At 73.7% G+C, this 52,797-nt stretch carries 54 protein-coding genes and 1 pseudogene; 19 read left to right on the top strand and 36 right to left on the bottom strand.

Going from position 1 to position 52,797, the window contains the following annotated elements:
* Positions 1 to 42: 42 nt before the first annotated feature.
* The 5 genes from ACL02O_RS18885 to ACL02O_RS18905 are packed head-to-tail and all read right to left on the bottom strand — an operon-like array spanning position 43 to position 5,143.
* Positions 43 to 2,292: an FtsX-like permease family protein gene (locus ACL02O_RS18885; protein WP_412819411.1), complete on the bottom strand. Its 2,250-nt coding sequence runs from the start codon at positions 2,290 to 2,292 to the stop codon at positions 43 to 45.
* The gene (locus ACL02O_RS18890; protein ID WP_412819412.1) at positions 2,289 to 2,960 is read right to left on the bottom strand and encodes an ABC transporter ATP-binding protein; all 672 of its coding nucleotides are present in this window, start codon (positions 2,958 to 2,960) and stop codon (positions 2,289 to 2,291) included. Before ACL02O_RS18890 ends, ACL02O_RS18885 begins: the two co-directional genes overlap by 4 nt.
* Positions 2,957 to 3,481, bottom strand: a complete 525-nt coding sequence (locus tag ACL02O_RS18895) for a PadR family transcriptional regulator (RefSeq protein ID WP_412819413.1) — start codon at positions 3,479 to 3,481, stop codon at positions 2,957 to 2,959. Before ACL02O_RS18895 ends, ACL02O_RS18890 begins: the two co-directional genes overlap by 4 nt.
* A gap of 51 nt (positions 3,482 to 3,532) precedes the next feature.
* Positions 3,533 to 4,360: a PPOX class F420-dependent oxidoreductase gene (locus ACL02O_RS18900; RefSeq protein ID WP_412819414.1), complete on the bottom strand. Its 828-nt coding sequence runs from the start codon at positions 4,358 to 4,360 to the stop codon at positions 3,533 to 3,535.
* A gap of 48 nt (positions 4,361 to 4,408) precedes the next feature.
* Complete coding sequence (locus ACL02O_RS18905; protein ID WP_412819464.1) at positions 4,409 to 5,143, bottom strand: MBL fold metallo-hydrolase; 735 nt, start codon at positions 5,141 to 5,143, stop codon at positions 4,409 to 4,411.
* 222 nt (positions 5,144 to 5,365) lie between these two features.
* Between ACL02O_RS18905 and ACL02O_RS18910 the strand changes: the two genes are divergently transcribed.
* Positions 5,366 to 6,343: a hypothetical protein gene (locus ACL02O_RS18910; protein WP_412819415.1), complete on the top strand. Its 978-nt coding sequence runs from the start codon at positions 5,366 to 5,368 to the stop codon at positions 6,341 to 6,343.
* A 52-nt stretch (positions 6,344 to 6,395) separates the two neighbouring features.
* Here the strand turns inward: ACL02O_RS18910 and ACL02O_RS18915 are convergent, their stop codons facing one another.
* The 3 genes from ACL02O_RS18915 to ACL02O_RS18925 form a co-directional block, all read right to left on the bottom strand.
* A complete protein-coding gene (locus tag ACL02O_RS18915; protein WP_412819416.1) occupies positions 6,396 to 6,758 on the bottom strand; it encodes a YciI family protein in 363 nt (120 codons plus the stop codon).
* A 10-nt stretch (positions 6,759 to 6,768) separates the two neighbouring features.
* The gene (locus ACL02O_RS18920) at positions 6,769 to 7,431 is read right to left on the bottom strand and encodes a DUF998 domain-containing protein (protein ID WP_412819417.1); all 663 of its coding nucleotides are present in this window, start codon (positions 7,429 to 7,431) and stop codon (positions 6,769 to 6,771) included.
* Between the two features lie 80 nt (positions 7,432 to 7,511).
* The gene (locus ACL02O_RS18925) at positions 7,512 to 8,756 is read right to left on the bottom strand and encodes an RNA polymerase sigma factor (protein ID WP_412819418.1); all 1,245 of its coding nucleotides are present in this window, start codon (positions 8,754 to 8,756) and stop codon (positions 7,512 to 7,514) included.
* Between the two features lie 117 nt (positions 8,757 to 8,873).
* Here ACL02O_RS18925 and ACL02O_RS18930 point away from each other — a divergent pair, with 117 nt between their 5' ends.
* The 4 genes from ACL02O_RS18930 to ACL02O_RS18945 all read left to right on the top strand — a co-directional run bounded on the left by ACL02O_RS18930 (position 8,874) and on the right by ACL02O_RS18945 (position 11,304).
* Entirely contained in the window at positions 8,874 to 9,302 is a 429-nt protein-coding gene (locus ACL02O_RS18930) for a hypothetical protein (RefSeq protein WP_412819419.1), read from the top strand.
* Positions 9,296 to 9,520 carry a helix-turn-helix transcriptional regulator gene (locus tag ACL02O_RS18935; RefSeq protein ID WP_412819420.1) on the top strand — a complete coding sequence of 75 codons (225 nt, stop codon included), beginning with the start codon at positions 9,296 to 9,298 and terminating at the stop codon, positions 9,518 to 9,520. The genes ACL02O_RS18930 and ACL02O_RS18935 overlap by 7 nt, the downstream gene beginning before the upstream one ends.
* Positions 9,517 to 10,482, top strand: a complete 966-nt coding sequence (locus tag ACL02O_RS18940; RefSeq protein WP_412819421.1) for an NAD(P)-dependent alcohol dehydrogenase — start codon at positions 9,517 to 9,519, stop codon at positions 10,480 to 10,482. The genes ACL02O_RS18935 and ACL02O_RS18940 overlap by 4 nt, the downstream gene beginning before the upstream one ends.
* An 87-nt stretch (positions 10,483 to 10,569) precedes the next feature.
* The gene (locus ACL02O_RS18945) at positions 10,570 to 11,304 is read left to right on the top strand and encodes a YqjF family protein (protein ID WP_412819422.1); all 735 of its coding nucleotides are present in this window, start codon (positions 10,570 to 10,572) and stop codon (positions 11,302 to 11,304) included.
* A gap of 72 nt (positions 11,305 to 11,376) precedes the next feature.
* On the opposite strand, the gene ACL02O_RS18950 is transcribed toward ACL02O_RS18945, so the two are convergent.
* From ACL02O_RS18950 to yidD, 3 genes are all read right to left on the bottom strand, one after another.
* Positions 11,377 to 12,771, bottom strand: a complete 1,395-nt coding sequence (locus ACL02O_RS18950; protein ID WP_412819423.1) for a hypothetical protein — start codon at positions 12,769 to 12,771, stop codon at positions 11,377 to 11,379.
* A 124-nt stretch (positions 12,772 to 12,895) separates the two neighbouring features.
* On the bottom strand, positions 12,896 to 13,063 hold the full coding sequence (locus ACL02O_RS18955; RefSeq protein WP_412819424.1) for a hypothetical protein: 168 nt from the start codon (positions 13,061 to 13,063) through the stop codon (positions 12,896 to 12,898).
* Between the two features lie 128 nt (positions 13,064 to 13,191).
* Entirely contained in the window at positions 13,192 to 13,578 is a 387-nt protein-coding gene (gene yidD, locus ACL02O_RS18960; RefSeq protein WP_412819425.1) for a membrane protein insertion efficiency factor YidD, read from the bottom strand.
* A gap of 63 nt (positions 13,579 to 13,641) precedes the next feature.
* Here yidD and ACL02O_RS18965 point away from each other — a divergent pair, with 63 nt between their 5' ends.
* Positions 13,642 to 14,001 (top strand): hypothetical protein, encoded by a 360-nt coding sequence (locus ACL02O_RS18965; RefSeq protein ID WP_412819426.1) that lies wholly within the window; start codon positions 13,642 to 13,644, stop codon positions 13,999 to 14,001.
* Positions 14,002 to 14,054: 53 nt separating this feature from the next.
* Here the strand turns inward: ACL02O_RS18965 and ACL02O_RS18970 are convergent, their stop codons facing one another.
* Together ACL02O_RS18970 and ACL02O_RS18975 are read right to left on the bottom strand one after the other, a co-directional pair.
* Positions 14,055 to 14,867: a hypothetical protein gene (locus tag ACL02O_RS18970; protein ID WP_412819427.1), complete on the bottom strand. Its 813-nt coding sequence runs from the start codon at positions 14,865 to 14,867 to the stop codon at positions 14,055 to 14,057.
* Entirely contained in the window at positions 14,864 to 15,829 is a 966-nt protein-coding gene (locus tag ACL02O_RS18975) for an ArsR/SmtB family transcription factor (protein WP_412819428.1), read from the bottom strand. The genes ACL02O_RS18970 and ACL02O_RS18975 overlap by 4 nt, the downstream gene beginning before the upstream one ends.
* A 223-nt stretch (positions 15,830 to 16,052) precedes the next feature.
* Between ACL02O_RS18975 and ACL02O_RS18980 the strand changes: the two genes are divergently transcribed.
* The gene (locus ACL02O_RS18980; protein WP_412819429.1) at positions 16,053 to 16,913 is read left to right on the top strand and encodes a helix-turn-helix domain-containing protein; all 861 of its coding nucleotides are present in this window, start codon (positions 16,053 to 16,055) and stop codon (positions 16,911 to 16,913) included.
* A gap of 3 nt (positions 16,914 to 16,916) precedes the next feature.
* Here ACL02O_RS18980 and ACL02O_RS18985 read toward each other — a convergent pair whose 3' ends face one another.
* Positions 16,917 to 18,086: a phosphotransferase family protein gene (locus ACL02O_RS18985; protein ID WP_412819430.1), complete on the bottom strand. Its 1,170-nt coding sequence runs from the start codon at positions 18,084 to 18,086 to the stop codon at positions 16,917 to 16,919.
* 263 nt (positions 18,087 to 18,349) lie between these two features.
* Here ACL02O_RS18985 and ACL02O_RS18990 point away from each other — a divergent pair, with 263 nt between their 5' ends.
* Together ACL02O_RS18990 and ACL02O_RS18995 are read left to right on the top strand one after the other, a co-directional pair.
* Positions 18,350 to 19,849, top strand: a complete 1,500-nt coding sequence (locus ACL02O_RS18990) for a SulP family inorganic anion transporter (protein WP_412819431.1) — start codon at positions 18,350 to 18,352, stop codon at positions 19,847 to 19,849.
* On the top strand, positions 19,849 to 20,259 hold the full coding sequence (locus ACL02O_RS18995) for a MerR family transcriptional regulator (RefSeq protein WP_412819432.1): 411 nt from the start codon (positions 19,849 to 19,851) through the stop codon (positions 20,257 to 20,259). The genes ACL02O_RS18990 and ACL02O_RS18995 overlap by 1 nt, the downstream gene beginning before the upstream one ends.
* Before the next feature lie 87 nt (positions 20,260 to 20,346).
* Here ACL02O_RS18995 and ACL02O_RS19000 read toward each other — a convergent pair whose 3' ends face one another.
* Positions 20,347 to 21,645, bottom strand: coding sequence for a hypothetical protein (locus ACL02O_RS19000; protein WP_412819433.1), 1,299 nt, complete (start codon positions 21,643 to 21,645; stop codon positions 20,347 to 20,349).
* A gap of 160 nt (positions 21,646 to 21,805) precedes the next feature.
* Between ACL02O_RS19000 and ACL02O_RS19005 the strand changes: the two genes are divergently transcribed.
* A complete protein-coding gene (locus tag ACL02O_RS19005) occupies positions 21,806 to 22,234 on the top strand; it encodes a VOC family protein (RefSeq protein ID WP_412819434.1) in 429 nt (142 codons plus the stop codon).
* Between the two features lie 3 nt (positions 22,235 to 22,237).
* Here ACL02O_RS19005 and ACL02O_RS19010 read toward each other — a convergent pair whose 3' ends face one another.
* Positions 22,238 to 23,407, bottom strand: a complete 1,170-nt coding sequence (locus tag ACL02O_RS19010) for a hypothetical protein (RefSeq protein WP_412819435.1) — start codon at positions 23,405 to 23,407, stop codon at positions 22,238 to 22,240.
* Between the two features lie 254 nt (positions 23,408 to 23,661).
* Here ACL02O_RS19010 and ACL02O_RS19015 point away from each other — a divergent pair, with 254 nt between their 5' ends.
* Both ACL02O_RS19015 and ACL02O_RS19020 read left to right on the top strand, forming a co-directional pair.
* Positions 23,662 to 25,203 (top strand): gluconokinase, encoded by a 1,542-nt coding sequence (locus ACL02O_RS19015; protein ID WP_412819436.1) that lies wholly within the window; start codon positions 23,662 to 23,664, stop codon positions 25,201 to 25,203.
* Positions 25,204 to 25,253: 50 nt separating this feature from the next.
* Positions 25,254 to 26,765, top strand: a complete 1,512-nt coding sequence (locus ACL02O_RS19020) for a GntT/GntP/DsdX family permease (RefSeq protein ID WP_412819437.1) — start codon at positions 25,254 to 25,256, stop codon at positions 26,763 to 26,765.
* A 326-nt stretch (positions 26,766 to 27,091) separates the two neighbouring features.
* On the opposite strand, the gene ACL02O_RS19025 is transcribed toward ACL02O_RS19020, so the two are convergent.
* The 5 genes from ACL02O_RS19025 to ACL02O_RS19045 all read right to left on the bottom strand — a co-directional run bounded on the left by ACL02O_RS19025 (position 27,092) and on the right by ACL02O_RS19045 (position 32,047).
* Complete coding sequence (locus ACL02O_RS19025) at positions 27,092 to 27,376, bottom strand: putative quinol monooxygenase (protein ID WP_412819438.1); 285 nt, start codon at positions 27,374 to 27,376, stop codon at positions 27,092 to 27,094.
* 50 nt (positions 27,377 to 27,426) lie between these two features.
* On the bottom strand, positions 27,427 to 28,185 hold the full coding sequence (locus tag ACL02O_RS19030; RefSeq protein WP_412819439.1) for a MerR family transcriptional regulator: 759 nt from the start codon (positions 28,183 to 28,185) through the stop codon (positions 27,427 to 27,429).
* A gap of 165 nt (positions 28,186 to 28,350) precedes the next feature.
* Positions 28,351 to 28,989: a hypothetical protein gene (locus ACL02O_RS19035; protein ID WP_412819440.1), complete on the bottom strand. Its 639-nt coding sequence runs from the start codon at positions 28,987 to 28,989 to the stop codon at positions 28,351 to 28,353.
* A 129-nt stretch (positions 28,990 to 29,118) separates the two neighbouring features.
* On the bottom strand, positions 29,119 to 31,413 hold the full coding sequence (locus tag ACL02O_RS19040) for a putative bifunctional diguanylate cyclase/phosphodiesterase (protein ID WP_412819441.1): 2,295 nt from the start codon (positions 31,411 to 31,413) through the stop codon (positions 29,119 to 29,121).
* A gap of 118 nt (positions 31,414 to 31,531) precedes the next feature.
* Positions 31,532 to 32,047: an ArsR/SmtB family transcription factor gene (locus ACL02O_RS19045; protein WP_412819442.1), complete on the bottom strand. Its 516-nt coding sequence runs from the start codon at positions 32,045 to 32,047 to the stop codon at positions 31,532 to 31,534.
* Between the two features lie 86 nt (positions 32,048 to 32,133).
* Here ACL02O_RS19045 and ACL02O_RS19050 point away from each other — a divergent pair, with 86 nt between their 5' ends.
* Positions 32,134 to 33,087 (top strand): S41 family peptidase, encoded by a 954-nt coding sequence (locus ACL02O_RS19050; protein ID WP_412819443.1) that lies wholly within the window; start codon positions 32,134 to 32,136, stop codon positions 33,085 to 33,087.
* A 23-nt stretch (positions 33,088 to 33,110) separates the two neighbouring features.
* Here the strand turns inward: ACL02O_RS19050 and ACL02O_RS19055 are convergent, their stop codons facing one another.
* The 5 genes from ACL02O_RS19055 to ACL02O_RS19075 all read right to left on the bottom strand — a co-directional run bounded on the left by ACL02O_RS19055 (position 33,111) and on the right by ACL02O_RS19075 (position 38,353).
* Positions 33,111 to 33,734: a hypothetical protein gene (locus ACL02O_RS19055; protein WP_412819444.1), complete on the bottom strand. Its 624-nt coding sequence runs from the start codon at positions 33,732 to 33,734 to the stop codon at positions 33,111 to 33,113.
* Positions 33,735 to 33,835: 101 nt separating this feature from the next.
* Positions 33,836 to 35,338, bottom strand: coding sequence for a hypothetical protein (locus ACL02O_RS19060; RefSeq protein WP_412819445.1), 1,503 nt, complete (start codon positions 35,336 to 35,338; stop codon positions 33,836 to 33,838).
* Positions 35,335 to 36,414, bottom strand: a complete 1,080-nt coding sequence (locus ACL02O_RS19065; protein WP_412819446.1) for a hypothetical protein — start codon at positions 36,412 to 36,414, stop codon at positions 35,335 to 35,337. The genes ACL02O_RS19060 and ACL02O_RS19065 overlap by 4 nt, the downstream gene beginning before the upstream one ends.
* A 47-nt stretch (positions 36,415 to 36,461) precedes the next feature.
* On the bottom strand, positions 36,462 to 37,856 hold the full coding sequence (locus tag ACL02O_RS19070; RefSeq protein ID WP_412819447.1) for an MFS transporter: 1,395 nt from the start codon (positions 37,854 to 37,856) through the stop codon (positions 36,462 to 36,464).
* A gap of 263 nt (positions 37,857 to 38,119) precedes the next feature.
* Positions 38,120 to 38,353: a zinc-ribbon domain-containing protein gene (locus tag ACL02O_RS19075; protein WP_412819448.1), complete on the bottom strand. Its 234-nt coding sequence runs from the start codon at positions 38,351 to 38,353 to the stop codon at positions 38,120 to 38,122.
* 120 nt (positions 38,354 to 38,473) lie between these two features.
* Here ACL02O_RS19075 and ACL02O_RS19080 point away from each other — a divergent pair, with 120 nt between their 5' ends.
* Positions 38,474 to 38,803: a YciI family protein gene (locus ACL02O_RS19080; RefSeq protein WP_412819449.1), complete on the top strand. Its 330-nt coding sequence runs from the start codon at positions 38,474 to 38,476 to the stop codon at positions 38,801 to 38,803.
* 4 nt (positions 38,804 to 38,807) lie between these two features.
* Positions 38,808 to 40,010: an RNA polymerase sigma factor gene (locus tag ACL02O_RS19085; protein WP_412819450.1), complete on the top strand. Its 1,203-nt coding sequence runs from the start codon at positions 38,808 to 38,810 to the stop codon at positions 40,008 to 40,010.
* Between the two features lie 44 nt (positions 40,011 to 40,054).
* On the opposite strand, the gene ACL02O_RS19090 is transcribed toward ACL02O_RS19085, so the two are convergent.
* The 8 genes and pseudogenes from ACL02O_RS19090 to ACL02O_RS19125 all read right to left on the bottom strand — a co-directional run bounded on the left by ACL02O_RS19090 (position 40,055) and on the right by ACL02O_RS19125 (position 47,919).
* On the bottom strand, positions 40,055 to 40,975 hold the full coding sequence (locus ACL02O_RS19090) for a S1C family serine protease (protein WP_412819451.1): 921 nt from the start codon (positions 40,973 to 40,975) through the stop codon (positions 40,055 to 40,057).
* Positions 40,972 to 41,412: a hypothetical protein gene (locus ACL02O_RS19095; protein ID WP_412819452.1), complete on the bottom strand. Its 441-nt coding sequence runs from the start codon at positions 41,410 to 41,412 to the stop codon at positions 40,972 to 40,974. Before ACL02O_RS19095 ends, ACL02O_RS19090 begins: the two co-directional genes overlap by 4 nt.
* 81 nt (positions 41,413 to 41,493) lie before the next feature.
* Positions 41,494 to 42,864, bottom strand: coding sequence for an IS607 family element RNA-guided endonuclease TnpB (gene tnpB / locus ACL02O_RS19100; RefSeq protein WP_412819453.1), 1,371 nt, complete (start codon positions 42,862 to 42,864; stop codon positions 41,494 to 41,496).
* Positions 42,861 to 43,441, bottom strand: a pseudogene (locus tag ACL02O_RS19105) (IS607 family transposase). The gene tnpB and the pseudogene ACL02O_RS19105 overlap by 4 nt, the downstream one beginning before the upstream one ends.
* Positions 43,442 to 43,687: 246 nt before the next feature.
* Positions 43,688 to 44,545 carry an SRPBCC domain-containing protein gene (locus tag ACL02O_RS19110; RefSeq protein WP_412819454.1) on the bottom strand — a complete coding sequence of 286 codons (858 nt, stop codon included), beginning with the start codon at positions 44,543 to 44,545 and terminating at the stop codon, positions 43,688 to 43,690.
* A complete protein-coding gene (locus tag ACL02O_RS19115) occupies positions 44,538 to 45,098 on the bottom strand; it encodes a helix-turn-helix domain-containing protein (RefSeq protein WP_412819455.1) in 561 nt (186 codons plus the stop codon). Before ACL02O_RS19115 ends, ACL02O_RS19110 begins: the two co-directional genes overlap by 8 nt.
* A gap of 95 nt (positions 45,099 to 45,193) precedes the next feature.
* Positions 45,194 to 46,537 carry a class I SAM-dependent methyltransferase gene (locus ACL02O_RS19120; RefSeq protein ID WP_412819456.1) on the bottom strand — a complete coding sequence of 448 codons (1,344 nt, stop codon included), beginning with the start codon at positions 46,535 to 46,537 and terminating at the stop codon, positions 45,194 to 45,196.
* On the bottom strand, positions 46,534 to 47,919 hold the full coding sequence (locus ACL02O_RS19125; RefSeq protein WP_412819457.1) for an FAD-binding oxidoreductase: 1,386 nt from the start codon (positions 47,917 to 47,919) through the stop codon (positions 46,534 to 46,536). The genes ACL02O_RS19120 and ACL02O_RS19125 overlap by 4 nt, the downstream gene beginning before the upstream one ends.
* A 93-nt stretch (positions 47,920 to 48,012) precedes the next feature.
* Between ACL02O_RS19125 and ACL02O_RS19130 the strand changes: the two genes are divergently transcribed.
* The 3 genes from ACL02O_RS19130 to ACL02O_RS19140 are packed head-to-tail and all read left to right on the top strand — an operon-like array spanning position 48,013 to position 49,593.
* Positions 48,013 to 48,483, top strand: coding sequence for an aminoacyl-tRNA deacylase (locus ACL02O_RS19130; protein WP_412819458.1), 471 nt, complete (start codon positions 48,013 to 48,015; stop codon positions 48,481 to 48,483).
* Positions 48,484 to 48,522: 39 nt separating this feature from the next.
* Entirely contained in the window at positions 48,523 to 48,807 is a 285-nt protein-coding gene (locus tag ACL02O_RS19135; RefSeq protein ID WP_412819459.1) for a DUF427 domain-containing protein, read from the top strand.
* 57 nt (positions 48,808 to 48,864) lie between these two features.
* Positions 48,865 to 49,593 (top strand): RICIN domain-containing protein, encoded by a 729-nt coding sequence (locus tag ACL02O_RS19140; RefSeq protein ID WP_412819460.1) that lies wholly within the window; start codon positions 48,865 to 48,867, stop codon positions 49,591 to 49,593.
* Between the two features lie 4 nt (positions 49,594 to 49,597).
* Here the strand turns inward: ACL02O_RS19140 and ACL02O_RS19145 are convergent, their stop codons facing one another.
* Positions 49,598 to 50,893 (bottom strand): MFS transporter, encoded by a 1,296-nt coding sequence (locus ACL02O_RS19145; RefSeq protein WP_412819461.1) that lies wholly within the window; start codon positions 50,891 to 50,893, stop codon positions 49,598 to 49,600.
* 52 nt (positions 50,894 to 50,945) lie between these two features.
* On the opposite strand from ACL02O_RS19145, the gene ACL02O_RS19150 reads away from it, so the two are divergent.
* Positions 50,946 to 51,935: a GlxA family transcriptional regulator gene (locus ACL02O_RS19150; RefSeq protein ID WP_412819462.1), complete on the top strand. Its 990-nt coding sequence runs from the start codon at positions 50,946 to 50,948 to the stop codon at positions 51,933 to 51,935.
* Between the two features lie 245 nt (positions 51,936 to 52,180).
* Here ACL02O_RS19150 and ACL02O_RS19155 read toward each other — a convergent pair whose 3' ends face one another.
* Positions 52,181 to 52,666, bottom strand: a complete 486-nt coding sequence (locus ACL02O_RS19155) for a hypothetical protein (RefSeq protein ID WP_412819463.1) — start codon at positions 52,664 to 52,666, stop codon at positions 52,181 to 52,183.
* Between the last annotated feature and the right edge of the window lie 131 nt (positions 52,667 to 52,797).

The raw sequence follows: 52,797 nt of genomic DNA on the forward strand, positions 1-52,797 counted from the left end.
GGGGTCCCCCCCCCCCCCCCCCCCCCCCGCCGCCGACCGGGCTCACTCGTTGCGGGCGACCTCCGGGCCGGTGATCCGGCGCAGCAGCGGCAGCGTCGACGCGACGATGCCCAGCGACACCGCCAGCCCACCGGCGACCAGCAGGAAGTACGACAGGTCCGGCCGGAGCAGCGTGTAGTGCAGCTGCGCCCGCAGGAACAGGTGCGCGGCGAGGAATCCCATCCCGATGGCCACGGCCGAGACGGTCAGCAGCGGCACGACGGTCTCCAGCGCGACCACCCGGCGCAGGGTGCGCAGCCGCGCCCCGGCGAGCCGCAGCATGCTGAACGGGCGCTTGCGGTCGCTGAGCCCGCCGGCCACGCTCACCGCGAGGCTGCAGCCGGCGATGGGCAGGCTGGCCAGCATGACCACGTTGGCCAGCTGCTGGAACTGCGTCATCTGCCGCGCGGAGTCCGACTCCCACTCGCCGATGCTGCTCGGGAACCGCCCCGCCGGGAACGCGTTGATCAGCATGGTCCGGGCCTGCTCGAAGGCGGCGCGGCTGGTGGTGTTGACGACCACCGACCGGATCGGCTGCCGGTCGACCTGCTCAGGGGAGGTGTCGGCGGCGGGCCAGACGTAGTTGTCCCTGGTCAGGTCCCACGCGCGGTCGCCGATGAGGTCGTCGGCCACGGCGGCGACCTGCGCGCCGGCGGGGCAGGTGCCGAACACCGCCAGGCGGTCCAGCTCGGCGCACGTGACGATGCCGGGCCACCACCACCGAGCGGGTGACGCGTCCGTCGGATTCTGCCGGACCTCGATCGGGGGTGGTTCGTCGACCGGATTGGCGCGGACCAGGGTCACGCTGCGAACCCCGGGAATGGTCGCCAGTGCGGGGATCTGGTCGGCGGTCGGCGCGGGACCGTCCTGGGGCGGGAACCACGTCGACAGGGACGTGGCGGCCACCGAGTCGGTGCGCGGCTCGCCCCGGTTGGCGACGTAGGTGGTGATGATGCCGGTCGCCACGCTGGTCACGAAGAGGGCCACGATCAGGCCGCTGACCGCCCGGAAGGCCGCCTTGGGGTTGTCCGCGAGGCGGCGCCCGGCGATGAGGGTGGCGGGCCGGCTCGCCCGCCCGGCCAGCAGGCGGGCGCCGAGCATGGTCAGCCACGGGCCGGCCACCAGCAGCCCGGTGAGGATCAGCAGAAACCCGGAAAGGTACGCGGTGAGCTGGCCGTTGGTGGTGGGGGGACGCCGGCCGATGAAGTACGCCAGCTCGGCGAGCCCGGCGAGCAGCGGGATCAGCCGCCACGCGCGCGGCGGTTTCGGGGTGACCCGCCGGGTCACGCCCAGCGGGGAGATCTGCACCCGGCGCAGCGCCAGCCAGGACGCCACGACGGCGCCGAGCGGGATGCCGAGCGCGACGGCCAGGACGTCGACGGGGGTGAGCGACAGGTCGGCGGGGAAGAAGCGCTCGCCGGTGAACGGGATGCCGGCGAGTCCGGGCCGGGCGGCGAGGAACAGGCCGAACCCGGCGGCGGTGCCCGTGACAGCGGCAAGGGTCGACTCCACGGCGGAGACGACGGAGATCTGCCATGGCGTGGCGCCGATCAGCCGCATCGCGGCGAAGCGCTGCTCCCGGCGGGTCGCGGCGAGCCGGGTGGCGGTGCCGATGAAGATGAGCACCGGGAAGAGCAGCGCGGCCGCGACGACGGACAGCACGAGGGTCAGGCCGTCGTGGTTGATCCCGACATAGCAGCCGCGGCTGCAGTCGCTCGGGGAGGTGGTCATGATCTGGGTGACCTTGCGCGCCCCGAGGTGCTCCAGGTCGGCCGGGGTGCGGCCGATGACGATCAGCAGCAGGTCCGGTGAGGGCAGCGCCGCGCTGCCGATGGTGCCGACCTCGTGGCCGGGGAAGCGGTCGCCGAGTTCCGCGGCCGGGGTGGCGCGCAGCAGCCTGTCGAGGGCGGGTGAGACGTAGTACTCGCCCGGCGCGGGCAGGTGCGGGATGCCCGGCGGGACGGGCGCGTCCGGGCCGGCCGCCGCGACCTCGACCCGGCCGATCGACTCGCCGTGGTAGTAGTCCTTGCGGATCAGCCACCACAGCGGGTCGGCGGACGGGTCGGTGGCGGCGGGGGCGACGGCGGTGTTGAGCCAGCCGTAACGCTGGTTCTGCGCGTCGACGGCGTTCATGCCGGCGAGGGTGGCCAGCAGCATGCCGACGCCGACGGCCACCGCGGCGGCGATGATGACGAGCCGGGCGGCGGCTTCCCGCCCGCCGGCCAGGGCCAGCCGGGTCGCGAACCGGATCATGCGGCCACCAGCGCGTTCACCTTGCCGTCGCGGACGATGACCTGCCGGTCGGCGTACGCGGCGACGCGGGCCTCGTGGGTGACCAGCACGACGGTGGTGCCCTCCTCGCGGGCGGAGGAGACGAGCAGGTCCATGACCTGCTCGCCGGTGAGCGAGTCGAGCGCGCCGGTGGGCTCGTCGGCGAACAGCGCCCCGGGGCGGGCGACCAGGCCGCGGGCCAGCGCGACGCGCTGCGCCTGCCCGCCGGAGAGTTCGCCGGAGCGGCGCCGTTGCAGCCCGGTCAGGCCGAGCCGCTCGAACCAGGGCCGCGCCTGGGCGAGCGCGGCGGCCCGCTTGACGCCGCTGAGCAGCAGCGGCAGCGCGACGTTCTCCTCCGCGGTCAGCTCCGGCACCAGCTGGCCGAACTGGAACACGAACCCGAACCGGTCGCGGCGCAGGATGCTGCGCTGGGTCTCGCTGAGGGTGTCGACCCGGCGGCCGTCGAAGTGGATCTCGCCGGCGTCGGGCACCAGGATCCCGGCCAGGCAGTGCAGCAGGGTGGTCTTGCCGGAGCCGCTCGGGCCCATGATGGCGACGATCTCGCCCGGGGCCACCGCGACGCTGGCGCCGCGCAGCGCGGGCGTCTCGCCGAAGGACAGGTGCACGTCGCGGGCCTCGATCGCCGTCATCCCTTCACCACCTTGCGCAGCGCGTCGAGCCGGGCGGCGGTGGTGTCGATCCAGTGCAGGTCGGCGTCGAGGTGGAACAGGCCGTGGTCGGCCAGCATGGCGTCGACCAGGTTGCCGTTGCGTTTGAGGTCGGTGAGTTCCTTCATCCGCCGCAGGTGGGTGGCGCGCTGCGTGTCGAGGTACTCCTCGGCGGGGCGGTCGAGCATGAGCGCCAGCACGACCTTGGTGAACAGCACCGTCTGCAGGTTGGGTTCGGCCTCCACCGGCTCGGTCAGCCACGACTCGAAGTCGGTCGCGCCCCGGTCGGTGATGACGTAGCGCTTGCGCTCGGGGCCGACGCCCGGCTCGACCTCACCGACGACGATCTTGCCGTCCCGGACGAGCCGGCCGAGGGTCGCGTAGACCTGGCCGAACGGCAGCGACCTGCCCCGGCTGAAGAAGGTGTCGTAGTCGCGCTTCAGGTCGTAGCCGTGGCTGGGTTCGCGTTCGAGCAGCCCGAGGAGGGTCATGGGAACACTCATGGGTGCACCATACCCTGAGCGTATACCTCGCGTATATATCTCGGGTGTAGATCAGTTCCGGATCATGCTCCCGACGTCGGCCGCGGCGGTGGGCTGTCCGGCCGCCGCCACCGGAGTCAGCTCGAAGTGGACGGTGCGCCCGGTCCGGGCCCGGCCGAGCCGGTGCATCACCGGCACGAGCACCCCGTGCAGCAGCGGCTGCTTGCGCCGGAGCGCGCGGCCGGCCGCCCGGTACCCGGCCCCGCTCAACCGCCGTGCCACCGCCTCCACCGCCGGCCCGGTCGGATTCCCCAGCGCCGTCGACGGGGCCACGGTCACCCGCGGGTTGTTGCGGATCCGCCGGGTCTTCCAGGCCTTCTCGAAGCTGCGCACGTACGCCCGCTCCCCCGCCACCGCGACGCTCACCGCCGTCGGCACGGCTGTCCCGTCCCGCTTGAAGGTGGTCAGCACCACGGTCTTCTGCCGCACCAGCGCCGCCCATCCGGGCGCCGGGGCGGGGTCGACGTACCCGACCACCCAGCCGAGCTGCCGCATCCGGGCCACCAGCGCGACCAGGGCCAGCGCGGCGGACAGCAGCACCAGCCAGGTCTGCGCCGCGCTGCCGCCCAGGTCGGCGTCGATCAGATGCGAAACCGTGTGCGCCGCCCCGCCGACCAGGTAGCCGGCGAGCGCCACCGTCAGCGCGTCGGCCCAGATCAGGGCCAGCAACAGGGTCGCCCCGATGCCGAGCTGGAAGGCTCCCACGTCGTGCACGAAGTGCTCGTGCGGCGGGAACCCGACCGCCGAGCTGAACGAGTGCGGCCGGGTCAGCGCCCAAACGCCGACCACCAGCGACGCCACGCCGAGCAGCGCGGCCACGACTCCCACCATGCGTCTCATGCCCGGATGACGGGCCATCGGGCTGGCCTGTGACCAGACCCGCTGCGGCTACCCGAGGTCGATGACCAGGCCGGCGGTGGCGACGCCGACCTCACCGCCGTACCCGTCGGCGGCGGCGGCGCGGGCCGCCGCGTGGTCCGTGCCGGGCTGCAGGTGGGTCAGCAGCAGGCGTCCGACGCCGGCCGCCGCGGCCTGCCGGCCCGCCTGGCGCGCGCTGGACTGGTGGACCTGCGAATCCTCCGGCACCCGCGTCACGTAGGTGGCCTCGGCCACCAGCAGGTCGGCGTCGCGGGCCAGCTCCACCACGTCGGGGGTCGGCCCGGTGTCCCCGGTGTACGCGAGCACCCGGCCGCCCGCGGCCAGCCGCACCCCGGCGTTCAGCAGGTAGTGCGGCAGCAGGCGGGTCTGCGCGCGGAACGGGCCGATGTCGAAGTGGTCGCCGGCGGTGAACTCGTGCGGCACGTACCCGGCGTCCAGCATCCCGGGGCGGTCCAGCGCCAGCACCGCGTCCAGCGCGCCGGGCAGCGCGTACACCGGCAGCGACGGCGGCGGGTCGTCGCGCAACATCCGCGCCCGCAGCAGCGGGTTCAGGTCGGCGCAGTGGTCGGGGTGCCCGTGGCTGATGAACACGGCGTCGACCTGGTCGGCGGTGATGTACTGCAGCAGCCTCGGCAGGGTGGCGTAGCCGAGGTCGAGAACCAGCCGGAAGCCGTCGTGCTCCACGAGGTAGCCGCTGCACGCCTGGCCCGCCTCGGGCCACACCCCGCACCCGCCGAGCACCATGAGCCGCACGCCGCCGACGCTACCGGCCCGGAGGCCACGGCCGGGCCGGTTTCCGGCGACCCGGGTGTACCGCCGGCGACGGGCCGTCCGGGCAGGACACCGGCGACCGGACGGGGTGGCCCGACCGTCCATTGCGGTGGAAGATCGCGCAGCACGGTGGGTTAACCTGCGGCCACTCGTTGGCTATCGTGGCGTCCTCAGCAGTCGAGCGAGGGACAGCCTGTGATCTTCGCGTTGCCGACGCCGGCCCCCGACAGCCTGACCGGGAACCTCGCGCTGACCGTGATCGGCGCCATCATCGGCGTGCTCGGCGCGTACCTGGTCGAACGGCTCAAGGCGCGCCGGGAGCCGATGCGGCGGCTCTCCTGGGACGTCGAGGTCGAGCGGGCGCTGATCGAGGTGCAGCCGGACATCCGGTCCCACGTGAAGATCCTCTACCACGGGCAGCCGGTGGAGGACCTGACCCACGTGCGATGCCGGGTCACGAACACCGGCAACCGGGTGGTCAAGCACCACGACCTGCGGTTCACCTTCCCGGCGGGCGCCCGGTTGCTGGAGGCGTATCTCGCGCCCGCGCCCGAACCCGAGCTCGGCGTCACCCTGGTCGGCGAGTCCCACGAGCCGCGCGCCGAACGCCGCTACCGGATCGCCCACCTGGAGCGGGGCGAGTCGGTGACGTACAACTTCGTCACGGCGGGCGGCGACTTCCGGGACTGGCGGCCCCGGTCGCACAACGACGAGGGGGACGTGGCGTTCCAGCGCCGGGGCGTCGAGGTGGCCCGGGCGGACGAGGAGCACGTCACGCCGTTCCTGCTGATCCTGGTGATCTACTACCTGGCCGGCGCCCTGGTGCGGACGGCGCCGTTCGGCTACTTCACCGACCTGCTCATGCTCACCGTGCACCTGGCGGCGATCGTGGCCCTCGCCCCGCATCTCCTGCCGATGATCCGGGTGGTGCAGCGGCTGCTCACCCGCAGGCCCGGCGACGCCCCGGAGTCGGTCACCAACGTCGTGGCCAACGACGACGGGAGCGTGGTGTTCCTCAACGGTGGCTCGATCACCGACCTGCGGATCCGGGCGGCGGAGCCCGCGTCGGAACCCGCGCAGCCGCAGCGGAAGCCGGACCTGCTCCTGCCCGTGCAGCAGACGGCGATCGACGCGCCGCCGGACGACCACGGGCCCGAGCCGCGCTGGCGCTGACCGGCATGGCCGCGGGGAGCCGGCCGGGTGACCGGCTCCCCGACCGTGCGGCTCAGCCCTCGTGCGGGCCCTCACTGACCCGCCGCACGTCGACCTCCACGTCGATGCCGCTCTCGGTGAAGACGTCCACGAACCGCTGGGCCCACTGGACCGCCTCCTCCTTCGACCGCACCTCGATCAGGCCGAACCCGGCGATGAGCTCCTTGGTCTCGGTGAACGGCCCGTCGGTGACGGTCCGCTTCCCCTTGGTGGCGGTGATCCGCGCCGACTCCTCGCTGCTCTTGCACAGCCCCTCGGCGGCGAGCAGGATGCCGGCCCTGGCGACCTCCTCCATGTAGGCGCCCATCCGCTTCAGGAACTCCGGGCTCGGCTCGAAGTTGCCGGGGACGGCCTCGTCCAGCTTGTGCATCAGCATCCAGCGCATCTCAGTGGTTCCTCTCGTTGACGGTGTGCAGGGAAACGGCGGTGAGCCAGGCGAAAACGAAGAACGAGCCGACGGCCATCCGGACGCTGATGCTGTCCTGGTCGGGCCAGGCCATGACGACGACCGTCGCCAGCGCGCTGAGCACCGAGTACAGGGCCCAGCCGCGGGCGCCGCGGCGCAGGTAGCGGCGGGCGAACACCAGGCAGGCGATGGTGAGCGAGCCGAAGGAGAGCATCGCCCCGACGCCGTGGCCGTAGGAGTGCCAGCTCATCGTCTCGGGACTGCCCTCCGGGGCGCCGGCCGGCCAGCCCATGCTCGGGTCGGCGCGGAGCACCCCGGCGACGATCAGGCCGACGCCGAGGACCGCCACCAGCGCCGGCCCCCACGTGCCGCCCGGGGCGCCGCGCAGCGCCCGCCGGAAGCCGGCGGCCCCGGCGAGGGCCAGCAGCCCGGACAGGACGAAGTTGCCGATCTGGATCCAGCCGTGGTCGCCGAGGGCGAGCAGGCTGAGCGGCTGCCGGCTGAGGTCGAAGCCGTCGCGGGTGAACGCCTGGATGAGGCCCAGCCCGAGGAACAGCGGCCCGGCGGCGGCCCCGGCGGCGAGCAGGGTGGCGGTCGGGACGCCCCGTGTCGTCCCGGCCCGGCTGAGCGTCGTACTGGTCATCTCGATCTCCTCGTCATCGTTGCCTTCGCTGACGCGTCGATCGGGCCGACCCGGATCCGACACGGGTGCTCAAGATTTTTTTAGCCGCACTCGGAGGCCCGGGCGAGGAGCAGCGCCCGCTCCCGCGCGTTGCCGGTGAGCGACGCCGCCCGCTCGAACTCGGCCCTCGCCTCGGGCAGCCGGCCGAGCTTGAACAGCAGGTCGCCCAGGACACTGGGCAGCAGGTGGTAGTGCTCCAGGGCGGGCTCCGACGCCAGCTCGCGGGCGAGTTCCAGGCCGGCGGCGGGACCGTGGGCCTGGGCGACGGCAACCGCCCGGTTCAGCTCGACAACGGGTGACGGCACGAGCCGCGCGAGGTCCGCGTACAGGTCGGCGATCCGCGCCCAGTCGGTCTCGGCGGGGGTACGCGCCCGGGCGTGGCAGGCCGCGATCTCGGCCTGCAGGGCGTACGGGCCGGGGTGCTCGGTGCGGGCCCGGTCGAGGGCGGCCAGGCCGCGCCGGATGAGCAGCTGGTCCCAGCGGCTGCGGTCCTGGTCGTTGAGGAGGACGGGTGCCCCGTCGGGGCCGGTGCGGGCGCGGGTGCGCGACGCCTGGATCTCCAGCAGGGCGGCGAGGCCGTGCACCTCGGCTTCGCCGGGCATCAGCCCCTGCAGCAGCCGGGCCAGGCGCAGCGCCTCCTGGCACAGGGTGGGGCGCATCCAGTCGTCGCCGGCGGTGGCCGAGTAGCCCTCGTTGAAGATCAGGTAGACGACCTCGAGGACCGAGTCGAGGCGTTCGGCGCGTTCGGCCGGGCCGGGCACCTCGTACGGGATCCCGGCGGTGGCGAGGGTCTGCTTGGCGCGGGTGATCCGCTGCCCGACGGTGGTTTCGGAGGTGAGGAAGGCGCGGGCGATCTCGCCGGTGGTGAGGCCGCCGAGCAGCCGCAGGGTCAGTGCGGCCCGGGCGATCGGCGACAGGATCGGATGGCAGGCGGTGAAGATCAGCCGCAGCAGGTCGTCCTCGATGTGCTCCTCGACGGCGGCGTCGAAGTCGGGGTTGTGCTGCTCGTCGAGGTCGCGGCCGAGTTCGGCGAGCGTACGCTGCTGGGTCTGCCGGCGGCGGAGCACGTCGACGGCCCGGCGCTTGCCGACGGTGACCAGCCACGCCCCCGGATTGGCCGGTACGCCGTCGCGCGGCCACTGTTCGAGGGCGGCGACGAGGGCGTCCTGGGCGAGTTCCTCGGCCTGGCCGACGTCGCGGACGATGCCCGCGATGCCGGCGACGACCCGGCCGGCCTCCATCCGCCACACCGTCTCGACGGTGCGCCGCGCATCGGTCTGCTGCATGGCCTCATCAGAGCAGCCGGGTCGGACCTCCTCAAGCACGTAAAGAATTCTTGACACGGTGTCGCCCATGCTTGACACTCAATGGTGTCAAGAATTCTTTACTTCGGGAGGGGTGCGGTGGCCTTCGAGGAGAAGCGCGCCTGGATCATGGGGCTGGTCGCGATCGCCGGCTACGCCACCTACGCGAGCATCGTGCTCGGCCGCGCGGGCGGTGACCCGATCGCGGACGTGCCGTACGCGGTTCCGCTGCTGGCGACGGTGGCCGGCGCGATCGTCGCGTCGATCGCGCTGCACATCGCCGTCTCGATCGTCTCGCCCGAGGGCGCCAACGAGAAGGATCAGCGGGACCGGGAGATCCACCGCGCCGGCGACCACATCGGCCAGTCCTTCGTGGTCGTCGGCGGGGTGTCCGCCCTGGCGATGGCCCTCGCCGACTGGGACCAGTTCTGGATCGCCAACGTCATCTACCTGTGTTTCGTGCTGTCGGCGGTGGTCGGCTCGGCCGCGAAGATCGTCGCCTACCGGCGGGGCTTCCAGTCGTGGTGAAGCCGACCCGCATCACCAACTCCATCCGGGCGCTGCGCTTCGCCCACGACGAGATGACCCAGGCCGACCTGGCCCGCCGGGTCGGCGTCACCCGGCAGACCGTCATCGCCATCGAGCAGGGCCGCTACTCGCCGTCGCTGGAGATGGCCTTCCAGATCGCCGCGGTCTTCGGCGTGCCCCTCACCGACGTGTTCCACTACCCGCAGGAGGACTCGTGAAAGCGATCGTCCAGGACCGGTACGGCCCGGCCGACATGCTGCGCCTGACCGACATCCCCGTCCCCGTCCCCGGCGCCGGCCAGGTGCTCGTCGAGGTCCGCGCGGCCGGCGTCGACCCGGGCGTCTGGCACCTGATGACCGGCCTGCCCTACGTGATCCGCCTCGGCTACGGGCTGCGCCGCCCCCGCCACCGCGTCCCCGGCCTGGACCTGGCCGGCGTGGTCACGGCCGTCGGGGCCGGCGTCACCGGGTTCTCCCCCGGCGACGAGGTGTTCGGCAGCGGCACCGGCAGCTTCGCCGAGTACGCGCTCGCGCCCACCGGGCGGCTCGCCCCGAAGCCCGCCGGCCTCAGCTTCGCCGAAGCCGCGGCCGTGCCGGTGTCCGGGCAGACCGCGCTCACCGCCGTCCGCGACGCCGCCCGGGTACGCCCCGGCCAGCGCGTCCTCGTCATCGGCGCGGGCGGCGGCGTCGGCTGCTACGCCGTGCAGCTCGCCCGGGCCGCCGGCGCACACGTCACCGGGCTCTGCGGCCCGACCAAGCTCGACCTGGTCCGCGCGCTCGGCGCGCACGACGTGGTCGACTACACCCGCCACGACCTGCCCGACCAGCGGTACGACGTGGTCGTCGACACCGCGGGCAACCGGCCGCTGGCTCGGCTGCGCCGGATCCTCACGCCGAAGGGGACGCTCGTGCTGGTCGGCGGGGAGGCCCGCGACGGCAGGTGGCTGCAGGGCTTCGACCGGCAGTTGCGGGCGCTGGCCCTCTCCCCGGTCGTCGGCCAGCGGCTCGTGCCCCTGATCGCGAAGGTCGGCAGCGCGGCCCTCGCGACGCTGACCGAGCACATCGAGGCCGGGCAGGTCCGCCCCGTGGTCGACCGCACGTTCCCGCTCGATCAGGCACCCGAGGCGATCCGCTACCTCCGGGCCGGACACGCCGGCGGCAAGGTCGTCGTCACCCGCTGACCCCTGGGCGACGTGTCCGGATCGCCGTCCTGCCCCGAAGCTGGAACGCCGATACCGGGTGACCGGGCGCCGGAGCACCATGGAGGCGTGGACATCGAGCCGGTCGACGCCGCGCCCGTACGGGCGTTTTCCTGGGCGACGCTGGGGCAACGCTGGCGGGACCTGACCTTCCTGCACTGGGCGGTCGCGCCGGACCTGGTCGCGCCGCTGCTGCCCGCCGGCACCCGCCCCGACACCCTCGACGGGGTCAGCTACGTCGGCCTGATCGGCTTCCGGATGGTCGGGCTGGGCCTCGGGCGAGGGCCGGGGGTGCCGTACTTCGGCACGTTCTGGGAGACCAACGTCCGGCTGTACTCGGTCGACGGCACCGGCCGGCGGGCGGTGGTGTTCCGCTCGCTCGACGCGTCGCGGCTGGTGCCGGTGCTGGTGGCGCAGCTGAGCCTGCGGCTGCCGTACAAGTGGTCGGCGATGCGGCTGGACCGCGACGGCGACCGCCTCACCTACCGCTGCCGGCGTCGCTGGCCCGGCCCGGCGGGCGCGACGAGCCGGATCGAGGTCCGGGTCGGCGCGCCGATCGCCGACCCGACCCCGCTCGACCACTTCCTCACCGCCCGCTGGGGCCTGCACACCCGGGCGTACGGGCGCACCCTGCACCTGCCGAACTGGCATCCACAGTGGCCGCTGCACCGGGCGGAGCTGCTGCACCTGGACGACGACCTGGTCACCGCCGCCGGGCTCCCGCCGATGGCCGGGCCGCCGGTGAGCGTGCTCCACTCCCCCGGCGTCCAGGTCGTGTTCGGCGCCCCGGTCGCGGTGCGCTGACCCCGGCGGTGCCGAGCACCCGGTGCGACGGGACGGAGGAAGTCCTGGTCACAGCGGCGTGGCCGAGCCCGGTCAGAGCAGGTCGTCGGCGGCGGGAACGAGAAGCGCACCGGCCCTGGCCGGGAGGCCGCGGACCCTGGACACGTAGACCGGTTGCTTCCGGCCGGATCGTTCGGGGCAGGTGCCGTACCGCCCGCCAACCATGCCGACGGCGCCGTCCGCGCACCGCATCAGGTAACCGTGGCCGGCCCAGAAGTCGTCCACACAGGTGAACCAGTGGCACACGTCCGCAGCCGGCTCGTGGACCAGCGCACCTGCGCAGTAGGTGTAGCCGAGCGGGTTCTCCGGTGCACCGCACCGGTCCACCGGCTTCGCGGTCGGGGATGGGGATGGGGATGGGGGGACCGTTGCGGAGGGGGACGGCCGGGGCGTCCGGCTCGGCACGGCAGGGCTCGGGGCAGGGGCCGGCCGCGACGGCGGCCCGGTCTGCGGCCCCCGACCCGGGTTCGGGTTTACCGGGTGCGGCGCCCGGTGTCGCGGCGGCAGCATCCGGCCACCGCCGACCCCGCCAGACGCTTCGGAGGTCGGGGCGGGCCGGCCCGGGACCACGGGCTCGCCCGTCGGCTCGCCGCTGGGTGCCGGTCCGATCCCGGCGTCGTCGGTGGGCCCGACGGTGACGCGGCCGCCGGTGGGCAGGGCGGTGGGCGGGCGGCGGGTTCGGTCCGGGCCGGTCGTCGCGGCGAGCGCGGCCACGGCGACCAGCACCGCGGCCGCGGCGGCGGTCACCGCGGGGCGGGTGAGGCGGGCGTACCCGGGCGCATGGGCACCGCTGACCAGCACCGGCGCCGGAGGTGGCGTCCGGCGGTTGGCGGCCACGGCCCCGTCGAGCCGGGCGAGGACGGCCGCCCGCTGCCCGGTGGCGTCGGCGTACGCCAGGGTCAGCCGGAGCCGGAAGTGCGGCGCGGCGCCGCGGGGCACGCGGAGACCGGCCACCAGTGCGCCGGTGGGCCCGTGCAGCAGGGTCAACGGCAGGCCCGGGTGGTGGGTGAGACCGCTCAGCTCCGCGTAGCTCCACTGTCGAGCGCTATTCCGACCGACCAGGACAATCCGGCGGTCGGTGAGCACGGCGGTGCCGGCGTCGGTCACCCGGGTGCCGTCCGGCAGGGCCGGCGCGCGCTCCGGGACCATGAGGGGGATCGCGGAGAGTTCGGGCGGCGGCAGGTCGGCGTGCCGGGGCACGGTGACCAGCCCGGTCGACGGCTGGACGGCGACCACCGTCTCGCCAAGCGCGAGATCCAGGGGCACCGCCGCGTGGATCTCGGGCCGCTCCTCGGCGGCCGCCCGCAGCCGTCGCAGGCGTACGCCGTGCAGGCACCACGCCTCGACGGCATCCTCGTGGGCGCGTCGCCGCCGTGCGTTCTCCCGCCTGGCCCAGCGCGCCCGCCAACCCCTACCGGCTCTGTCCACATGGGTCACCCCGGGGCCCGCCCTTCATGAGGATCGTTCGTGCACCCGGTACAACCCGCCAGGCGGCCACAGGACACGGCGGCCGCGCCAGGAACGGACGGCCAGTCGTGGGCCGGAGCCGCGGTCAGCGGCGAACGGGCCGTCGGCGCGCGAGCGGGCCGGGGCGACGCCGCAGCTCGCGGATGGTCTGCCGCAGCTCGAAGTCGAATCGCGCGGCCTCGTACACCTCGTCCGGGCCCGGCTCCGCCGGCCGGTGCTCCCGCGGGTCCCACTGTCCGTTGTGGTCTGACATACCACTCGCTCCCCCGTCGCGTCGGGCTGTCCAACGCCCTGTCGCTCACCGGCCCAACGAGGTGCCACGGCCGGGGTTGCTGTGGTTGTCGTCACACCCCGGCCGCCCGGGTCGGCTCGGTCGGCGGTTCAGCGCAGCGGGTCGTGCGTGCCGCGCGGCACGTGCGGCCTGCACCGGCGCACCCGGTCGGCGGCCAGCCGCCCGCCCACCGCGAGGCCGTACTTCTCCACCGCGGCGAGGCCGTACGCGCTGCAGGTCGGGGTGTAGCGACACCGCCCGGGCCAGCGGTGCGACAGCCAGCGCCGGTAGCCGAGGATGGCGGCCCGGCCGGCGCGGTCCGCCAGCGGGACGCGGGTCACCGCGGCGGTCGCCGAGCCGAGGGTGAGCAGGAACGAGAACAGCCCGAAGTCGCAGCAGTCCGGGCCGTCACAGTCGCAGAAGTCGCAGTCGGGGGCGTCGCAGTCGCACCAGTCCCGATCCTTCTTGCGGCGCCGCTCACGCCTCAGGTTGATCACGACGCCATGATGCGACACCCGCGCCAGCGGCGCCGATTGTCGCGCGACCCTAGGATTCGGCGCGTGCCGTACGAGATGGAGACCTATCTGCCGTACGCGGCGGCCCGGGTCGTCCCGCGCGACGAGTTGCCCGGCCTGTACTCCCCCGGCCGGGAGCCGGTGTTCAGCTACGGCGCTGGCGGCGAGGACGTGATGATCGTGTCGGCGCACGACGGGTTCAGCACCGTGTCGCTGTTGCACGACCGCACCTGGCACTGGCTCGAGGAGTCGGCGGACACCACGCTCGTGGAGATCGTGCTGTGCGGGCAGGAGGCGTGGGTCCCGGCGGGCGCGATGGTACGGCCGGAGACGGGCCTCGCCGCGCTGCGGCTGGCCCACGACGTGCCACGGCTGCTGACCGAGTTCAGGTGGCGGGAGCAGTAGGACCTTCACCGGTGGCTTCCGACCGCTGACACCCTCATCCGGCCGTAGCGGCGTCAGGCAGGTCGGGCGACGATCCGGCCCACCAGAGCCTGCATGCGTGTCCGGTCGGCGGCTAAGGCTGACACCTGCGCGAGTCCCGTAGCGCCGGGAGCGCCGAAGAAGCGGTGCAGTATGTGGGCAGCGTCCCGGCCGGTGGCACTGATCGGCCAACTCTGCGATGTCAGCCCCGCGGCGTGGGCGGCGTTGAGCAGACGCCACAGGTCGACCGCGTCCTTGGTGGCGAAACGGCCCCGGTACGCCAGCGCCTTGACGCACAGCGCGGAGATGACGTCGGGCAGCCTGACCTGCAGTGCGAGCTGATCGGTACTTGTCAACTGCGCCCGCAGGTGCACCATGGTCGCCGGGCGGTGCAGCGCGAGAACCAGTCCGGGAACCTCGTCCACCACCAGATCCCCATGGCGCTGGTTCGGCACCAGCTTGTTCTCGAAGGATGGGGCCAGGATGTCGACGACGAGGTTCAGCGGGCCGTGTTCGTCCCGATGGCGGCGGACGAAGCGGTTGGCCGCATCCGCAGGTTGATAGCCGCGCTCGGCCAGGGCGCGAGGCAGCCGCGGATCCGCGATGGCAGCAGGCAGTGCGGCGAAATCAGCGTCAAGGGTCTCCCGCATCGGCACCTGGATGGCGACGTCGTGCGCTGCGGTGAGCAGGGTGACCATGTGGCCACCGACGATCCGATGATCCAACTCCAACTCTTCGGCGATCATCGACAGGTCCGCCAGGGCCAGGAATCCCGCATCCGCGGCACGGCTTGTCGACGTCAGTGCCAGGACGTTGGGCGGGGTGGAACTCCGGGTCGGCTCGGTCATGCCGCCTGCCCTCCGGTCGATCGTTGCCGCCGGTCGCGCAACACCCGCCGCAGGTGACGCACCGCCTCGTCGGAGTCCGGCCCGGGTGCCCGTGCGACGTCCCAGAGGATCTGCAGGGGGTCAGCCAACGGGAGGCTCCCGGGCGACTTCTCGGCGGTCGGGCCCGGCCAGACACCGGGATCTCTGGGCACAATCAGTTCCACTGTCGCGTCGCCCTCGCCGGCGGGGGTGAGGCCGGCCGCCGTCGGGTCGACGCCGGTCTGGGCATAGACAACTGCGCGGTGCGGGTTTCGCCACGGGGCGATGAGGTCGGCTGCCACGTCGCCGGATATCGCGATCCTTTCCTGGCCGACGTGACTCAGCAGGCCGACGACCGACTGTGCCTGCTGCACCGGCGGGTCCAGGCCGTACCAGAGGGTCCGCAGGCCACGCGGTCCCGGGTACGAGCGCAACCACCATTCGAAGACAGCGTCGACGTCCGTGACGTCCCAGCCGGTTGCGGCGCGGCGCACGAGGCCCTGTTCGGTCAACGCGGCGAGCGCCTGCGATACGCGGGGCTGGGAGAGACCGGTGGCGTCGGCCAACTGCTGCTGCCCGGCCCATGGCCGCTCCACCAGCCGTCGCACCAGAGTGAACGTGCCCCACGGCACGCGACCGGGCGAGGTGCGGCGGGACGGGATGTCACCGCCCTGCCGTCCGATGCGGACCTGGTGGCCGGCCAGCCGTAGGGTGCCCGTGACCTGTTGCCCGTCGTCGATCAGGCAGGACCAGCCGGCGGCGTCGACCGCTGTCCGGACGGCGGGCGAGGCTGCCGGCACGACAAGCAGGAGCGGCTCACGGTGCCGACTTGCCAGCTTGCCGACGTCGCTGGGATTCAGCGCCGCCGGCGAGTGGACCACTCTCAGCACGCCGCGGTGAGGCCCGGCACGCAGCTCGGCGTGGTCGGCGTCGAGCGGGGTCACCACGACTCCGGCATCGACCAGAGCCGCCCAAGCCGCCGCCGATATAAGCATTATCCGCCCTCCTCGGTTAATACTTATAACACGGGTTTGCGGCCCGGTGCGTGAAGCCGCGCCGGCGCAGCAGGTGAGTCCGCCGGGACCCGACCGGATCCGGCTCGCGGCGGTCGGGTGCGGCGGCCGGCCGCTGCCTAGCGTCGAAGGCGTCAACCGGAAGGAGCATCGGGTGCTGGAGCGGCTCAACCAGGCCATGGACCACCTCGAACGCCACCTCGACCAGCCGCTCGACGTGGCCGGGCTGGCCCGGATCGCCTGCGTGTCGGAGCACCACTTCCGGCGGCTCTTCTCGGCCCTGGCCGGGATGCCGCTGTCGGAGTACGTGCGCCGCCGCCGGCTCACCGTGGCGGGCGCGGAGGTGCTGTCCGGGGAGGCGTCGCTGCTGGCGGTCGCGGTTCGCTGGGGGTACGGGTCGAACGAGGCGTTCGCCCGGGCGTTCCGCGCCGTGCACGGCGTCGGCCCGCAGGAGGCCCGGCGTACGGGGGCGGCGCTGCGCGCCCAGCCCCGGATGTCCTTCCGACTCGTCGTCGAAGGGAGCGGCAGCATGGAGTACCGGATCGTGCCGAAGGAGGCGTTCCGCCTGGCCGGGCGGAGGGCGCGGGTGCCGCTGGTGCACGAGGGGATGAACCCGCACATCGTGGCGTTCATCAAGGGCCTGGAGCCGGAGACCGTACGCCGGATCGAGGCGCTGTCGGACCAGGAGCCGCGGGGGCTGGTCAACGTGAGCGACGACCTGGCCGGCTCCCGGGCGGAGGGCACCGAACTGGACTACTGGCACGGGGTGGTGACCGGCGCGGACGTCCCGGACGGCCTGGACAGCCGGCCGGTGGAGGCGGGCGACTGGGCGGTGTTCCGCAGCTCGGGCGCGTTCCCGCAGTCGCTGCAGCAGTTGTGGCGGGACGTGTTCACCCAGTGGTTCCCGTCCAGCCCGTACGAGAGCCGGCCCGGGCCGGAGATCTCGCAGGTGCGGGTGTCGCCGGACGGCCGGACCGCCGACGCGCAGCTGTGGATCCCGGTGCGGAAGGTGTGACGGTCAGGCCAGGGCGGCGGCCTGCTTGAGGCAGGCAGGCACGTCGCCCAGGTGGTACGGGTGCTCGCTGGGCTCGATGCCGGCGAGGAACATCGCGTACACGGCGGCCATCCGCAGTGCAGCGACCGGGCGGAGCAGGTCGACCGCCCGGCGCGGGTCGCTGCCGGGCGCGTCGGCCCGCCAGCGGGCGGCCCAGGCGTCGAGCAGCACCCCGGCGGTGGGCTCGTCGATGGTCTCGGTGAGGCGCAGGACGTCGAAGGCGGGGTGCCCGACGAACGCGTCGCCCCAGTCGATGAACGTCGCCCGCCGGCCGTCCCCGCGGACGTTGCCGGGGTGCAGGTCGCCGTGGACGAGGGTGTCCGGCAGGCCGCAGTCGCGGACCCGGTCGAGCCGGTCGTCGAGGCCGGCGAGCAGGTCGGCCACCACCGAGGTGTCGTGCGGGGCCAGCCGGTCGCGGATCCACCGCGCGAGGGCCGGTCCGCGCAGATCGGGTACGCCGGCCGCGACCAGCCGTCCGGTGTCGCCGGTCGCGCGCAGCTGGACGGCGTGGTGGGCGGCGGCGATGGCGGACCGCTCCGCCGGGTCGGCCGCGTAGCGGTCCTCGCCGGCCACGTGTTCGATCAGGACCCGGCCGGTGTCGTCGGCGGCGATCAGCGTCGGCACGAGGTCGGGCGCGGCGGTGGCGAGCCAGCGCAGCACGGCGGCCTCGTGCCGGAAGAATCCGGGCACCTGTTTGAGCCAGGCGCTGCCGTCGGGGCCGTCGAGCCGCCAGATCGCGGACAGGTTCCAGGTGCGGTGCTGGGTGACGGCGGTGACCGGGCGGCCGCGCCGGTCCAGCTCGGCGGTGGCCCAGGCGAGGCTGCGGGCCGGGCCGCCGGGCTCTGCCCAGGGGGCGCGCAGCGGGTGCGGCGCGAGGTCCACCGGGACCGGCGCCAGGGGTACGGCCGGGGGCGCGGCCACCTCGGCCAGGTAGGTGAGCCGGCCTCCGGGTGGTTCGGGGCGGTCGGCGGTGAGCAGCCGCAGCACGGCCACGTCGGCGCCGTGCCGGTGGCGGGCCCCGTCGACGATCGCGCCGACCTGCTGCCACCAGGGCTCCGGCACCTCGTACGAAGGCAGGGCGCCCAGCGGCGTGCCGGCGGGGTCGACCAGGACGAGGGTCACGATGCGGGACACGCGCGGACGATAGCCCCGCCGGCGGTGCGCGGCGAGTGGTTATCGACCGGCCGCCGGTGATGATCGACACGTGCTCCGCGGGCCAACTCTCCCCGCACGGGAGAGTAGGGTTGGGCGCGCCACCGGGGTGCGGCGTCCCTGCCCCTCGGTGGTTTCGCGGGCGAGGACGCCCGCCGCCGGCTCCCACCCGGCAACCCGTAGCCCTTGAGCACCGCGCACGCGGTCCTGCCGGTGCGCGCCCGCGCTGGCGATTTCGAGCAGAAATGAGTGGTATGCCAGCGGTTCGCTCGCCCCGGTTGTCCCGTCCCGAGTGGCTGTCCTCGCCGCGCGTGCTGCGCACCGAGGTCCTGGCCGGCCTGGTCGTGGCGCTGGCGCTGATCCCCGAGGCGATCTCGTTCTCGATCCTGGCCGGCGTCGACCCGAAGGTCGGGCTGTTCGCCTCCTTCACGATGGCGGTCACCATCGCCTTCACGGGCGGCCGGCCGGCGATGATCTCGGCGGCCACCGGCGCGGTCGCCCTGGTGGTGGCGCCGCTCGCCAAGGAGCACGGCCTGGGTCACCTGGTCGCTGCGGTGATCCTGGGCGGGGTGTTCCAGGTCGTGCTGGCCCTGCTGGGGGTGGCCAAGCTGATGCGCTTCATCCCCCGCAGCGTCATGGTGGGCTTCGTCAACGCCCTGGCCATCCTGATCTTCACGGCCCAGCTGCCGCACCTGATCGGCGTGCCCTGGCTGGTCTATCCGCTGGTCGCGGTCGCGCTCGCCGTCATCGTGTTCCTGCCGAGGCTGACCACGGCCGTGCCGGCGCCGCTGGTCGCCATCATCCTGCTCACCGCGTTCACGGTCGTCGCGCACCTGACCGTGCCGACGGTCGGCGACGAGGGAACCCTGCCGGACAGCCTGCCCGTGCCCGGGCTGCCGGACGTGCCGTTCACCCTCGGCACGCTCACGCTCGTCGCCCCGTACGCGCTGGCCATCGCCCTCGTCGGGCTGATGGAGTCGCTGATGACCGCCAAGCTGGTCGACGACATCACCGACACCCACTCCGACAAGACCCGCGAGTCCTGGGGCCAGGGCGTGGCGAACATCGTCACCGGCTTCTTCGGCGGCATGGGCGGCTGCGCCATGATCGGCCAGACGATGATCAACGTGAAGACCTCCGGCGCGCGGACCCGGCTGTCCACCTTCCTCGCCGGCGTGTTCCTGCTGATCCTGGTCGTCGCGCTCGGCGACGTCGTCGGCATGATCCCGATGGCCGCCCTGGTCGCCGTGATGATCATCGTGTCGGTGGGCACGTTCGACTGGCACAGCGTCGCCCCGGCCACCCTGAAGCGGATGCCGGTCGGCGAGATCACCGTCATGCTGGTCACCGTCGCCGGCACCCTGTCCACCCACAACCTGGCCATCGGCGTCGTGCTCGGCGTGCTGGCGGCCATGGTGGTCTTCGCCCGCCGGGTCGCCCACTTCGCCGAGGTGACCAGCGTGCTCGACCCCGACGGCAGCAGCCGCATCTACCACGTGCACGGCGAACTCTTCTTCGCCTCGAGCAACGACCTCGTCTACCAGTTCGACTACGCCGGCGACCCCGCCCGGGTGGTCATCGACATGACCTCGGCGCACATCTGGGACGCCTCCTCGGTCGCCGCCCTGGACGCCATCACCACCAAGTACGCCTCCCGGGGCAAGCAGGTCGACATCGTCGGGCTCAACAAGGCCAGCGCGCAGTTCCACGACAACCTGGCGGGCAAGCTCAAGGTCGGCCACTGATGCCGGCCCGGGACGGTGCGGCGACCGGCGGGCACGTGCAGATCGGCGAGGCGGCCGAGCGCGTCGGGCTCAGCATCCGCACGATCCGCCACTACGAGGACGCCGGGCTGGTCGTCCCGTCGGCGCGCAGCGAGGGCGGGTTCCGGCTCTACACCGGACCCGACCTCGACCGGCTGCGCGTGATCAAGCGGATGAAGCCACTCGGCTTCACCCTCGAGGAGATGCGCGATCTGCTGCAGATCCTCGACGAGCTCACCGGTGCCCGGGGCGACGAGCGCGCCGCACTGCTCGCGCGGCTCACCACGTTCCACACCGCCGCCCGGGACCGCGTCCGGGCGCTGCGGGAGCAACTCGCCACCGCCGAGGGGTTCGCCCGGCAGATCCAGGACCACCTCGATCAGCACCGGTAGCCCGGGCCCGCGGCACCGGGCCGGGCCAGGGTCGGCGCCCCGGGACGAACCCGGGTGGCGGCGGCACGGCTGCCGACCGGGGACCGGTCAGGCGACGTAGACCGGGCGGCGGGTGCCGCCGTGGCCGGCGCACGGCCCGCCCGGCAGGCCGGTCCGGCTGACCAGGTCGTCCTCGCACTGGACCAGGTATCCCCTGCCGTCCCAGAGGTTCGCGGTGCAGGAGAACCAGTCGCACACGTCCGGGGCGGGGTCGTAGACGAGAGAGCCGCCGCAGTAGTTGTAGCCGTACGGGTTGGGCGGCGCGCCGCAGAGGTCCGCCGCCGTGGGGCTCGGCGAGGTGGACGGGGTCGGCGAAGAACTGGGCGGCCCGCCGGGCGGGGACGGGGGATGGACCGGGGTCCGGCCGGCCGTGGGCGTCGGCGTCGCGGCGGCGGTGGCAGACGGGGCGGGCGCCGATGCCCCGTCCGGCGGCCGGTACGGCGTCGTGCCGGCGGTGCGGGGCTCGGTGGAGCCGGCCGGCGCGCCGAGGCCGGTGGACGGGGACGGCAGGGTCGGGTCGGCCGGCGTCACCCCGGTGCCCCGGTCCACCTCCATCCCGACCACCGGCCGGGCCGGTACGGAGCCGTGGACCACACTCGCGACCGCCGCGAGGGCCAGCGCCACCGCTACGGCGGCGATCAACGCCGGCCGGACGAGCCGGGCGGTCGCCGGGGCGTCGGCGGGGGTGGCCGGTGCCGGGATCGGTGGCCGGTCGTGCCAGTGCGCCACGATCGCGTCGTCGAGCCGGTCCAGCAGTGCCGCGCGCGCTCCGGTCGCCTCGGCGTACGCGACGGTGATCCGTAGCCGGAAGTCGGACGCGGCGACCCGGGGCACCCGGACGCCCCGGATCCGGCCCGGGCCCTGCGGATGAAGCAGGGTGAACGGCTCGCCGGGATGGTGCGCCAGCCCGGCGACCGTCCGGTACGGCCATTCCTGGCACCCGTGGCGCCCGGCGAGGATCAGCCGCCGGTCGGTCACCACGGCCGTGCCGGCGTCAACCACCTCGACGCCCTTCGGGGGCCGGGGCGAGGGCCGGGTGCCCGCGACGGGCACGACGGTCAACTCCACGGTGGGCAGATCCGCGGTGTGCCGGGCCGTCACCTCGACGAGTTCCGCGGCGGGCTGCACGGACAGCACGATCTCGTCGTCGTCGAGGTCCACGGGGAGTCCCGCCGCCGTCTCGGCCCGGGGTACGGGCTCCTCGGCCTCGGCGTAGAGCCGGCGTAGCTCCTCGTCGCACCGGCGCCAGGTGTCCAGCGCCGCGTCGTACGCCGCGCGTCGCCGCTCGTTCTCCCGTCCGACCCACCGGGCCCGCCAGCCGCGGGCCGCACCGTCTGTCGCCGTCACCGGGTCGCCTCGCATCGTGAAGGGGCTTCCGCGTCCATGCGGTACAACCCGGCGTGTCCGGGAAGGACACGCCCGGGCATCGACGGGTTTCGGCTCGATCCGGGTGACCGATCGGTGGAGGGGGCGTCGAACCAGCTCGCGACCGGTACGGTCGGCGGGCATGGAGCAGCGTGTCAGCCTGATCACCCTCGGCGTGGCCGACCTGGCCCGGTCCCGCACCTTCTACGAGCGCCTCGGCTGGCGGGGCCAGGAGGTCGAGGAGACCGTCTTCTTCCAGGCCGGCGGGCTGGCCCTGGTGCTGTGGGGGCGGGACAAACTGGCCGACGACGCCGGCCTCGCCGACCGGGGCGACGGCGGTTTCGGCGGAATGAGCCTGGCGCAGAACGTGCGCAGCCGCGCGGAGGTGGACGCGATCCTGGGCCGCGCGGCCGAGGCCGGGGCGACGGTCACCCGGCCGGCCCGGGACACCTTCTACGGCGGGTACGCGGGCTGCTTCACCGACCCGGACGGTCACCTGTGGGAGATCGCCTGGAATCCGGGCTTCCCGCTCGCCGAGGACGGCTCACTGACCGTGCCGGACCTCGGCTGAGCGTCAGGTCCACACCGTACGGCGGAAACCCCGGTGCCCGGCACAGGAGTCGCGCTGTCCGCCGGTCAGGCTGACCGTGCCGTCGCGGCACTGCACCAGCCAGCCGCGCCCGGACCAGAACCCGGGTACGCAGTCGAACCAGTCGCAGACCCCCTCGGCCGGCTCGCGGATGCGGGAGCCGCCGCAGAAGTCGTACCCGTAGGGATTGGCCGGGGCGCCGCAGCGCCGCTCGGCGACCGGTTGCGGTGCGGCGTCGCGCGACGGGGAGGCCGTCGGGGCGGAACGGCTGCGGTGGGGCTTGGGGCCGGTGGTCTGCTCGACCGGCACGACCGGGGCGAGCGGCGGGGCCGTGGGCGTGGCGGTGGCCGCCGGGGTGGCGGCGGAGGCGACCTCCGAGCCGGGCCGTACCGGCGGGTCGGACTCGAAGAGCATCGCCGGCACGATCAGCGCGAGGGCCGCGCCGGCGGCGACGGTCCGCCGGCCGCCCGGAACCAGCGCCGACAGGTGCGCCTGGGCCGGGGTGACGATCGCCGGGCGGACCGGACGGGCGGCGGTGTGCTCCTCGATCAGCTCGTCGAGCTGGGCGACGACCGCCGCCCGCTGTTCGATCGCGTCGGCGAAGGCAAGGGTCAGCTTGAACCGGAAGTCGGCGACCGCGCCGGTGGGCAGCAGCAGCCCGGAGGTCCGCCGCCGGTCGAGGACCTGGATCAGCGTCACCGGCGCGCCCGGGTCGTGGGACAGCCCGGTCATCCGTCCGTACGCCCAGTCGCGGCGGCCCCGTCCGCCGAGCAGGACCAGCCGCCGGTTGGTGAGCACGGCGAGCCCGGCGTCGGTCACCTTGACCCCCTCGGGGCGGCGCGGGCGCACCACCGGCGGGTCGGGGTCGACGAGCAGTTCGGGGGCGGGCAGCACGGCGGTGTGGCGCACCTCGACCAGTTGCGCGGCGGGCAGGGTCCAGAAGACCACCTCACCGGGGGACAGCTCCATCGGTAGGCCGGCGCCCGCGTCGGCCGAGCCGTGGAAGGACCCGGCGAGGGTACGCAGCCGGCGCAGCTCCTCGTCGCGTCGCCGCCACGCCTCGTCGGCCGCGCGGAAGGACCGCTGCCGCCGCTCGTTCTGCCGGTGCGCCCACCGGTAGCGCCAAGTGGAACCCGTCGAATCAGTCTTCGCCACGCCGACTCCTCCGCCGCGCGAGCCCACCAATCGGGGTGTCATTCCCATCAACTGGTCGGTAAGGGCAGCAAGACACGCGAAAGTCACCAATCTGACCGATCGGCTGATTGACTCGCACGATAGGCGGAATCCACCGCGTCGAATCCACCGCACCGGGCGGCCGCCGCCTGCGTCCGCTTCGCCGTACACGCGCATCGGAGCGTCGGTAACGTCAGCCGCACGGGGCACCGCGGCCCTCACGAGGAGGTGAACCGGTGAGCGGAACGGCCGTCGTGGTGGGGGTGGACATCGGCACCACCAGCACCAAGGCGGTCGCGTACGACACCGGCGGCCGGCAACTCGCCGTGCACTCGATCGGCTACCCCCTCGACGAACCGCAACCCGGGTACGCCCAACAGGACCCGGGACAGATCTTCGACGCGGTGGTCGGCTCGGTCCGGGCGGTGGTGGAACAGCTCCACGAACCGGTCGCCGGGCTCTCCTTCAGCACCGCCATGCACAGCCTGATCGGGCTGGACGCCGCCGGCACCCCGCTCACCCCCTCGCTGACCTGGGCCGACTCCCGGGCCAGCGCGCAGGCCGAACGGCTGCGCGCCGTACCGTCCGGGCTGGCCCTGCACCGGCGCACCGGCACCCCGGTGCACCCGATGGCCCCGCTGTCCAAGCTGGTCTGGTACGCCGAGCAGGATCCCAAGCTGCACGAACGGGTCGCGCACTGGGTGAGCATCAAGGACTACGTGCTGCTGCGGCTGACCGGCGCGCTGGTCACCGACCACTCGGTGGCCTCGGCCACCGGGCTGATGGACATCCGCCGGCTCGTCTGGGACGCGGAGGCGCTGCGCATCGCCGGCATCACCGAGCAGCGGCTGCCGCAACTCGTTCCGACCACCCATGTGCTGCCCGGGCTGACCGCCGAGGCGGCCCGGGCCACCAGCCTGCCCGCCGACACCCCGCTCGTGGTCGGCGCCGGCGACGGGCCGCTGGCCAACCTGGGGCTCGGCGCGGTGCACCCCGGCGAGGTGGCCTGCTCCATCGGCACCAGCGGCGCGATGCGGGTGATGGTGGAACGCCCCGGCGTCGACCCGCTCGGCGGCGTCTTCTGCTACGCCCTCACCGAACAGCGCTGGGTGGTCGGCGGCGCGATCAACAACGGCGGCATCGTGCTGCAGTGGGCCGGCGAGGCGCTCGCCCCCGAACTCGGCGAGAACGCCGAGGAGGAGTTGCTCGACCTGGCCGCCCGCGCGCCCGTCGGCTCCGGCGGGCTGATCATGCTGCCGTACCTGCTCAGCGAGCGGGCCCCGCACTGGAGCGCGCTGCCGCGCGGCGCGTACGTGGGGCTGACCCACGGGCACCGGCGGGAACACCTCGTCCGGGCCGCGCTGGAGGGGGTCTGCCAGCAGCTCGCGCTGGTCCTCGCCTCGGTGAAGGCGGCCGGCAACGAGGTACGCGAGGTCCGGGCCAGCGGCGGCTTCGCCCGCAGCGCGCTGTGGCGGCAGATCCTCGCCGACGCGCTCGGCATGCCGGTGCGCTTCCCCGCCGGACACGAGGGCTCCAGTTTCGGGGCGGCGCTGCTCGGCATGCAGGCGCTCGGCCTGATCGAGTCGATCGACGTCGCCGCCGACCTGGTGAAGATCGACGAGACGGTCCGCCCCGACGCGGCCGCGGCCGCCACCTACGCGGCCCTGCTGCCGCTCTTCTCGGAGCTGTACGACGCGCTCGTACCAACGTTCGCGTCGCTGCGACGGCTCGCGCCCAGCCTGCCGCCGGAACCACCGCCCACCGCCCCACCACAGTGATCGCCCGTCCTTGGGCACGGACGACTGACTAATCAAAGGTCGTGATAGTCGTGGTCACACTGCTCGCCGCACCGGCGCAACCGCTCACCGACGCCGGGCACACCCAACTGGTCGTCGCCGCCCTGCTCGGCATCGCCGCGGTCGTGCTGCTCATCGCCTGGGGCAAGGTGCACCCGTTCCTGGCGCTCATCCTCGGCGCGGCCGTGCTCGGCGTGGTCGCCGGCGTCGCGCCCGACAAGATCGTCACCTCGTTCAGCGCCGGGGTCGGCTCCACCGTCGGCGGTGTCGGCCTGCTCATCGCCCTCGGCGCGATGATCGGTGGCCTGCTCGCCGAGTCCGGTGGCGCGGACAGCATCGTGGCACGGGTGGTCGCCCGGGTGTCCGGCGCCGGCCTGCCCTGGGCGATGGCCGGGGTCGCGGCGCTGATCGGGCTGCCGCTCTTCTTCGAGGTCGGCGTCGTGCTGCTGGTGCCGATCGTGCTGCTGGTGTCCCGCCGGGTCGACGTACCACTGATGAAGATCGGCATCCCCGCGCTGGCCGGCCTCTCCGTGCTGCACGGCCTGGTCCCGCCGCACCCCGGCCCGCTGGTCGCGATCGACGCCCTCGGCGCCAACCTCGGCCAGACCCTCGCCCTCGGCCTCCTCGTCGCCATCCCCACGGTGATCGTCGCCGGTCCCGTCTTCGGCAACTTCATCGCCCGCTACGTACCGGCCACGGCACCGGAGGCGCTGCTGCCCACCCGCCGTCCCCTCGCCGTCGCCGATCCCGGACGGCCCACCACACCGGGCGGCGGCCGGCTCGACGCCGACGGCGACCTGGTCACCGAGGACGACCTGATCAACCCGGGCGCCGGCCGCCCCGGCGAGCCGATCGAGGAGGGACAGCGCCCCCGCCGGGCGCCCGCGCTCTGGGCGGCCGTGGTCACCGTGCTGCTTCCCGTGGTGCTGATGCTGCTGCGCGCCATCGGCGAGCTGACCCTCGCCGAGGACACCGCCGGCCGCAAGACGCTGGACATCATCGGCACTCCGATCGTCGCCCTGCTCGCCGGCGTCATCTTCGCGATGATCTTCCTGGGCTACCGGACCGGGTTCAGCCGTACCCAGGTCTCCGGTTTCCTCGGCGGGTCGCTGCCCGCCATCGCCGGCATCCTGCTGATCGTGGCGGCCGGCGGCGGCTTCAAGCAGGTCCTGGTCGACGCCGGGGTGGGCGGCCTGGTCGCGGACGCCGCCGAGGGCGCGAACGTCTCCCCGCTGCTGCTCGGCTGGCTGGTCGCCGTCGGCATCCGGGTCGCCACCGGCTCGGCCACGGTCGCCACCATCACCGCCGCCGGCATCGTCGCACCCCTCGCCGCCACCCTCCAGGGGCCGGAGGTGGCGCTGCTGGCGCTGGCCATCGGCTGCGGGTCGCTGTTCTTCTCGCACGTCAACGACGCCGGCTTCTGGCTGGTCAAGGAGTACTTCGGGCTGACCGTCGGGCAGACCATCAAGAGCTGGTCGGTGATGGAGACGATCATCTCGGTGGTCGGCTTCGCCGGTGTCCTGCTGCTCGACCTGGTCTTGTAGCGGGGCGCGGAGGGCCCGGCTGTGCCGCCGACGCGATCCTGGCCGGGCCGCCTCACTCTCCAGAACGCCTACGAACTTGATGACGTGGACGACTCAGGCCGGGGACGGCGACCTGCTCGGCTTCCCACCGGTCCCCGCCGGGCCCATCGGTCCCGCCAGTGACTCGTCTGCATCATCAAGTTCGTAGGCGCTTCGAACCCTCTTCCTCGCCGGGCTGGTGCGCCGCGGAAGCGCCGTCGTCGCCCACCCGCCAGCGCACGTCCCGGCCGTGCGCGCGGAGGTGCACCTGGCGATGCCGCCGCCACACGGCCGCCTCCCGTAGCAGATCAGGGCGCCTCGACGCCGGAGATGCGGAACCTGTGTACCTCCGCGCCGCGGATCGCCGCCACCTGCTCCTGGTCCGGGCCGGAGCCGCGGAAGGCCAGCAACTGCTCGTCGGTGTCCCACCGCTCGTACACGTTGATCCGGCCCGGCTCGACCAGGTCCGCGCTGACCGCGAAGTCGACGCAGCCCGGCGCCGAGCGGGCCGCCTTGACGGTCTCCACGCAGGAGGCCAGGTAGGCGTCCCGCTCGGCGGAATCGACGTACAGGGTGCCGGCGACGATGATCACGTGACCTCCCGTGGCTGAGCCGTCCGGGCCATCCTGCCAGGCGGGTCGGGTCAGGCCCGGCTGATCGCGTTGGCGTGGATCGCCTCGTTCAGGTACGCGGCCAGCCCCGGCCGGATCTTCTCGTAGTACGCGGTGAACCGCGGGTCGGCCAGGTACATGTCGGCCAGCCCGGTGTGCATCTCGTACGAGCAGTCGTAGAACCAGCGGCTGATGAGCTGCCGGTGCTCCTCCGCGAGGTCCATCGCCTCCGGGCCGTCCGCCGGGGCGCCCGACTCCATGAGCGCGGTGATCCGCCGCCCCCAGTCCTCGTTCTCGGACTTGTTGCGCAGCCAGTCCTCCTTCGAGTACCGGGCGGCCCGCTCGGTCGACTGCCGGTACGCCTCGGTGCCGCCCCAGCGGCGCTCCGCCTCCTCGGCGTGCGCGTCCGGGTCGAAGTCCCCGAACACCTCGAAACGCTCCTCCGGCGTGAGCTGAATGTTCAACTTTCTCGCCTCCATCGCGAACTCGATCGCCGCGACCATCTCCCGCAGCTTCCCGATCCGCCCGGTCAGCAGCTCGTGCTGCCGCCGCAGATGCGGCAGCGGATCCCCACCCGGGTCGTCGAGGATCTCGGCGATCTCCTCCAACGGGAACCCCAGCTCCCGGTAGGCGCGGATGAGCTGCAACCGCTCCAGGTCGGCATCGTCGTAGCGGCGGTAGCCGGCCGGGCTGCGCCCGTTCGGCGACAGCAGCCCGATCTCGTCGTAGTGGTGCAACGTCCGTACGGTCACCCGGGCCGCCCGGGCCACCTGACCCACCGTGTACGCCATGGTTCCCTCCCTTCCGCGACCAAGGCTCCCGCCTCCCGCTGCGTGAGGGTCAAGCCCGATTCTGCCGCCGCCCCGCCCCGCCGGGCCGGGACCGGAACAGCGACCGCCCCCGGCCTCCCGAGGGGGTGGGAGGAGACCGGGGGCGGCCAGGTGCGGGACCGGGGTTCAGGCGTTGACAGGCTCCTTGGTCTTCTCCGGGGCGGCGAACGCCTCACTGGCCGGGGTCCGGAAGGCGTGCCACAGACCGGCGATCGAGAGCAGCAGGAGCAGCGCCGCGCCGAGGTACATGGCCAGCGCGCCCTGCTCGGCCTTGTGGCCGAACTCGCTGAAGCCGTACGAGGTGAGCAGCAGGCCGCGCAGCGTCTCACCCTTGAACACAGTCTCCCGCTGGGCGGTGACGTCACCGAGCTGCTTCTGCAGGTCGGCCAGGTTGGCAGCCTTGGCCTGCTCGGCCTGGGCCACCTGCTCCCGGAGCGCCGCCTGCGGCTCGCCCAGGTCGGAGAAGGTCTTGCCGCCGCCGATCGACTTGAGGTGCAGGCCGATGAACTCGTTGGCGTAGCACTCGGCCTGCTTGCCGGTGGTGAGCGGCTGGCCGGCGTACTCGCGCAGGCAGTCCGACTTCTTCTCCTCGTCGGTCAGCGTGCTGGCCGGCTTGAAGGTGATGTGCTGCGCGGCGAGCTGGTCGTGCACGTAGTCGTTGGCGAAGTTGGCATTGCTCGTGAGGACGATGCCCACGACCAGCAGCAGGACCGCGAGGCCCAGCCCGCCGATGCTGAACAGCAGATCCAGTGTCCGTCGCTTCATGTCGAGCTCCTGTATGGATGGTGGCGGCTACCTGTTGACGGATCCATCTTCGCGACACCACCGCCCGCTGCAGCAGGGCCGAACCCCCCGTACCGGCCGGGACCTTAGGCCCTCCTCACTACGGGCCGGTCAGCGGGCCGCGTCGACCGGGGTGAGCGTGGCGAGCAGGTCGGGCAGAGCGGCCGGCCGGCCGTACCGCCAGCCCTGGCCGTGCACGCAGCCGATCGCCGCCACCGCGGCGTGCTGGGAGCCGGTCTCCACCCCCTCGGCCACCACCACCAGGTCGAACGCGCCGGCCAGCCGGTTGACCATCTCCACCGTGGCGTACGCCCGACTGTCCTCGACGTCCAGCCGGGCCACGAAGGACCGGTCGATCTTCAGCTCGGTGGCCGGAATGCGGTGCAGGTAGCTCAGCGAGGAGTAGCCGGTGCCGAAGTCGTCGATGGCGATTCGTACGCCGAGTTCGCGGAGCTGGGCCAACCGGTCCAGCACCGCCTCGCTCCCCTCGATCAGCGCCGACTCGGTGAGTTCGAGGGTGAGCGCGCGGGGCGGCAGGCCGGCCGCCCCGACCGCCCCCGTGACCGTGGCGATCAGGTCGGGCCGGCGCAGGTGGGCGGCGGCGATGTTGACCGCCACGGTCACCTCGGGGGCGTGCTGCCGCCAGGCCGCCGCGGCCCGGCACGCCTGCCGCAGCACCCACCGGTCGACCGTCAGGATCAGCCCGGTCTCCTCGGCCAGCGGCAGGAACCTCGCCGGGGGGAGCACCCCGAGCCGGGGGTGCCGCCAGCGGACCAGGGCCTCGGCGCTGCGTACCGCGCCGGTGGCCAGGTCGACGATGGGCTGGAACTCCACCAGCAGCTGTCCCTCGTCGACCGCGCGGCGCAGGTCGGCGATCAGCTCGGCCCGGCTCACCGCCGATTCGCGCAGCTCCGGCGTGCAGGTCCGGTACGCGGACTTGCCCGCCGCCTTCGCCGCGTACATGGCGATGTCGGCGTCGCGGAGCAGGTCGGTGTGGGAGGTGTGCTGCGGGCCGTACTCGGCGATGCCGATGCTGGCGGACGGGTGCACACCGAGGTCCTCCTCGCCGGGCAGCGGTTCCAGGGCGGCGAGCAGCCGCGCGGCGAGCCGCTCGGGCGGCACCGTCCGGCCCCGGTCGACCAGCACCGCGAACTCGTCGCCGCCAAGCCGGGCGATCATCCCGTCGGCGCCGACGGCGTCCCGCATCCGCTCCGCGATGGCGGTCAGCAGGCGGTCCCCCGCGGCGTGCCCGAAGCGGTCGTTGACCTGCTTGAATCCGTCGAGGTCGAGCAGCAGCACGGCGACCGGGCCGCCGTCGCGCAGCGCCCGGCGCAGCCGCCGGGTGAACGTGAGCCGGTTGGGCAGCCCGGTGAGCTGGTCGGAATAGGCCAGCCGGCGCAGCCGGCCGACCAGCCGCAGGTTCTCGTTGGCGGCCAGCCCCTGTCGCACCGCGAGGGCCCCGAGCAGGGCCATCATGCCGATGAAGATCAGGTGCGGGGTCTGCCCGGTGGGCCGTCGGGAGAGCACCACCGCGACGATGGCCCCGCCGACCGGCAGGTACGGCAGGGCCACCCGCCACCACGGCGGCGGCGGCGAGTCGCTGATCTCCTCCTCGCCGTCGCAGCCGGCCGGCGGTGGGTGGCTGGTGGCGGCGCCCATCAACAGGTAGCTCAGCGGCCAGCAGACGTCGATCGGGTGGCCGGCGGCGTAGCTGCCGTGCGCGACGAGGGAGACGTAGGCCGTGTCGGCGGTGGCCCGGATGGCGAGGCTGGCTCCGATCAGGGTGAGCGCCCGCCACATCGGACGCGACGGCCCGGAGATCGCCACCAGGATGGTGAGCTGCATCAGGTCGAACATCGGGTAGAGCAGCCCGAAGGTGCGCAACGGGTCGGCGAGGTCGGCGGCGGCGACCTCGCGGAACGCCACCACCCAGCCGATCGGGATGAGCGCCAGCGCGACGATCACCCCGTCGAGCACGGTGCGCACCTGTCCGATCATGCTGCGCGGGGCGGCCAGGGAGCAGAGCAGCGCGGCGGTGCCGGTGACGATGCCGGCGGTGAAGAGCCCGCCGACCAGCGGGGTGTGCGGCAGCGGATGCCCGCCCAGCCGTTCGACCGTCCACACGGTGCGGCCGAGCGCGGCGAGCGCCATGGTGACGGCCAGCAGCGCCCAGAACCGGCGCAGCGGCACCGGGTGCCGGCGGGCCGCCCGGGTGCAGGCGACCGTCGCCCAGCTCGACACGGCCACCGCGCCGAGGTCGCTGACCAGGGCCGCCTCGGGCAGGTCCGCGAGCAGCCAGCCGGCTTCGCCGAGCACGACGAACGCGGCCGCGACGAGCCCGACGCGGCCGGCGAGCGGGGAGCGGGCCCGCGCCGTCATGGCCGGGTCCACGTCCTGCTGGGGCACAAGGTCGCTCCGGCTCTCTCTCAGACGTGCACCCTCGGCGATGAGGACCGGTTGCGGACGGCGAACGGCGCTAGCCTAGCCAGCCCCGGTTACCACCGCCACATCCGATCGGCGGGCGTCACTTGGTCGTGGAGCGCGGCTGCTCTCGTCGGTAGAGGGCGACCAGGACGCCGTGGCGTGGCTGCTCCGGACCGGCCTCCTCGGCGTCGCCGACGAGCTCCTCCAGGGTGGCCCGGAGCCGTCGCGCCTGCTCGGGGGTGAGCCGCAGGTGGCGCAGGTGCAGCAGCGGGTCGGGGTCGCCGGACAACTCCTGCGCGACCGCGCCCAGCAGCGCGGCGGTGGCCTCGGCGTCGCCCTCGCCGCCGATCAGCCGGAGGAAGGAACGTTCGTGGTACTGCTCGGTGCCGCCGCGGACCTGCCGGGTGTGCGCGAGCCGGACCATGCCGGCGTCGGTGAGCACCTTGAGGTGGTGGGCGACCGTGCCCTTCGCCGCGCCCAGCCCGGCGGCGAGCTGGCTGATGGTGGCGGGCCCGGCGCCGAGCGCGAAGAGCAGCCGGTGACGGAACGGGTGGGCGAGCGCCTTGAAGTGGGCCGGGGTGCGGACCTGGAGCGCGTCGGGGATCTCGTCGGGCACGACAGAAAGCGTCCAATTCTCTTGACGCTTTGTCAACCGGCTGCTCTACTGATCCGCACCCAACACTGTGGAAGCGGGGACACGAGATGCGCCAGGACGAGATCACCGAGGTCGTCGAGCGGTCCGCGAAGCTGGTCGCCGAGCACTACGTCTTCCCCGACGTCGCCGAGCGGATCGCCGCGCACCTGGGCGATCGCCTGCGCGCCGGCCGGTACGCCGACGTCGCCGGGCCGCCGGCGCTCGGCGACCTGGTCACCGAGGACCTCCAGTCGGTCAACCAGGACCTGCACCTGCGCCTCAAGCACCACGTCACCGCGCTGCCCGAACGCGACCAGGACCCGGACGAGGACGCCTGGGCCGCGCTGACCGCCCGACAGATGGGCGGCGTGGCCCGGGTGGAACGACTCGCCGGCAACGTCGGGCTGCTGGACCTACGGCCCTTCCTCGCGCCGCCCCAACTCGGCGGCGCGGCGGTCACCGCGGCGCTCGGCCTGCTCGCCGGCACCGACGCGCTCCTGCTCGACCTGCGCGGCAACCGCGGCGGCAGCCCCGACATGGTCGCCCTCATCTGTGGCTGGTTCTTCGCCGAACCGGTCCACCTGCACACCATGTACAACCGGGCCGGCGCCGGCCGGCAGTTCTGGAGCGCCGCCCACCTGCCGGTCCCCCGCTACGACCGGGACAAGCCGGTATACGTGCTGACCGGCCCCGACACCTTCTCCGGCGGCGAGGAACTGGCGTACGACCTCCAGCAGCTCGGCCGGGCGACGCTGGTCGGTGAGCGGACCCGGGGCGGCGCCCATCCCCGGACCGGCTTCCGGGCCCACCCGCACCTGGAGCTGACCGTGCCGGTGGCCCGACCGGTGCACGCGGTCACCGGCACCAACTGGGAGGGCTGCGGGGTCGCCCCCGACGTCGCGGCGCCGGCGGGCGAGGCGCGGGACACCGCGTACCGGATGGCCCTGGAGAGCCTGCTCGCGGCGGACCCGCAGCGGCCGACGGCGGACGAGGCCCGGGAGGCGGTGGCCGCCCTCGCCTGAAAGTGGCGAGCCGGCGATCACTGTCAGGCGGGCAGCTTGCAGGTTTCGCCGGCCAGGCTTGACATTGCGCTGCGGAACCGGGCCCACTCTTCGTAGCCACCCTCGACCGTGAACTCTGCCGTCACCCGATCCAACTGCTCCTGGGTCAGGTCGTCGGGCAACTTGCGCACTTCACCGAGGTACTGCCGGGCATGCGCCATGCTCGCCTCCCATGCCGCCTTCGCCTCGTCGCGCTCGGTACGCAGATCCGTGGGCGCCTCCCGCGACCAGAGCTGGCGCATGGTTTCCTCCTGTTGAGCCATCTGCTGCCCCAGCAGCGTGACCAGCTGGTTCCGCTGCATCCTGCCCTGATTGTCCAGCCGGAGCGCGTTGTTGCCGGTGGCACGGGTGGCCGAGATCGAGTCGCATGCGGCGAGAACCTGCCGCTGGTACGCCGCCCGCCGCTCCTTGCGCTCCGTCGCGGCGGTGCCTGGCAGCGGCGCGACGAAGGCAGCAACGACGAACGCTGCGCCCAGAACGGCAAGCATCGCTCTGACCGGCCGACTTTTCAACGGCGGAATCTTGATCCCGAGCGCCTCGATCTCGCCTAGCACGGCTGCCAAGAGGAAAACGATGCCGAGCGCCAGATAGACGTTGAGCCCGTCCATGTCCGCCTCCGACGCGAGCCGTTGTGAATCAGGATGGTTTTCCGGCTCCTATCAGGCAAGGCCCGCGTCCGGAATCTGACCCTGACCGATGAGCTGCGGCCTTAGATGGGCTCTTGACCCTCCGGCACTTCCGCTGCGTCGTTCGCGGCCGGCGGGCCGCCGTGCGTCCACGGGGTCTCCTCCAGCGCGGGGAAGTTGCCGCCCGGCAGGAACGCGTCCGCCAGCGTGGTCAGGCAGAGCCGCTCCCCCACCTCGGGCACGCTGCCCGGCGATGCGGTCAACCCGCGCCCCATCCCGCCGGACAGCTCCAGCACCACCTCGGTCTTGCCGTCCGTCCCGGGCGTCACGAAGACCACCTTCGCCTTCTGGCTCGGCCGGGCTGGCGAGTACACCGTCGCCCCCACCGGCACCAGCACCGGCTCGGTGGTGACTACCTGGATGCGGGGGCGCAGCACCGGACGCTTACCGGTGTCGTCCACCCGCTTCGGGTCCGCCAGGGTCACGTCGCCGACGAACGCCTCGCCGGTCAGCCGGTGCTCCGCCATGGCCAGCGGGTCGTCGTAGGCACGCTGGACCGCGTACGAGGCGAGGGCCCGCTCCAGCCGGTGCAGCCGCACCGCCGCGGTCACCGCCCCGTCCCGGCGCGGCTGCGGCCCGCCACCCGCGTCGACGTGCTCGGCGTACCCGGTGAAGGCGTCCCGGTCGCCGGCCCAGCGGCCGGCCACCCGCGCCCCGGGCGGCAGGCCACGCAGCAACCCCAGACCGCGCCACATCAGCTCCCAGGTCGGCGTGAGCTGGTCGCGCAGCAGCCCCGCCAGCTCCGCGTACGCCTCGGCGCGGGCCACCGGGTCCGCTTCCGCGTCGGCGTACCGGGCCATGGCCGGGGCGAGCCGGTGGTTGTCGAAGTCCGGGTCGGTGGCCGGTCCGGCGGGCGGGCAGCGTTCCGGATCCTCCGCCCGGGCGGCAGCCTCCGCCCCGGTCATGCCCGGCGGCGGGTCGATCCAGCCGAGCAGCGCCGGCAGGTGCAGGTCCTCCACCGCGCTCTGCCCGGTCGCCCAGTGCAGCGTCAACGCCTCGGTCAGCGCGACCAGGGCCGCCGAGCCGGGATGCTCGGCACGCTCGGCGAAGAAGGTCAGCCAGCGGCCGAGCAGCGGCACCGACGGGGGCACCGGGTACTCGCCGTCCGGCCGGCGGAAGCGGGTGGAGCGGCCGAGCAGCCGCAGGAAGGTGATGCCGGCCGGGTTGGGCACCAGCAGCTGCGGGGCGTCCACGTACCGGTGGCGCACGTCCTTGCCCCGGTCCACCGGCACCGCCTCGCTGGCCCCGCGGAACTCCTCCAGGTACGGCAGCACGATCCCGGCCAGCTCGGCGGCGAAGGCGAACCGCTGGTCCCGGTTGCGCGGCTGCGGCACGACCAGCAGCCGTGCCTCGTCCGGAGCCGCTCCGACCAGGGCGGCGAGCGGGGCGTTCGCCTCACCGGCCATGGCCAGCGGCACCAGCACCAGCGGGCGGCCGGACAGGTGCAGGTGGCGGACGGTGGCCACCGGCTGGGCCGCCCCGGCGGCGATCGCCTGCGCCTTGGCCAGGGCGCGCAGCGTACTCATGCGGGATCTCCGGCCAGGGCGTCGGCGCGCAGGCGGGCGGCGGCGCGCAGCAACGCGGCGGCCTCCACCTGCTCCGGGTCCGGGGCGCGCTCGCCCGTCGCGAGGGCCAGCACCTCGTCTATCCCGGCGACGCCGCCCAGCGCCTCCCGCACCGGCCGGCCCAGCCCGGCGGTGTGGCCGCGCGCCTCGTGCCGGCAGAAGTACGCCAGCTCGCAGGCGGCCAGGCAGTCCGGCGCGTAGCGGGCCGGCACCGTGGACAACGCCGTCCGCAGCGTCGCGGGCTCGGCCGTCGGGTCGACGGTGAAGCCGGCGGGCACGGCGGCGAGCAGGTCGTCGATCCGGGCTATCCGGTCGAGTTGGCGGCGCAGCACCAGCAGCTGCCGCCGGACGTCGAGCAGGCTGGCGACCGGCTGGTTGGTGAAGTCGCGCGGGCAGACCAGCACCACCTCGGGCGAGACGAGGTCCGGGTCGCGTCCCTCGGCGGTGAGCAGCTCACGCAGCGCCAGCACGTAGACGGCGGACTGGATGGCGGCGGCGGACACCTTGGCCGGATCGGCCTGACCGTCGATCACCGGGAAAGACTTGATCTCCACGACGTGGAACCGGCCACCCAGCCGGGCGGCCACCAGGTCCGGTTCCAGGTACACCCGCCGGCCGGCCACGTCCAGGCCGAGCAGCGGGTGGTCGTAGAGCGCCGCCCCGTCCCCCGGCGCGGTGAGGGCCGCCCGGGACCGTTCCGGCCGGTCCTCGTCACCACCCAGGTCCGTCCAGCTCGCCGCCGCCGGCAGCGGCACGCCCAGCCGCCGCGCGACCAGCCGCAGCAGCTCCACCCCGCCGTCGGCCTTGACCCGCGCCTCGAACGCGTTGCCCCGGGTGATGGCGAAGCGGGACTGGCCGAACCGGGCCGGGAAGCCGACCCGCTCGGCCAGCTTCGGCTTGTCCACCCCGGCACTGTCCAGCACCGCCCGGCGGGTGCAGCCCGGGTTGCCGGTCAGGGCGGCGATGGTTCGGGCATTGTGCCGCCGGGGCGGCAGGCCGCCCCGGATCTCGGCCAAGCGCTGCGCGGTGTCCGTCATGATCCGCCAGGATAGGCGGTGGCCGCCGGTCCGGCCCGGGTCGACGGTCAACCGACGGCGATCGACTCCGGCTCGGTGCGGACCGGGGAGCGGCGCACCAGCACGGCGACGGTCACCGCCGCGGCCAGGGCGAGCCCGGCCATCGACCGCAGCACCGTACGCAGCCCGCCGGTGAAGCCCGGGTCTGCCAGGTGCCCGGCGGTGGTGCTGGCCAGCACCGCCCCGACCACGGCGATGGCGACCGTCTCGCTGGTCAGCCGCGCCGTGTTGATCATCCCGGCGCCGGTGGCGGCGCGGGACGGGGCGACGCTGCCGATCGCGATCGCGTCGAGCAGGCCGATGGACAGACCCACGCCGATCCCGATGGTCAGCAGCGGCCCGGCCAGCGTGCCGGTGCCCACCCGCGGCCCGAGCACGGTCGCCCAGGCCGCGCCGGCCGCGACCAGCAGCACCGAGACGACGGTGACCGCGGTGGCCGGGACCAGCCGGGTCAGCGCCCCGCTGAGCAGCGGCAGCACCAGCGTCGGGGCGGTGAGCAGGATCAGCGTGGCACCGGCCGCGCCGGGGCTGAGCCCGACCACGGTGGTCAGGTACGACGGGAGATAGACCAGCAGCGGCACCAGCACCGCCACGATGGTGGCCGCCGCCAGGCAGATGCCGAGGAACCGGGGGCTCGCCAGCAAGGCCAGGTCGAACATCGGGTCGGCGCGGCGGCGTTCCACCCGGACGAAGAGCACCAGCAGGACCAGCGCGGCGACGAACGCGGCGAGGATGGCCGGCGCGGTCCATCCGTACGCGGGGCCCTGCACGAAGCCGAAGATGAGCAGCAGCAGCGCGGCGGTGAAGGACAGGGTGCCCGGCCAGTCGACCCGTCCCGGGTGCGGCTGGCGGGACTCCGGCAGCAGCGGCACCAGCCCGAGCACCACGCAGGCGGCCAGCGCCGGGGCGGCCATTACGGCCCGCCACCCGAGGCCCTCGATGAGCAGCCCGGCGATCGACGGGCCGAAGGCCAGGCCGACACCGATCGCCGTACCGAAGAGACTGAAGGCGCGGGCCCGGGCGCGGCCGTGGAACGCCCCGGCGAGCAGGGCGGAGGCACTGGTCGCCGCCGCGGCCGCCCCGATCCCGGCGAGCGCCCGGGCCAGGTCGAGCAGCAGCACGTTCCCGGCGACCGTGGCGAGCAGCCCACCGGCGGCGAAGACGGCGACGCCGACGGCGAAGACCCGGCGGCGGCCGAGGAGATCGGCGAGGGCGCCGGTGGCGAGCATGAAGCTGGCGAAGGTGGCGTTGTAGCCGTTCACCACCCACTGCACGCCGGCCAGGTCGGCGTGCAGGTCCCGGCCGATGTCCGGCAGGGCGACGGACGCGCCGGTCAGCGAGACCGGCAGCGCGACGGTGGACAGCAGGACGGCCACCAGCACGACGGCCGGATGATTGCGCACGATTCTCCCCGTTTGGACGGCGGCCCCAGCGTAGTTCCGGCAGATGGGGACGGGTCCGGTGACGGGTCGAAGATCACACGTCGGTCAGCGGTCGGCGGAGCGGTTCCAGGGCGAGCGGGGAGACAGCGCCCCCGCCGACGGCCGGCTGCGGCGGCGGTGCCGGCGGCCGGGCGTGCACGGCGGGCGGGAGACGGTGTGCACCGGCGCGGGTGGCGGGGTGACCGGCTGGCGGCCGATCAGCCAGCAGAGGAAGCGGGCCATGGTCAGCCGACCGGGAGGCGCTCGGCCTCGGCGCGGGAGATGTCGTACTGGGCGCCGCAGAAGGTGCACTGCTTCGTCCAGCGGGTGCGCACCGGGATCAGCGGCACGAAGAAGAGGGTGAACCTGGTGGCCCGCCGGGTGACGACCTGGGCCGCCTGGTTGCCGCAGTTGCGACAGACCTCGGTGACGACGCCGGACCGGACTACCTTGGTCCGGAGCCCGAAGATGAAGAACATCGCCGGCCAGTACCCAGCCGGGGCGCGAAACACACCCGCGAATTTCCTCGCCCCCGGCTGTCCGGATGCGCGACCCCCGTTCGTCACGCTGAATGGAAGTACGACCGAGGGAGTGAACCGATGAAGTACATGATGTTCGTCTGCACCGACACCGAGCCGGACCGGAACCCCGACGCCGCACCCGACATTGAGAAGTGGGTGGCCGAGCGGGACGCCAACGGGCAGCGGCTGACGGGCAGCGTGTTCGCACCGCCGTCGGCAGCCACCACCGTCCGGGTGCGCGACGGCGAACTGCTGCTCAGCGACGGCCCGTTCGCCGAGACCAAGGAGGTGATCGTGGGCTTCGACCTGCTCGAGTGCGCCGACCTGGACGAGGCGATCGAGGTGGCCCGCGCCCACCCGATGGCGTACGGGGGACGGCTCGAACTGCGCCCCCTGGTGGAGGGCTGACCGGATGACCGACGCGGCCGGGGCGGTCGCCGAGGCGGGCGCCGAGGCGTACCCGCGGATCGTGGCCGCCCTGATCCGCGCCACCGGCGACTGGACCCTGGCCGAGGACTGCGCCCAGGAGGCCCTCGCGGCCGCCCTGGAACGGTGGCCCCGCGACGGCGTACCGGCGAATCCGGGCGGCTGGCTGATGACCGCCGCCCGGAACCGGGCCGTGGACGTGCTGCGCCGGGCCGCCGTGGAACGCCGCAAGCTGCGCGAGCTGGCCCTGCTCACCGATCCGGAACCGACGCCGACGGGAGGGGACGTGGTGGACGACCGGTTACGGCTCATCTTCACCTGCTGCCACCCGGCGCTGGCCCTGGAGGCCCGGGTGGCGCTGACCCTGCGCACCGTGGCCGGGGTGCCCACCGCCCACATCGCCCGCGCCTTCCTGGTCAGCGAGTCGACGATGACCCGCCGGCTCACCCGGGCCAAGACGAGGATCGCCGCCGCCGGTGTCCCGTACCGGGTGCCGACCGGGCCCGCGCTGGTCGAGCGCCTGCCGGGCGTCCTGGCCGTGCTCTACCTGCTCTTCACCCGGGGGTACGACGCCGACGGCGAGCCCGCGTTCGCCACCGAGGCGGTCCGGCTGGCCCGGCTGCTGCACACGCTCATGCCGGCGCAGCCGGAGGCGGCCGGGCTGCTCGCCCTCTTCCTGCTGCACCACTCCCGCCGGGCCGCCCGCCGGGACACCGACGGCAACCTGCTCACCCTCGACGAGCAGGACCGCTCCCGCTGGGACCGGGACGCGATCGCCGAGGGCGTCGCCCTGCTGGACCGGGCCGGCCACGGCCCGTACGCCCTCCAGGCCCGGATCGCCGCCGGTCACGCCATCGCCCCGACCGCCGCCGACACCGACTGGCCGGCGATCGCCCGCTGCTACGACGAACTGGTGCGGCTGCGGCCCACCCCGGTGGTCCGGCTCAACCGGGCGGTGGCCCACGGCTACGCGTACGGTCCCGCGCCGGGGCTGGACCTGCTCGCGGAGGCCAGCGCCGGCGGGGCACTGGACGGCTACCCGCCCGCGCTGGCCGCGGAGGCCGAGCTGACCGCCCGTCTCGGCGACCGGGTACGCGGCGCGGCGTTGTTCCGGGCGGCGGCCGAGGCGGTCCGCTCCGAGCCGGAGCGGCGTGCCCTGCTCCGGCGGGCCGCCGAGCTGTCCGGCTGACCCTTGGGGAGCTGACATCGCGGGCGACCCGGCGGGCGGGCCGGTCAGTTCGCGGCCTGGTCGGTGAGGTGGTCAACCACGGTGCGGACGGTGTCGATCGGGATGGCGAAGCCGAGGCCGATGCTGCCGTCGTCCTGGCCGGCGGTGGCGATGGCCACGTTGATGCCGACCACCCGCCCGGCGGTGTCGACCAGCGCGCCGCCGGAGTTGCCGTGGTTGATCGCCGCGTCGGTCTGGACCAGGCCGGTCATCCCGTCGACCGAGCGGTCCAGCGCGGAGACGATGCCCGAGGTGACCGTCCCCGCCAGGCCGAGCGGGCTACCGAAGGCCAGCACCGTGTCGCCCACCCGCAGCGTCGAGTCGGTGCCGAGGGTGGCCGGGGTCAGCCCGGAGAGACCGTCGGCCCGCAGCAGCGCGATGTCCGCGCCGGTGTCCCGGCCGACCAGGGTGGCCGGGGCGGTGCGCCCGTCGGCGAGCTGCACGCTCAGCCGGCCGCCCGACTCGATCACGTGGGCGTTGGTCAGGATCAGCCCGTTCCGGTCGAGGATCACACCCGAGCCGAGGCTGGTGCCGGTGTTCCCGGCCGCGGTGACCGTGACGATGCTCGGTGACACGGTGCCGACCACGCCGGAAAGGGTGTCAATCGCGCCGGCCGGCGTGACCCGCACCGCCGCCGCGGCCGTCCCGTCGCCGACCAGCCGGTCCACGGCCAGCGCGCCGGAGGCGCCGCCGCCCAGCATGAGGACGAGCGTGACCCCGGCCGCGCCCAGCCGGCGACGCCACCGGTCCGACCCGGCGCGGGTCCCGGCGGCCGGTCCGTCCGGCGGGGGAATCGGCGGGGCGCCCGGCGCGGGCAGGTCGGCGGGAGGCCAGCCGGGCCGATCGACGAGGCCGGCGGCGGGCGGGTCGGGTGGGGCGGCGACGACGGTGCCGGTGCTGGCGGGGCGGCTCATCGTGTCGGTCATCGGGTCACCGCCCAGCCAGCGTCGGGTCGGTGGGCACCGGCCGGAACAGGATCCCGCTCGCGGTCGGCGGCCGGGGTCGGCGGGCGGGTGCGTCGCCGCTGGCAGGCGACGAGGTGGCTGGCCAGGATGGTGGTCGAGCCGGCCCGGACGCAGGCGTCCGCACCGGCCTGGAGCACGTCGGCGATGGCGGCGGCGGGGGCGTCCTGCTCCGCGAGTACCAGCAGGGCGGACCCGGCCGGCAGCCGGCGGTGCACCCGCGCGACGGTCGCCACGTCCGGGCAGACCAGCAGCACCAGCTCGCCGGGCTGCACGTAGTCGATGTCGTTGGTGCGCAGCACCCGCCAGGCGGCCGACAGGTGACGGGTGAGCCCGGTGACCCGGCTGGCGTCGCCGAGCACGGCGATGGTGGGAGCGGTCAGGTCGATGACGCCGGTCATGGATCCTCCTCGGTCCGGTGATGCCTCCACCGTCGCGCGGGGGATCTGAGGCTGCCTTGTGCCGTTACCTGTCAGTTCGCTCTAGTGAGCGGCTGATCGGCATGTCCCGCCTTGCGGTGGGACGGTCCCGGTTTTACCCGCGTGGGCGGTTCCGGGTTGACGCTTCGTGGCCACCGGCCCGGCGGGGCGGGTCTTACGGTCGGCTCCACGTCCTGCCACCGGGCCACTCCCGGCGGTGGTGACCTCACGCGCGAGGGTGGCGAGGTTGTGTGCGGCGTTCAGGTCCCGATCGATGACGAGGCCGCAGGAGTTGCAGGTGTAGGTTCGGACACGCAGCGGCAGCTTGGCTTTCACCGCGCCGCAACCCGAACAGGTTTTGCTGGAGGGATACCAGCGGTCGGCCACGATCCGCCGGCCGCCGTTCCATTCGGCCTTGTATGTCACCTGTCGACGGATCTCACCGAACCCGGCGTCCGCGATCTGCCGGGCCAGACGCCGGTTGCGCAGCATGCCAGCCACGTTCAGGTCCTCGACCACGATCGTGCCGTACGTGCTGGCCAGCCGGGTGGTGAGTTTGTGCAGGTCGTCGCGACGCAGGTTCGCCACCCGCGCATGCGCCTGGGCAACCTGCTGGCGGGCGCGTTCCCACCGCTTCGACGGCCGCTGACCGGTACGTCGGTCCGGGCCGACACGTCGGGACATCTGCCGAGCCAGACGCCGCATCCGCTGGGCCGCCTCGTCGAGGTGGCGAGGGTTGGGCACCATCTCACCGGTGGACAGTACCGCCAGGTGGGTGACTCCCACGTCCACCCCGACCACCGCCCGCGGGCGCGTCGGCATGCGCTCGGTCCGCTCGATTTCCACGCAGAAAGCGACATGCCACCGTCCGTTGTCACGGCGTACGGTGGCCGACAGGATCCGGGCCGTGCCCGCCTCGATGCGGCGGGCGAGCTTGCGGGTCGACTCGTGAGTCTTCAACCGGCCCAACCGGGGCAGCACCACATGCTTGCGGTCCGGCTCCACTCGGATCGCGCCGGTGGTGAACCGGACGCTGGGGGTGGCGCGACGGCGGGACTTGAACCGGGGGAATCCCACGCGCCGGCCGGCGTGTTGTCCGGCGCGGGAGTCGGACCAGTTCTTCAGCCCGCGCGCCAGGTTGTCGAGGCCGGTGTTGTACGCCTCCTTGGAGCACTCAGCCCACCACGGCGCCACGTTCGGCTTCGCCGCGTTCCACGCCTTGCGCAACTGAGCCAGGCTCCACCCGACGGTCGGGGTCAGCTGCTCATCGGGCGTGCCGTAAGTGCATTCCGCAACACGCTGGTCCATGACGGCCTTCACCCGGGCCAGGGCCCAGTTGTACGCCACCCGGGCCGCGCCCGCGTGCGCCAACACCGCCCGCTCCTGCGACGCCGTCAGGTCCAACGCGAACCGGTACGCCCGGATCGTCTTCACGCAGGTATGCCCTGTGCGGTGACGGCCTCGACCGCCCGGCGCGCACCGTTCACAGCGGCCCGGCAACCGTAGAGGCGCGCCCACAACGAGGCCAGGATCACGTGACGTCCCGGACAAGATCCTCGCCCACCTCTGCCGGATCAACCATGAGCAGCTGGCGGCCGTGCGCGGCCAGAGCCGCCTCAACGCACTCGACGCCGAAGCTGGCGAACCCGTCCCGACGCTCCACCACAATGGTGGTCACCGCCGGGTCACGCAGCAGGGCGAGGAACCTCTTGCGATGCCCGCTCAACGCGGACCCCACCTCGGTCACCACCTGCGACACAGACAGGCCCGTCCGGTCGCCCACAACACGACCCGAGCAACCTGTCGATCCAGGTCCGTGCACTGGCCGGCAGACGACACCCGGGCATACACCACCACTCACTCAGCGCCAGCCCAGCCCGCAGGTAGCGGCTCGCCCACCATGATGAGCCGACCCAACCGGTAGGTGGGAACAGGCAACATCCCAGCCGCGTACCGCCGCCGCGGTGACATACGCGACGCCCTGAGATGCCGCCCACTCCTTCAAATTCACCCAAACACCATAGCCCGCTATCCATTAGAGACCACCCAACCGCTAGCAGCGTCGATCCCTTTCTGTGGAAACCCGGTGTGCTGCGGCAACTCTCGAGCGGCTACGAACTTGATGACGCAAACGGATCAGCCGGGACGGCCGAGTGGGCGGACGCGGGTGAGTCGTTGACGACATCAAGTTGGTAGCCGTCGGCAAGCCGTCCCTGCCGGAAAACGCGCCCCCGGCAGGGACGGATTGCCGGCCAGGTCAGGCGTTCGCCGGCAACTCCACCGAGAGCCAGATCGGCTGCCAGTCGGCCATCTCGTGGTAGCGGCGCAGCTCGGACAGGCCCGCGACGGTCCCGCTCCAGGCCGCGTACGGGGGGTTGCCCTCGTCGAAGCCGCTCTGCACGAAGGTGAGCCGGGTCCTGCCGTCGGAGCCGTCCAGCTCCCAGGTGCCGACCCCGTTCGGGCCCCAGTCGACGGAGAGCTTCCGGCCCGGCTCCAGGTCGACGATCTTCGCGGCGTCACCGTCGGCGTCGAGGCCGCCCATGGCGAACCGGCCGCCGACCCAGGGCTCGATTCCGATCGGGTAGCCGAACCAGGCGCTGGCCTGCTCAGAGTCGATCAGGGACCGCCAGACCCGCTCGACCGGGGCGGCGATCAGCAGCTCCCCGCGCATCTCGGCGGACGCGAAGTCGGTGCGCGGCAGCGGCGGCCGGCCCTCCAGGTACGCGGCGAGGTTGGCCAGCGACAGCGCCCACCAGGTGTGCAGCACGCCGCGGATGGTGCTGCCGTCGAACGCCTCGGACATCTTGAAGTGGCTCTGGGTGAGGGTCAGCACAGTGCTGTCCGGCCCCTCGGCGTCCAGGCGTATCTCGCTGGTGGTCTCCACGCCGTCCAGCAGCCAGGCGAAGCGGATCGTCGCGTCGTCGGCGTGCAGCAACCGCTGGTGTGGCGTGTCGCCCTCCGGGGTGTGGCGGCCCCAGAACTCGTACCGGTGGGGCAGGTCGACCTCGACGTGCTCGGCGAACCAGCGGCGCAGCGCGGTGGGATCGGTCAGCGCGCTGCGGACGGCCTCGGCCGGTGCGGCCAGCCGGACGCGCAGGGTCAGCAGGTCATTCATGGTTGTCGCCCTTCGGGTAGCAGGCCACGGCGAGCTTGAAGGCGTCGCCCTCCGCACCGCCGTAGCGGGTGAACAGGTCCCGCAGCGTCGTCTGCAGGTCGTGCAGGAACTCCTGCCGCCGCTCGGCGGGCACCCGCATCTCGCCGGAGACGCCGATCGAGGGCAGCTCGGGGGCGGTGCGGTCCAGGGCGGCAATGTCGGCCTGGACCTCCTCCATGAGGTCGAGCAGGTAGCCCAGGCTCAGCTCGTCGCGGACCCGCCGCGCCCCGCCGATCCGACCGACCAGCCGGGGCGAGAGCCAGTACGACCGGGCGGCGGCCTGGTAGATGCCCTCGCTGATGCCGCGCACCTTTCGGGCCGAGACCTGCTCGACCAGGCCGGCCGCGACCAGTTGCTTGACGTGGTAGTAGACGCGCTGCGGCGTCTGGTCCAGCCGGGCGGCGACCTCGGTGCAGGTGCGCGGCTCGGCGAGCTGCCGCAGCACCTCGATGCGCTGCGGCTTGAGCAGGGTCTCGGCCTGCTCGCGCTCTTCCAGGTACAGGACATCTCTCATAGCAAAAATCAGTTTGTACGTACAAAACTTCTTTGTCAATGGGATCGACGAAAGGCCGCGCGGTCCGCGCGGCCTTTCGTCGGGGCGTACCGGGGTCAGGGCGTCCAGTCGGGACGCAGCGGGTAGCCGTTGACCCCCTGCGGTCCATTGTGCGTGGCGAGCACCTGATGCAGCTGGATGCCGTTGCGCTCGAAGGCCATCCGGGAGCCGGCCATGTAGAGCCCCCACACCCGAGCCGTGCCCGGGCCGACCTCGTTCACGCAGAAGTCCCAGTGCTCGACCAGGTTGCGGCACCAGCCGGCCAGGGTCAGCGCGTAGTGCTGGCGCAGGTTCTCCTCGTGGTGCACCTCCAGCCCGGCGTCGTGGATCTCGCTGATCAGCCGGCCCGGCCCGGCCAGCTCACCGTCAGGGAAGACGTACCGGTCGATGAAGGCGCCGGAACGGTGCGGGGCGCGGTTGTCCGCGCGGGTGATGCAGTGGTTGAGCAGCCGTCCGCCCGGCTTGAGCCGGCTGCGCAGCGCCCCGAAGTAGGTCGGGTAGTTGCGCACGCCGATGTGCTCGGTCAGCCCGATCGAGGAGATCGCGTCGAACTGCTCGCGCGGCGCGTCGCGGTAATCCAGGTGCCGCACCTCGGCGAGGTCACCCAGCCCCTCCCGCTCGATCGCCGCCTGCGCCCACTGCGCCTGCGCCTGCGACAGGGTCACGCCGAGCGCCTTGACGCCGTACTCCCGGGCCGCGTGCCGGACCATGCCGCCCCAGCCGCAGCCGACGTCGAGCAGCCGCATTCCCGGGCTGAGTGCCAGCTTGCCGGCGACCAGGTCGTACTTGGCCCGCTGCGCCTGCTCCAGCGTGTCGTCCGCGCTGTGGAAGACCGCGCAGGTGTACGTCATGGACGGGCCGAGCACCTTCTCGTAGAAGGCGTTCGAGACGTCGTAGTGGTGGGAGATCGCGTTGCTGTCCCGGGTCCGCGAGTGGCGCAGCCCGTTCATCACCCGCTTCCAGCGCGGCGCGGCCTCCTGCGGTGGGGGCGGCGGCGGCATCAGCCGCTCCCAGCCCAGCCCTCGGACCAGGGCCAGCGCCTCACCCACCGCCGGGATGCGCAGGTGCACCTGGTCCTTGAGCACCTTGAACGCCTCGTACGGGTCACCCGGGTGCACGCCCTCCAGCCCCAGGTCGCCGCTCACGTACGCCCGGGCCATGCCCAGGTCGCCCGGCGCGGTGAGCAGGTACGACAGGCCCCGCTCGGAGCGGATCGCCAGGGTGATCCCGGCGTCGGCCGGGCCGAGCGCGCTGCCGTCGTACCCGGTGATGCGGATGGGCAGGTCGCCGGTGGTGACCGCGCGGACCACGTCGGCGACGGTAGGGCCGGTACGCCGGCCGCCCGCCGGCGGGCCGGACGGGGCGTCGGCCGCCCCCTGTTCACGGTCGATCAAGCTCACTGTCGTGCCACCGCCTTTTCGTAGAGTCCCGTGAGCCGGTGGTCCGGGTCGTACCGGTCCCGTGCGACGCGCCAGAGGTCGCCGCCGTAGAGCCGGTCGAACTCGTCCCGTTCGTAGTACGCGTCGGAGTAGAGCGACTTGTGCCCGCCCACCTCCGACACCGCGCGCTCGACCGCCCGGTTGACGTCGCCATCCGCGGCGCCCCCGGTGATCGGCACGCTCCCCCAGAAACCGATGTTCACATAGCTTTCCCCGGGCTGGAGGGGATACAGCGGCCACGCCCGGGCCGATCCGGGGCCGGCCGGCTCGCGCAGCCGCAGCGGGCACAGCCAGACCGGGGTCATCCCCACGTTGCGGGTGAACCAGCGCAGGAACTCGGCCGTTCCGCCGAGCGGGATCTCCACGTCCTGCACCACCCGCTCCCGGGCCGGCCGGCCGCGCCAGCGGTCGATCCGGGCGGCCACCTGGTGGCGGTGCTCCAGCCGCACCAGCCGGTGGTAGAAGTCGCTGCGCCGGTAGCGCTGGGGCCAGAGCCGGCGGACCACCGGGTGCTGCACCCCGAACGCCGCCGAGCACCAGAACCAGTCGGTGTCCCAGCGCCAGAGGTAGTCGTACGCGGTGAGCACGTCCCGGGTACGCCGGCGCAGCGAGCGGTAGTAGATCTCCTGGCCGGTGTAGTCGCTGGGCCGACCAACCACGTCGTCGGTGAACGTGCCCAGTACCAGGTACGCCTCGCCGGGGCTGAACATCACCCCGTCCATCGCGTCGACCGGCTCGCCCTCCCAGGAGCCCTTGGCGATCACCTCGCCGATCGCGTCGGTCAACTCCTCGAGACGGGTGAACCGGATGTTGCGCAGCGCCACGTACCGGCGGGCCGGCTGCAGTTCGATGCGCAGCCGGGTGGCGTACCCGAGGCTGCCGAGCGAGTTGGGGAAGGCCCGGAACAGTTCGGCGTGCTCCCCTTCCGGCCGGGCGGTGACGATGTCGCCGGCCCCGGTGAGCACGTCCATCTCCAGCACCGACTCGTGCGGCAGGCCGTTGCGGAACGAGGTGGACTCGATGCCCAGGCCGGTCACCGCGCCGCCCAGGGTGATGGTCCGCAGCTGCGGCACCACCAACGGCATCAGCCCGTGCGGCAGGGTCGCGTCGACCAGGTCCTCGTAGGTGCACATGCCCTGCACCTCGGCGGTGCGGGCGGTCGGGTCGACGGCCAGCACCCCGGTCAGGCCGCTGACGTCGAGCCCCGGCGTGCGGGGCGCGGATCGGGGACGGAACAGGTTGGAGGTCTGCTTGGCCAGCCGTACGGGTTCCCCGGCGGGCACCGCGGCGTAGGAGCGCCGCAGCGTGTCCACCGCCCGTTCATGATCACGGACAGCGTGCATGAGATCACCTTACGCCCGGGTACGACGATTGGTGGGATGACCACAGTGGCGGTTTGGGGTCGGACGTGCGACAACCGGGTTACCGTGGCGGGCATGCCCTCCCCCGCCCTCGCCGCCCTCGACGCCGCCGGCCTGCCCTACCGGGTGATCCGGCACGGACCGGTCCGCAGCCTCGCCGAGGCGGCGCAGGCGCGCGGTGTCGCGGTGCCCGACGTGGTCAAGACCATCGTGGTCCGGCGGGGCGAGGACGACCACCTGTTCGTGCTCACCCCCGGCGACCGGGTGATCTCCTGGCCCAAGCTGCGCGCGCTGCTGGCGGTGAGCCGGATGTCCATGCCGGACGCCGCGGCGGCCAGGGCGGCGACCGGCTACGAGCGCGGCACCATCACCCCGTTCGGCTCAACCACCGCCTGGCCGGTCGTCGCCGACGAACGGCTGCGCGGCCGGGAGATCACCCTCGGCGCGGGTGAGCACGGGGTGGCCGTGGCGGTCGACGCGGACGCGGCCCTCGCCACCCTGGGCGCCACCGTCGCCGACGTCACCGACCCGGAACCCACCCGCTGACCACTGGCCGGCCCGGCCCGGCCGGCATAGCGTGGAGGGATGCCGAAAGCCGTCTGGAACGACCTGGTCATCGCGGAGAGCGACGACACCGTGGTGGTCGAGGGCAACCACTACTTCCCCCGTACGGCGTTGCGCGACGATCTGATCCGCGACTCCGCCACCCACACGGTCTGCCCGTGGAAGGGCACCGCCTCCTACTACACCCTCGAAGACACGGGCCGGACCAGCCAGGACGCCGTCTGGTACTACCCGGACCCGAAGCCGGACGCGGAAATGGTGCGCGACCGGGTGGCCTTCTGGAAGGACGTGAAGGTCGTCGACTGAGTCACGCGCCGTCGAGGCGACTGGCCATCGACGGACGCGGTGGGCAAGGATGCCCTCATGGCCGACCCGCACACCGACCCGCCGGGCACCGTCTACGGCGCCCGCCGCCCGGGCCGCCCCGGCCTGCCGCAGGACCCGCTGATGCGGATGGCGCTGGGCGTGGCGGTGGCCGGCGTATTCCTGGGGCTCTTCTTCGCCACCGGCGTGCTCGGCGGTGGCGGCGGCGAGCGGCCGGTGGTGCCGGCGGCGGCCGCCGGCGGGTCCAGCGCGGCCCGGACCAGCGCGGCGGCGGCCGCGCCCAGCACGGCGGCCGCGCCCACCACCAAGGCCGCGCCGTCGCCCAGCACCGCGCCGACCACACCGCCCGCCCCGGCGAACGGGCCGAAGGTGTTCCACTCGGTGCCCTCCGGGCTCTGCCTCGGGCTGGAGAGCGACCAGCAGCAGGCAAAGGCGCAGCTCGCCCCGTGCACCGGCGGGCCGGAGCAGCAGTGGGTGGCCAGTCAGCTCGCCCCGGACGCGGTGGCGCTCACCGTGGCCGCCTACGGTCAGTGCCTGGACGTCGAGGGCGGCAGCACCGACGACGGGGCCAAGCTCCAGCAGTACCCGTGCCACGGGCAGGGCAACCAGCAGTGGCGGTTGCAGCCCGCCGGCCCGGGCGCGGTGCTGCTGGTCGCGGTACACAGCGGCAAGTGCGCGCAGCCCGAGGGGGCCGGCACCCAGCCCGGCACCAAGCTCGTGCAGGCCCCCTGCACCGGCTCCCGCGAGCAGCAGTGGACCGCCGGCTGACCGGTCAGCCCCGGTAGCTCCAGGCCCGACGCCCGACGGCGACGGGCACCACGAACGCCGGCTCGTCCGCCCTGCGGCGCAGTCGCAGGGAGAGCCCGGCTGCCCCGATCGACAACGCGCCGGCGGCGTACCAGGCCGGGGCGTAGTTGCCGAGGTGGTCGCGGACCAGGCCGGCGGCGGTCGCGGCGAGGGCCGCGCCGACCTGGTGGGCGGCGAAGACCCAGCCGAAGACCACCGCGCCGGACGCGCCGAAGTATTCGCGGCACAGCGCCACGGTCGGCGGCACGGTGGCCACCCAGTCGAGGCCGTAGAAGACGATGAACACCAGCATGCTCGGCTGCGCGGTGCCGGCGAAGAGGCTCGGCAGCACCAGCAGCGACGCTCCGCGCAGGGCGTAGTAGGTGCCGAGCAGCAGCCGGCTGTCCATCCGGTCGGTGAGCCAGCCGGAGGCCACCGTACCGGCGATGTCGAAGAGGCCGACCAGGGCGAGCAGGCCGGCGGCGGTGGTCTCCGGCATGCCGTGGTCGTGCGCGGCCGGCACGAAGTGGGTGCCGACCAGGCCGTTGGTGGTCGCGCCGCAGATCGCGAAGCCGCCGGCGAGCAGCCAGAACGGCCGGGTGCGCGCGGCGGCGCTGAGCGCGCCGACCGCCCGGGCCGCCGCCCCGCCGGCCGGCGGCGTCGGGGGCACCACCTCGGTCGCGCCGTAGGCGGGCAGGCCGAGATCCGCCGGGTGCTCGCGCAGCAGCCACCCCACCAGAGGTACGACCGCCAGCGCGGCCCCGGCGACGACCAGCGCGGCCACCCGCCAGCCGTGGTCGCGGACCAGCACGGCGACCAGCGGGAGGAAGACGAGCTGGCCGGCGGCCCCACCGGCGGTGAGCACACCGGTGACCAGGCCGCGACGGTGGACGAACCAGCGCCCGGTGACGGTCGCCACGAAGGCGAGGGCCATCGAACCGGTGCCGAGGCCGACCAGCACGCCCCAGCAGAGGATCAACTGCCAGCTCGCGCTCATCGCCACGGTGAGCCCGCTACCGAGGGCGACCAGCACCAGCGCGGCAGCCACCACCCGGCGGATGCCGAACCGGTCCATCAACGCGGCGGCGAAGGGGGCGGTGAGCCCGTAGAGCATCAGGTTGACCGAGACGGCGGCGGAGATGGTGGCGAGCGGCCAGCCGAACTCCGCGTGCAGCGGGTGCAGCAGCACCCCGGGCGTGGCACGGAAGCCGGCCGCGCCGACCAGCGCGACGAAGGAGACGCCGGCCACGAGCCAGGCCGGATGAAGACGGTGTCGGGTCACGCTCCGAGTCTCGGGGGCAGCGGACGGCACGACGAGTGGCCGGAAAGCCATCATGCGCAATAATCGGGCCATGACGTTCGCCCCGCACCGGATCGCGGTGCTCGCCGTCGACCAGGTGGTCGGGCTCGACCTCGGCACCCCCGCCCAGGTCTTCGGCTCGGCCCGCACCGACGACCTGCGGCCCCTCTACACCGTCGACACCTGCACGGCCGGGGGGCGACCCGTCCGCAGCACCGGCGGCTACCAGGTCGTCCCCGAGCACGGCCTGGAGCTGACCGAGACCGCCGACACGGTGATCGTTCCCGGCGTCCACGCCTGGTCAACCCGGTTCGACGGCGTCTTCGACCCGGCGGTCACCGCAGCGCTGCGGGCCGCCCACCAGCGGGGCGCGCGGATCATGTCGATCTGCACGGGGGCGTTCGTGCTCGCCGCCGCCGGCCTGCTCGACGGACGCCGGGCCACCACCCACTGGGCGTACGCGGACCTGTTCCGCCGGCTGCACCCGGCGGTGGACCTCGACCCGGACGTGCTCTTCCTCGACACCGGCGACGTGCTCACCTCGGCCGGGGTGGCCGCCGGCATCGACCTCTGCCTGCACGTCATCCGCACCGACCACGGCAGCGAGGTGGCCAACCGGGCCGCCCGCCGCTGCGTGGTGCCGCCGTGGCGGGACGGCGGTCAGGCCCAGTACATCGAGCGCCCGGTCCCCCGGGCCGCGGAGGCCGGCACCGCCGCCACCCGGGAGTGGGCCCGGCACCGGCTGCACGAGCCGGTCGCCCTACGCGATCTGGCCGCGCACGCGCGGATGAGCGTACGGACGTTCACCCGGCACTTCCGTTCGGAGACCGGGCTGAGCCCGGCGCAGTGGCTGCTCCAGCAACGCACCGAGCACGCCCGGCTGCTGCTGGAGAGCACCGAGCTGACCGTCGACCAGGTCGCCCGGCAAGCCGGCTTCGGCACCACCGCCGCCTTCCGGCAGCACTTCCACCACCGGGTCGGCGTCGCCCCCACGGCGTACCGGCGCACGTTCCGCCGATCCTGACCCACCGGCGAGCAACCGCGACCGGCGCGGCCTCGCCGCCCACCCGCCCTGACCGGCGGCTCAGGCCAGCAACGCGGCCCCTGCCTGGCCCGACCTGCGGCTCAGGACAACGGCGGCCGGTGGCGGCCCCTGCCTGGCGCGACCTGCGGCTCAGGCCGGACTGGTCCCGGCCGGGGCGACCTCGGCGCGTGCACCGCAGGTCGCGGGGCGGCGCGGCGCCCTGGCGATGGGCGTTGACCTGCGGCTCAGGCGAGATGCGGTTGCCGGCGCAGGGCGCGCAACTGGGCCAGATGCATCGGCAGGTGGACGCGCGTGTGCAGGTCCAACACCCGGCCCCAGGGCAGCGACTCGTCCACGTCCAGGTCGAAGCCCTCGCGGAGCACGGTGTCGACCGAGGTCTCGGCGGCCGGCCCGAGCCGTTCGGCCAGCGCACAGAGCTTCTGGCTCGTGGCCCGGAGCAGGGCGGCCAGGGCGTCCAACCCGCCACACTCGGAGACCAGCGCGTCGAGCTGCGGCCGGTGGATCGTCTCCAGGTCGTAGTAGGCGAACGGCGAGCCGGCCAGCACCGCCTCGGTCGCCTCGCTCATCAGCTCGTCGTTGGCGGCCAGGTGCGCCACGATCTGGTCGGCGCCCAGCTCCCCGTCCGCCGGCGGCCCGAACCCGCCCGCGTCCACTTCCGCCAGTACCAGCTCGTACGCCCGCCGCAGCTCCACCGCGTCCACCTCGTCCATGCCCGCATCCAACTCCCGCCCCCGACGGCGGCACCGCGACTACCCCGCCCGGTTCACCCGGACGAGGTCCACGAACCCGCCGCGATCTTGGAAAGTTGCCCTTCGCATCTGCCGGGTGCGTAGACGCCGTT

Source organism: Micromonospora mangrovicola, assembly GCF_047200535.1.
Lineage (GTDB): Bacteria > Actinomycetota > Actinomycetes > Mycobacteriales > Micromonosporaceae > Micromonospora.

Excerpts from the sequence above, each read along its gene's own strand:
- ACL02O_RS18970 (WP_412819427.1), bottom strand. The coding sequence starts at position 14,867 with ATGACCGAGCCGACCCGGAGTTCCACCCCGCCCAACGTCCTGGCACTG.
- ACL02O_RS18890 (WP_412819412.1), bottom strand. The coding sequence starts at position 2,960 with ATGACGGCGATCGAGGCCCGCGACGTGCACCTGTCCTTCGGCGAGACG.
- ACL02O_RS18885 (WP_412819411.1), bottom strand. The coding sequence starts at position 2,292 with ATGATCCGGTTCGCGACCCGGCTGGCCCTGGCCGGCGGGCGGGAAGCC.
- ACL02O_RS19115 (WP_412819455.1), bottom strand. The coding sequence starts at position 45,098 with ATGAGAGATGTCCTGTACCTGGAAGAGCGCGAGCAGGCCGAGACCCTG.
- ACL02O_RS19065 (WP_412819446.1), bottom strand. The coding sequence starts at position 36,414 with ATGACGGACACCGCGCAGCGCTTGGCCGAGATCCGGGGCGGCCTGCCG.
- ACL02O_RS19050 (WP_412819443.1), top strand. The coding sequence starts at position 32,134 with ATGCGCCAGGACGAGATCACCGAGGTCGTCGAGCGGTCCGCGAAGCTG.
- ACL02O_RS18895 (WP_412819413.1), bottom strand. The coding sequence starts at position 3,481 with ATGAGTGTTCCCATGACCCTCCTCGGGCTGCTCGAACGCGAACCCAGC.
- ACL02O_RS19130 (WP_412819458.1), top strand. The coding sequence starts at position 48,013 with ATGCCCTCCCCCGCCCTCGCCGCCCTCGACGCCGCCGGCCTGCCCTAC.
- ACL02O_RS18900 (WP_412819414.1), bottom strand. The coding sequence starts at position 4,360 with ATGAGACGCATGGTGGGAGTCGTGGCCGCGCTGCTCGGCGTGGCGTCG.
- ACL02O_RS18995 (WP_412819432.1), top strand. The coding sequence starts at position 19,849 with ATGCCGGCCCGGGACGGTGCGGCGACCGGCGGGCACGTGCAGATCGGC.
- ACL02O_RS19075 (WP_412819448.1), bottom strand. The coding sequence starts at position 38,353 with ATGTTCTTCATCTTCGGGCTCCGGACCAAGGTAGTCCGGTCCGGCGTC.
- ACL02O_RS19005 (WP_412819434.1), top strand. The coding sequence starts at position 21,806 with ATGGAGCAGCGTGTCAGCCTGATCACCCTCGGCGTGGCCGACCTGGCC.
- ACL02O_RS18990 (WP_412819431.1), top strand. The coding sequence starts at position 18,350 with ATGAGTGGTATGCCAGCGGTTCGCTCGCCCCGGTTGTCCCGTCCCGAG.
- ACL02O_RS18915 (WP_412819416.1), bottom strand. The coding sequence starts at position 6,758 with ATGCTGATGCACAAGCTGGACGAGGCCGTCCCCGGCAACTTCGAGCCG.
- ACL02O_RS19030 (WP_412819439.1), bottom strand. The coding sequence starts at position 28,185 with ATGGCGTACACGGTGGGTCAGGTGGCCCGGGCGGCCCGGGTGACCGTA.
- ACL02O_RS19060 (WP_412819445.1), bottom strand. The coding sequence starts at position 35,338 with ATGAGTACGCTGCGCGCCCTGGCCAAGGCGCAGGCGATCGCCGCCGGG.
- ACL02O_RS19085 (WP_412819450.1), top strand. The coding sequence starts at position 38,808 with ATGACCGACGCGGCCGGGGCGGTCGCCGAGGCGGGCGCCGAGGCGTAC.
- ACL02O_RS18925 (WP_412819418.1), bottom strand. The coding sequence starts at position 8,756 with ATGCAGCAGACCGATGCGCGGCGCACCGTCGAGACGGTGTGGCGGATG.
- ACL02O_RS18905 (WP_412819464.1), bottom strand. The coding sequence starts at position 5,143 with ATGGTGCTCGGCGGGTGCGGGGTGTGGCCCGAGGCGGGCCAGGCGTGC.
- ACL02O_RS19110 (WP_412819454.1), bottom strand. The coding sequence starts at position 44,545 with ATGAATGACCTGCTGACCCTGCGCGTCCGGCTGGCCGCACCGGCCGAG.
- ACL02O_RS19135 (WP_412819459.1), top strand. The coding sequence starts at position 48,523 with ATGCCGAAAGCCGTCTGGAACGACCTGGTCATCGCGGAGAGCGACGAC.
- ACL02O_RS19140 (WP_412819460.1), top strand. The coding sequence starts at position 48,865 with ATGGCCGACCCGCACACCGACCCGCCGGGCACCGTCTACGGCGCCCGC.
- ACL02O_RS19035 (WP_412819440.1), bottom strand. The coding sequence starts at position 28,989 with ATGAAGCGACGGACACTGGATCTGCTGTTCAGCATCGGCGGGCTGGGC.
- ACL02O_RS19155 (WP_412819463.1), bottom strand. The coding sequence starts at position 52,666 with ATGGACGAGGTGGACGCGGTGGAGCTGCGGCGGGCGTACGAGCTGGTA.
- ACL02O_RS19080 (WP_412819449.1), top strand. The coding sequence starts at position 38,474 with ATGAAGTACATGATGTTCGTCTGCACCGACACCGAGCCGGACCGGAAC.
- ACL02O_RS19055 (WP_412819444.1), bottom strand. The coding sequence starts at position 33,734 with ATGGACGGGCTCAACGTCTATCTGGCGCTCGGCATCGTTTTCCTCTTG.
- ACL02O_RS19095 (WP_412819452.1), bottom strand. The coding sequence starts at position 41,412 with ATGACCGGCGTCATCGACCTGACCGCTCCCACCATCGCCGTGCTCGGC.
- ACL02O_RS19090 (WP_412819451.1), bottom strand. The coding sequence starts at position 40,975 with ATGACCGACACGATGAGCCGCCCCGCCAGCACCGGCACCGTCGTCGCC.
- ACL02O_RS18955 (WP_412819424.1), bottom strand. The coding sequence starts at position 13,063 with ATGTCAGACCACAACGGACAGTGGGACCCGCGGGAGCACCGGCCGGCG.
- ACL02O_RS19125 (WP_412819457.1), bottom strand. The coding sequence starts at position 47,919 with ATGCACGCTGTCCGTGATCATGAACGGGCGGTGGACACGCTGCGGCGC.
- ACL02O_RS19150 (WP_412819462.1), top strand. The coding sequence starts at position 50,946 with ATGCGCAATAATCGGGCCATGACGTTCGCCCCGCACCGGATCGCGGTG.
- ACL02O_RS18920 (WP_412819417.1), bottom strand. The coding sequence starts at position 7,431 with ATGACCAGTACGACGCTCAGCCGGGCCGGGACGACACGGGGCGTCCCG.